This window comes from Streptomyces coelicoflavus, assembly GCF_045041415.1.
GTDB lineage: Bacteria > Actinomycetota > Actinomycetes > Streptomycetales > Streptomycetaceae > Streptomyces > Streptomyces coelicoflavus.
In genome coordinates this window covers 4,659,967-4,715,756 of sequence record NZ_CP108218.1, presented here as the reverse complement: position 1 = coordinate 4,715,756, position 55,790 = coordinate 4,659,967, and the positions used below count along the sequence as shown (strand labels likewise).

General features: G+C 73.8%; 54 protein-coding genes and 1 riboswitch (2 of these 55 only partly in view). Of the genes, 26 read left to right on the top strand and 28 right to left on the bottom strand.

The genetic code is table 11. The features are described 5' to 3' along the window. Positions 1-1,843 carry the 3' portion of a Na+/H+ antiporter NhaA gene (nhaA, locus tag OHA99_RS21035; RefSeq protein ID WP_405697219.1) on the top strand. 59 nt of this gene lie to the left of the window's left edge, so only the last 1,843 of its 1,902 coding nucleotides appear in the window; the start codon falls outside the window, past its left edge; it ends in the stop codon at positions 1,841-1,843. Positions 1,844-1,859: 16 nt separating this feature from the next. Here nhaA and OHA99_RS21030 read toward each other — a convergent pair whose 3' ends face one another. Both OHA99_RS21030 and OHA99_RS21025 read right to left on the bottom strand, forming a co-directional pair. Continuing rightward, complete coding sequence (locus OHA99_RS21030; protein ID WP_405697216.1) at positions 1,860-4,988, bottom strand: sacsin N-terminal ATP-binding-like domain-containing protein; 3,129 nt, start codon at positions 4,986-4,988, stop codon at positions 1,860-1,862. A gap of 153 nt (positions 4,989-5,141) precedes the next feature. Then, the gene (locus tag OHA99_RS21025) at positions 5,142-6,068 is read right to left on the bottom strand and encodes a DUF3027 domain-containing protein (protein ID WP_153179286.1); all 927 of its coding nucleotides are present in this window, start codon (positions 6,066-6,068) and stop codon (positions 5,142-5,144) included. Positions 6,069-6,412: 344 nt separating this feature from the next. Here OHA99_RS21025 and OHA99_RS21020 point away from each other — a divergent pair, with 344 nt between their 5' ends. The 4 genes from OHA99_RS21020 to OHA99_RS21005 are packed head-to-tail and all read left to right on the top strand — an operon-like array spanning position 6,413 to position 9,933. After that, the gene (locus OHA99_RS21020) at positions 6,413-7,804 is read left to right on the top strand and encodes an MFS transporter (RefSeq protein WP_153179285.1); all 1,392 of its coding nucleotides are present in this window, start codon (positions 6,413-6,415) and stop codon (positions 7,802-7,804) included. 58 nt (positions 7,805-7,862) lie between these two features. Next, positions 7,863-8,372 carry a DUF2771 domain-containing protein gene (locus OHA99_RS21015; RefSeq protein ID WP_194280039.1) on the top strand — a complete coding sequence of 170 codons (510 nt, stop codon included), beginning with the start codon at positions 7,863-7,865 and terminating at the stop codon, positions 8,370-8,372. A 27-nt stretch (positions 8,373-8,399) separates the two neighbouring features. Continuing rightward, positions 8,400-9,095 (top strand): futalosine hydrolase, encoded by a 696-nt coding sequence (locus OHA99_RS21010; RefSeq protein ID WP_194280038.1) that lies wholly within the window; start codon positions 8,400-8,402, stop codon positions 9,093-9,095. Further along, positions 9,085-9,933 carry a 1,4-dihydroxy-6-naphthoate synthase gene (locus OHA99_RS21005; RefSeq protein ID WP_153179283.1) on the top strand — a complete coding sequence of 283 codons (849 nt, stop codon included), beginning with the start codon at positions 9,085-9,087 and terminating at the stop codon, positions 9,931-9,933. Before OHA99_RS21010 ends, OHA99_RS21005 begins: the two co-directional genes overlap by 11 nt. Positions 9,934-9,946: 13 nt before the next feature. Here OHA99_RS21005 and OHA99_RS21000 read toward each other — a convergent pair whose 3' ends face one another. Next, positions 9,947-10,330, bottom strand: a complete 384-nt coding sequence (locus OHA99_RS21000) for a cold-shock protein (RefSeq protein ID WP_003974650.1) — start codon at positions 10,328-10,330, stop codon at positions 9,947-9,949. Positions 10,331-10,505: 175 nt separating this feature from the next. Between OHA99_RS21000 and OHA99_RS20995 the strand changes: the two genes are divergently transcribed. After that, positions 10,506-10,784, top strand: coding sequence for a hypothetical protein (locus OHA99_RS20995; protein ID WP_153179282.1), 279 nt, complete (start codon positions 10,506-10,508; stop codon positions 10,782-10,784). On the opposite strand, the gene OHA99_RS20990 is transcribed toward OHA99_RS20995, so the two are convergent. Beyond that, entirely contained in the window at positions 10,733-11,395 is a 663-nt protein-coding gene (locus OHA99_RS20990; RefSeq protein WP_405697212.1) for an HAD family hydrolase, read from the bottom strand. The genes OHA99_RS20995 and OHA99_RS20990 overlap by 52 nt on opposite strands. A 622-nt stretch (positions 11,396-12,017) precedes the next feature. After that, positions 12,018-13,022, bottom strand: a complete 1,005-nt coding sequence (locus OHA99_RS20985) for a hypothetical protein (RefSeq protein ID WP_153179280.1) — start codon at positions 13,020-13,022, stop codon at positions 12,018-12,020. Between the two features lie 139 nt (positions 13,023-13,161). On the opposite strand from OHA99_RS20985, the gene OHA99_RS20980 reads away from it, so the two are divergent. The 3 genes from OHA99_RS20980 (at position 13,162) to OHA99_RS20970 (ending at position 18,072) form a co-directional block, all read left to right on the top strand. After that, positions 13,162-15,759 carry a helicase-associated domain-containing protein gene (locus tag OHA99_RS20980; RefSeq protein ID WP_405697210.1) on the top strand — a complete coding sequence of 866 codons (2,598 nt, stop codon included), beginning with the start codon at positions 13,162-13,164 and terminating at the stop codon, positions 15,757-15,759. A 374-nt stretch (positions 15,760-16,133) separates the two neighbouring features. Further along, complete coding sequence (locus tag OHA99_RS20975; RefSeq protein ID WP_405697208.1) at positions 16,134-16,340, top strand: hypothetical protein; 207 nt, start codon at positions 16,134-16,136, stop codon at positions 16,338-16,340. 85 nt (positions 16,341-16,425) lie between these two features. Then, a complete protein-coding gene (locus tag OHA99_RS20970; RefSeq protein ID WP_405697206.1) occupies positions 16,426-18,072 on the top strand; it encodes a DNA repair helicase XPB in 1,647 nt (548 codons plus the stop codon). Between the two features lie 19 nt (positions 18,073-18,091). Here OHA99_RS20970 and OHA99_RS20965 read toward each other — a convergent pair whose 3' ends face one another. Together OHA99_RS20965 and OHA99_RS20960 are read right to left on the bottom strand one after the other, a co-directional pair. Continuing rightward, complete coding sequence (locus OHA99_RS20965) at positions 18,092-18,481, bottom strand: hypothetical protein (protein WP_165685632.1); 390 nt, start codon at positions 18,479-18,481, stop codon at positions 18,092-18,094. A gap of 111 nt (positions 18,482-18,592) precedes the next feature. After that, entirely contained in the window at positions 18,593-18,778 is a 186-nt protein-coding gene (locus OHA99_RS20960) for a hypothetical protein (protein ID WP_007390268.1), read from the bottom strand. Between the two features lie 290 nt (positions 18,779-19,068). Between OHA99_RS20960 and OHA99_RS20955 the strand changes: the two genes are divergently transcribed. Beyond that, a complete protein-coding gene (locus OHA99_RS20955; protein ID WP_405697203.1) occupies positions 19,069-21,117 on the top strand; it encodes a HelD family protein in 2,049 nt (682 codons plus the stop codon). 124 nt (positions 21,118-21,241) lie between these two features. Here the strand turns inward: OHA99_RS20955 and OHA99_RS20950 are convergent, their stop codons facing one another. The 3 genes from OHA99_RS20950 to OHA99_RS20940 all read right to left on the bottom strand — a co-directional run bounded on the left by OHA99_RS20950 (position 21,242) and on the right by OHA99_RS20940 (position 23,370). Further along, on the bottom strand, positions 21,242-21,931 hold the full coding sequence (locus tag OHA99_RS20950; RefSeq protein ID WP_087790511.1) for a copper homeostasis protein CutC: 690 nt from the start codon (positions 21,929-21,931) through the stop codon (positions 21,242-21,244). 85 nt (positions 21,932-22,016) lie between these two features. Then, positions 22,017-22,700: a maleylpyruvate isomerase family mycothiol-dependent enzyme gene (locus OHA99_RS20945; RefSeq protein ID WP_153179274.1), complete on the bottom strand. Its 684-nt coding sequence runs from the start codon at positions 22,698-22,700 to the stop codon at positions 22,017-22,019. A 10-nt stretch (positions 22,701-22,710) separates the two neighbouring features. Continuing rightward, complete coding sequence (locus OHA99_RS20940) at positions 22,711-23,370, bottom strand: TetR/AcrR family transcriptional regulator (protein WP_153179273.1); 660 nt, start codon at positions 23,368-23,370, stop codon at positions 22,711-22,713. A 100-nt stretch (positions 23,371-23,470) separates the two neighbouring features. Here OHA99_RS20940 and OHA99_RS20935 point away from each other — a divergent pair, with 100 nt between their 5' ends. Together OHA99_RS20935 and OHA99_RS20930 are read left to right on the top strand one after the other, a co-directional pair. Next, on the top strand, positions 23,471-24,178 hold the full coding sequence (locus tag OHA99_RS20935) for a hypothetical protein (RefSeq protein ID WP_194280037.1): 708 nt from the start codon (positions 23,471-23,473) through the stop codon (positions 24,176-24,178). A 10-nt stretch (positions 24,179-24,188) separates the two neighbouring features. After that, the gene (locus tag OHA99_RS20930) at positions 24,189-25,292 is read left to right on the top strand and encodes a GNAT family N-acetyltransferase (protein ID WP_366472236.1); all 1,104 of its coding nucleotides are present in this window, start codon (positions 24,189-24,191) and stop codon (positions 25,290-25,292) included. Here OHA99_RS20930 and OHA99_RS20925 read toward each other — a convergent pair. Beyond that, positions 25,274-25,573, bottom strand: a complete 300-nt coding sequence (locus OHA99_RS20925) for a DUF4031 domain-containing protein (RefSeq protein ID WP_153179271.1) — start codon at positions 25,571-25,573, stop codon at positions 25,274-25,276. The two genes, OHA99_RS20930 and OHA99_RS20925, sit on opposite strands and share 19 nt — an antisense overlap. Positions 25,574-25,583: 10 nt before the next feature. Then, complete coding sequence (locus OHA99_RS20920) at positions 25,584-25,964, bottom strand: hypothetical protein (protein WP_007450759.1); 381 nt, start codon at positions 25,962-25,964, stop codon at positions 25,584-25,586. 55 nt (positions 25,965-26,019) lie between these two features. On the opposite strand from OHA99_RS20920, the gene OHA99_RS20915 reads away from it, so the two are divergent. From OHA99_RS20915 to OHA99_RS20900, 4 genes are all read left to right on the top strand, one after another. Beyond that, complete coding sequence (locus OHA99_RS20915; RefSeq protein ID WP_228126188.1) at positions 26,020-26,991, top strand: MurR/RpiR family transcriptional regulator; 972 nt, start codon at positions 26,020-26,022, stop codon at positions 26,989-26,991. Between the two features lie 123 nt (positions 26,992-27,114). Continuing rightward, positions 27,115-28,050 (top strand): N-acetylmuramic acid 6-phosphate etherase, encoded by a 936-nt coding sequence (gene murQ, locus OHA99_RS20910; protein WP_405697196.1) that lies wholly within the window; start codon positions 27,115-27,117, stop codon positions 28,048-28,050. A gap of 66 nt (positions 28,051-28,116) precedes the next feature. After that, the gene (locus OHA99_RS20905; RefSeq protein ID WP_405697193.1) at positions 28,117-28,686 is read left to right on the top strand and encodes a hypothetical protein; all 570 of its coding nucleotides are present in this window, start codon (positions 28,117-28,119) and stop codon (positions 28,684-28,686) included. 1 nt (position 28,687) lies between these two features. Further along, the gene (locus tag OHA99_RS20900; RefSeq protein WP_153179268.1) at positions 28,688-29,275 is read left to right on the top strand and encodes a TetR/AcrR family transcriptional regulator; all 588 of its coding nucleotides are present in this window, start codon (positions 28,688-28,690) and stop codon (positions 29,273-29,275) included. Positions 29,276-29,352: 77 nt separating this feature from the next. Here the strand turns inward: OHA99_RS20900 and OHA99_RS20895 are convergent, their stop codons facing one another. The 7 genes from OHA99_RS20895 to thrC form a co-directional block, all read right to left on the bottom strand. Continuing rightward, complete coding sequence (locus OHA99_RS20895) at positions 29,353-29,853, bottom strand: hypothetical protein (RefSeq protein WP_405697190.1); 501 nt, start codon at positions 29,851-29,853, stop codon at positions 29,353-29,355. Between the two features lie 53 nt (positions 29,854-29,906). After that, positions 29,907-31,448 carry a carboxylesterase/lipase family protein gene (locus tag OHA99_RS20890; RefSeq protein ID WP_405697187.1) on the bottom strand — a complete coding sequence of 514 codons (1,542 nt, stop codon included), beginning with the start codon at positions 31,446-31,448 and terminating at the stop codon, positions 29,907-29,909. A gap of 33 nt (positions 31,449-31,481) precedes the next feature. Beyond that, positions 31,482-32,612: an NADH:flavin oxidoreductase gene (locus OHA99_RS20885; RefSeq protein ID WP_405697184.1), complete on the bottom strand. Its 1,131-nt coding sequence runs from the start codon at positions 32,610-32,612 to the stop codon at positions 31,482-31,484. A gap of 207 nt (positions 32,613-32,819) precedes the next feature. Next, positions 32,820-34,445, bottom strand: coding sequence for a chaperonin GroEL (gene groL / locus OHA99_RS20880; RefSeq protein WP_153179264.1), 1,626 nt, complete (start codon positions 34,443-34,445; stop codon positions 32,820-32,822). 327 nt (positions 34,446-34,772) lie between these two features. After that, positions 34,773-34,976 carry a cold-shock protein gene (locus OHA99_RS20875; RefSeq protein ID WP_004929928.1) on the bottom strand — a complete coding sequence of 68 codons (204 nt, stop codon included), beginning with the start codon at positions 34,974-34,976 and terminating at the stop codon, positions 34,773-34,775. Positions 34,977-35,383: 407 nt separating this feature from the next. Further along, positions 35,384-35,659: a MoaD/ThiS family protein gene (locus tag OHA99_RS20870; RefSeq protein WP_007388715.1), complete on the bottom strand. Its 276-nt coding sequence runs from the start codon at positions 35,657-35,659 to the stop codon at positions 35,384-35,386. Continuing rightward, entirely contained in the window at positions 35,656-36,948 is a 1,293-nt protein-coding gene (gene thrC, locus OHA99_RS20865; protein ID WP_164384268.1) for a threonine synthase, read from the bottom strand. The genes OHA99_RS20870 and thrC overlap by 4 nt, the downstream gene beginning before the upstream one ends. A 17-nt stretch (positions 36,949-36,965) precedes the next feature. Beyond that, a riboswitch (SAM riboswitch) is annotated at positions 36,966-37,113 on the bottom strand. A gap of 162 nt (positions 37,114-37,275) precedes the next feature. On the opposite strand from thrC, the gene OHA99_RS20860 reads away from it, so the two are divergent. Next, positions 37,276-38,220, top strand: a complete 945-nt coding sequence (locus OHA99_RS20860) for a glucosyl-3-phosphoglycerate synthase (RefSeq protein WP_153179263.1) — start codon at positions 37,276-37,278, stop codon at positions 38,218-38,220. A gap of 10 nt (positions 38,221-38,230) precedes the next feature. On the opposite strand, the gene OHA99_RS20855 is transcribed toward OHA99_RS20860, so the two are convergent. Next, positions 38,231-38,947 carry a hypothetical protein gene (locus tag OHA99_RS20855; RefSeq protein WP_381499348.1) on the bottom strand — a complete coding sequence of 239 codons (717 nt, stop codon included), beginning with the start codon at positions 38,945-38,947 and terminating at the stop codon, positions 38,231-38,233. Between the two features lie 146 nt (positions 38,948-39,093). On the opposite strand from OHA99_RS20855, the gene OHA99_RS20850 reads away from it, so the two are divergent. After that, positions 39,094-40,497, top strand: a complete 1,404-nt coding sequence (locus OHA99_RS20850) for a trehalose-6-phosphate synthase (protein WP_164384266.1) — start codon at positions 39,094-39,096, stop codon at positions 40,495-40,497. A gap of 29 nt (positions 40,498-40,526) precedes the next feature. Here the strand turns inward: OHA99_RS20850 and otsB are convergent, their stop codons facing one another. The 3 genes from otsB to OHA99_RS20835 are packed head-to-tail and all read right to left on the bottom strand — an operon-like array spanning position 40,527 to position 42,924. Beyond that, entirely contained in the window at positions 40,527-41,399 is an 873-nt protein-coding gene (gene otsB / locus OHA99_RS20845; protein ID WP_164384265.1) for a trehalose-phosphatase, read from the bottom strand. 35 nt (positions 41,400-41,434) lie between these two features. Further along, complete coding sequence (locus OHA99_RS20840) at positions 41,435-41,668, bottom strand: DUF3263 domain-containing protein (protein WP_042822413.1); 234 nt, start codon at positions 41,666-41,668, stop codon at positions 41,435-41,437. A 38-nt stretch (positions 41,669-41,706) separates the two neighbouring features. After that, positions 41,707-42,924, bottom strand: coding sequence for an extracellular solute-binding protein (locus OHA99_RS20835; protein WP_194280302.1), 1,218 nt, complete (start codon positions 42,922-42,924; stop codon positions 41,707-41,709). A 156-nt stretch (positions 42,925-43,080) separates the two neighbouring features. Here OHA99_RS20835 and OHA99_RS20830 point away from each other — a divergent pair, with 156 nt between their 5' ends. From OHA99_RS20830 to OHA99_RS20820, 3 genes are all read left to right on the top strand, one after another. Next, positions 43,081-44,091, top strand: coding sequence for an ROK family protein (locus OHA99_RS20830; protein WP_153179258.1), 1,011 nt, complete (start codon positions 43,081-43,083; stop codon positions 44,089-44,091). Next, a complete protein-coding gene (gene nagA, locus OHA99_RS20825; RefSeq protein ID WP_153179257.1) occupies positions 44,091-45,236 on the top strand; it encodes an N-acetylglucosamine-6-phosphate deacetylase in 1,146 nt (381 codons plus the stop codon). Before OHA99_RS20830 ends, nagA begins: the two co-directional genes overlap by 1 nt. 155 nt (positions 45,237-45,391) lie before the next feature. Beyond that, positions 45,392-46,324, top strand: coding sequence for a 1-phosphofructokinase family hexose kinase (locus OHA99_RS20820; protein ID WP_153181901.1), 933 nt, complete (start codon positions 45,392-45,394; stop codon positions 46,322-46,324). Positions 46,325-46,365: 41 nt separating this feature from the next. On the opposite strand, the gene OHA99_RS20815 is transcribed toward OHA99_RS20820, so the two are convergent. Beyond that, complete coding sequence (locus tag OHA99_RS20815) at positions 46,366-47,355, bottom strand: carbohydrate-binding protein (protein WP_153179256.1); 990 nt, start codon at positions 47,353-47,355, stop codon at positions 46,366-46,368. 121 nt (positions 47,356-47,476) lie between these two features. Continuing rightward, positions 47,477-49,141: a diguanylate cyclase CdgB gene (gene cdgB / locus OHA99_RS20810; RefSeq protein WP_153179255.1), complete on the bottom strand. Its 1,665-nt coding sequence runs from the start codon at positions 49,139-49,141 to the stop codon at positions 47,477-47,479. 334 nt (positions 49,142-49,475) lie between these two features. On the opposite strand from cdgB, the gene OHA99_RS20805 reads away from it, so the two are divergent. Both OHA99_RS20805 and OHA99_RS20800 read left to right on the top strand, forming a co-directional pair. Then, positions 49,476-50,066: a flavin reductase family protein gene (locus tag OHA99_RS20805; RefSeq protein WP_153179254.1), complete on the top strand. Its 591-nt coding sequence runs from the start codon at positions 49,476-49,478 to the stop codon at positions 50,064-50,066. A 48-nt stretch (positions 50,067-50,114) separates the two neighbouring features. After that, positions 50,115-50,597 carry a GNAT family N-acetyltransferase gene (locus OHA99_RS20800; protein WP_405697172.1) on the top strand — a complete coding sequence of 161 codons (483 nt, stop codon included), beginning with the start codon at positions 50,115-50,117 and terminating at the stop codon, positions 50,595-50,597. 7 nt (positions 50,598-50,604) lie between these two features. On the opposite strand, the gene arfB is transcribed toward OHA99_RS20800, so the two are convergent. Next, positions 50,605-51,042 (bottom strand): alternative ribosome rescue aminoacyl-tRNA hydrolase ArfB, encoded by a 438-nt coding sequence (gene arfB, locus OHA99_RS20795; RefSeq protein WP_007450813.1) that lies wholly within the window; start codon positions 51,040-51,042, stop codon positions 50,605-50,607. A 193-nt stretch (positions 51,043-51,235) separates the two neighbouring features. Here arfB and OHA99_RS20790 point away from each other — a divergent pair, with 193 nt between their 5' ends. After that, positions 51,236-51,811 carry a TerD family protein gene (locus OHA99_RS20790; protein WP_007450822.1) on the top strand — a complete coding sequence of 192 codons (576 nt, stop codon included), beginning with the start codon at positions 51,236-51,238 and terminating at the stop codon, positions 51,809-51,811. Between the two features lie 70 nt (positions 51,812-51,881). Here OHA99_RS20790 and OHA99_RS20785 read toward each other — a convergent pair whose 3' ends face one another. Continuing rightward, positions 51,882-52,535: a response regulator transcription factor gene (locus tag OHA99_RS20785; RefSeq protein ID WP_153179252.1), complete on the bottom strand. Its 654-nt coding sequence runs from the start codon at positions 52,533-52,535 to the stop codon at positions 51,882-51,884. Then, positions 52,532-53,776: a sensor histidine kinase gene (locus OHA99_RS20780; protein WP_405697168.1), complete on the bottom strand. Its 1,245-nt coding sequence runs from the start codon at positions 53,774-53,776 to the stop codon at positions 52,532-52,534. The genes OHA99_RS20785 and OHA99_RS20780 overlap by 4 nt, the downstream gene beginning before the upstream one ends. 252 nt (positions 53,777-54,028) lie before the next feature. Between OHA99_RS20780 and OHA99_RS20775 the strand changes: the two genes are divergently transcribed. After that, complete coding sequence (locus tag OHA99_RS20775; protein ID WP_153179250.1) at positions 54,029-54,598, top strand: heme-binding protein; 570 nt, start codon at positions 54,029-54,031, stop codon at positions 54,596-54,598. Between the two features lie 115 nt (positions 54,599-54,713). Further along, on the top strand, positions 54,714-55,790 hold the 5' portion of the coding sequence (locus tag OHA99_RS20770) for a M1 family metallopeptidase (protein WP_405697165.1). It continues 339 nt past the right edge of the window; only the first 1,077 of its 1,416 coding nucleotides appear in the window; it begins with the start codon at positions 54,714-54,716; the stop codon falls past the right edge of the window.

Here is a 55,790-nt window from a genome sequence, read left to right as displayed (position 1 = left end):
GGCGGCCCAGTTGTCGGCTCCGGTGCGGGCCTTCATGGCGACCGAGGCGGGCAGCGCCGGACTGCTCCTCGCCGCCGTGGCGGTTGCCCTGGTATGGGCGAACTCCCCCTGGTCGGAGGCGTACACGGCCCTCTGGGGAACGGACGCGTCCGTCACCGTCGGGGACGCCCGGCTGTCGATGGACCTGAGCCACTGGGTCAACGACGGACTGATGGCCCTGTTCTTCTTCGTCATCGGTCTGGAGGTGCGCTACGAGGTCTCCGTGGGCTCGCTGAACGACCGGCGCCGGATCGTGATCCCGGGCCTGGCGGGCATCGGCGGCATGCTCGTCCCCGTCGTGCTGTACCTGGCGATCGCGCCCGGGGGCGAGGCCGCGCGGGCCTGGGGCGTCGTCATCGGCACCGACACGGCGTTCATGCTGGGCGCGCTCGCCGTGGTGGGCCCTCGGTTCGTCACCCAGCTGCGGGTCTTCCTGCTCGCCATCACCGTCATCGACGACATCGTGGCCGTCACGGTGATCGGCGTGGTCTACTCGGGCAGCATCAACGTGCCGGAGCTGATCGCCGCGCTCGTCCTCGGCGTCGTCCTGTCGGCGCTGACCCGCTTCGGCGTCTGGCGGGCCGCCCCGTACGTGCTGATCGTCCTCGTGATGTGGCTGGCCACCCTCCACGCCGGCCTGCACGCCTCCATCGCCGGCATGCTCGGCGGTCTTCTCATCCCCGCCCGCAAGCCCTCCCGGGAGGGAGTGGAGCAGGCGGCACGGCTCTTCCGCGCCTTCCGCCAGTCGCCCCTCGCCGACGTCGGCAAGACGGCACGCAGGGGACTCCAGCAGGCCGTCTCCGTCAACGAACGGCTCCAGACGGTCCTCCACCCCTGGTCCAGCTATCTCATCGTCCCCGTGTTCGCCCTGGCCAACGCCGGCGTCGACCTGCGCGACGGCGTCCTGACCGACGCGCTGGGCTCCTCCCTCACCTGGGCGGTGGTCGTCGGTCTCGTCGGCGGCAAGCTCCTCGGCATCTGGGGCGGCGCCGCCCTCGGCACCCGGTTCGGCATCGGCAGGCTCCCGACCGGGGTGGCGCCGGGTCACGTCCTGGGCGGCGGCGCGCTGTCCGGACTCGGGTTCACCGTGTCCCTGCTGATCGTCGGGCTCGCCTTCCAGGACCCGGAGGCCCGCGCCCGGGCGACCGTGGGGGTGCTGCTCGCGGCGGTGTTCGCGACCCTCGCCGGCTGGGTGGTGTTCCGGCTGGCCGCCAGGCTGAAGGGCCAGACCGACGCCGACCTGCCCCGGTACCTGGACCTCCCGGTGGATCCGAAGCGGGACCACATCCTCGGTCCCGCCGACGCTCCCCTGACCCTGGTGGAGTACGGCGACTTCGAGTGCCCCTTCTGCGCCCACGCCACCGGCGTCACCAAGGAACTGCGGCAGCGCTTCGGCGACCGGTTCCGCTACGTGTTCCGCCACCTGCCGCTGACCGACGTCCACCCGCACGCCGAACTCGCCGCGCGGGCCGCCGTCGCCGCCGAGGCCCAGGGGCGCTTCTGGGAGATGCACGACCTGCTCTACCAGCACCAGGACGAACTCGAGTACGAGGACACCGCCGGCTACGCCGCCGACCTGGGGCTCGACGTCGAGCGGTTCCTGCGCGACCTCGCCGCCGAGGAGACGGCCGCCCGGGTCCGCGAGGACGCCGCCAGCGCCGAGGCGAGCGGTGTCCGCGGCGCACCGACGTTCTTCGTCGGCGACCGCAGACACACCGGCCCCTACGACGCGCAGTCCCTCGCCCGCGAACTGGAGGCGCTCACCGACGCGCCCTCCGGGGCCACGCGGGAGTCCTCGGGCTGACCGGCCCCGGCCCGGGTCAGTCGAACCAGCGGTCCCGGGCCAGTTCGTCGGTGCGCGACTCGTCCTCCAGCAGCGCCGCCACCTCGAAGCGGCGCGGCCACTGCCCCGCCGCCCAGGCGAGACCCGCGGCCACGCCCTCCAGCGTGGCCGCGTGCAGCGCCCCGTCGTCCGTCAGACGCCAGTCGATCTCCACGCCGTCGACGACCAGCTCGTCGTGCTCCACGTACGACGCGGGGGTCCGCGACCCGAGCAGCACCCGCACCGGCTCCGGCACGTCGTGCTCGGTGCCCTCGGAGTCGACGCGGCCGGTGACGGACTCGCTCAGCCGCCGTACCTGGAACAGCTCGGCCAGTTCGGCGGCCCGCGCCGGGCGGACCGGCAGCAGCGGTACGCCGGACGTGAAGGGCAGCAGGTCGGGCGAGTCGACCACGACGGCGTCGGCGGCGTCCACCACGCGCACCTCGCCGTCGACCACGGCCCGCACCTCGTCCGGCAGGGTCACCCGCTCCGGGTCCAGGTCGGCCAGCGCGCCGTACAGCGCGTGCAGTTGGGCGGCCGTGACCGGGCGGTCGGGGTCGGCGAGGCGGTCCAGGAGCTCGCCCGCGCCGCCGGGCTCGTCGAGGAGCGCGGCGACCGAGGTGCGCACGCCCAGCGCCCGCAGCACCTGCTCGTCCTCGAAGCCGGTCGCGTCGGCCTCGTCGTACAGGCCCCGCAGCAGCGGGTCGCCGCCCGCCGCGCGCAGGCCGGCCGGGCGGCGTCCGCCGAGCACCGGATGCCCGCGCAGCCACCACGCGGTGTAGGGCCGTACGACCTCGTGGGTGCCGTCGGGCAGCAGGACGCGCACCGGCTGGACCAGCGCGTCGCGCAGCGGCGGCCGGGACAGCAGGGCGAGGGCCTCGGGCCAGCGGTCGTCGTCCACGAGGTCGAGGTCGCGCACGGCGGTGATCTCGGTGGCGACCGGTGGCACAGGGCTGTCCGGGAAGCGGTCGAGGACGTCCTCGCTCCACACGTCCACCGCGTCGAGCAGCCCCGCGTCGTCGGGCTCGGCGAAGTCTCCTTCGCGGGGCTCCAGTTCGTCGGGGTCCAGGACGACGTCGGTGGCGCGGACGAGGGCGAAGGTGACCAGGACGCCGCAGGCGGCCAGCGGGTCGGGACCCCACTTCCCGGCGAGTTCGGCGTCCACGGCGGCGAGTTCGTCCTCCCGCATGACCCGGGCGAACGGACCGCCGGGGAAGACGAGTTCGCCCGCCGGGGAGAGTTCGCCGTCCTCGTCGGGCAGGGCGAGGGCGCCCAGCCAGGGCTCGTCGCCGGCGTCGAGCCCGGCGTCGCGGACCAGGCCGAGGACGGTGTCGGCCAGTTCCTCGGCGTCGAGGGCGTCCTCCTCCCAGTTGACGCCGCCCTCGTCGTCCAGGGAGGCGGCGACGGCCGCCCGGACCTGCGGCGTGGTGAGCACGGCGCGCGGGGTGGCCGGGAGGGCGCCGAGCTTCTCGAGGAGGGGGTGCGCGGCGTCGGGGTGGGCGACCTTCAGGCCGAGCCGGGTGAGGACCTCCGGGTCGAGGGAGGCGGCCTCCGGGGACGGCAGCAGCACCTGCCGGGGCCCGATGGTCGTCCGCCCGTCGGCAAGAGGCACCGGCAGCCCGGACAGCCGGTCGGGGTCGACCCCGGCGAGGCTGTCGTAGAGCCGCCACCACCAGCCCGGCGCCTTCTCCAGGCCCGCCAACCGGTCGACCGCGTCGGTCAGCGGCACCCGGGCCACGCCCAGCGTGCGCAGTTCGGCGCGGCGTTCCAGACCGGCGGGCAGCAGCGTCGGCAGCACCTCGGCCAGCACCCGCACGGTGTCGGCGCCCGCGCCCTCCACCACCTCGGCGTCGCGCGGCCGCAACGACTCCGGAAGATCGTCCTCCGCGTCCGGACCGCCGGAGGGCAGGGCGGGCGGCAGGAAGGAGGTGCGGGGCAGCCGGTCGAGGATCGCCTGCCGCAGCGCGCCGTCCAGTTCGCCCCGGCCCAGCGCGCCGGGCACCAGGCCGATGAGGCCGACGGCGACCGGGCGCCAGTCGGCGAGCAGCCCGGCGTAGGCGTCGGCGGCCCGTTCGGTGAGGAAGTCGGTGAGCGGTCCGGGCGCGGTGTGCCGGCGGGTCGCGTCCAGCGGGAAGGACGCGATGAGCAGGGCGGGGACGCCGAGCGGTTCGTCGCTGGGGGTGGGCGCGTGGACCACGGGGCTGGTGCGGGGGCGTTCGGGGGCGCCGTCGGCGTCGACGGGCACCGCCCAGGTCACGGACCAGTGCGGACGCAGCCGCTCCTCGACCGGCCGGTCGGCGAGCAGGTCGGGGGTGAGCGGGCCGTGCGCGGCGGCGGTCCGCCAGCGGGTGACGCCCTCCCGGGAGTCCTCCACGACGGTCAGGGCGTCCTCGGCACGGCGGGAGAGGGTGCGCACCTCGTCCCCGGCCTCGATCACGACCTCCTCCAGGCCCGGCAGGGCCAGCAGCAGGGCGTCGTCCACGGCGTGCAGGAGCCGTTCGGCGAGGTCGGCGGCGGCCGTGTCGCGCAGCGGGAGGATGACGGCCGTGTCGTACGGCGCGGGGGCGCTGCCCTCCGCGGGGAACGGCAGCCGCAGCAGCGGTACGTGACCGTCCCGCCGCCGGATCTCGTCGCCCAGGCCGGGGCTGTGCCGGGCGGTGTCGGCGGCCAGGTCGCGGGCCTCGGCCAGGGACCAGCGCACCCCGCCGTGCCGGCCGACCACGGCGGGCTCGTCGGTGACGGCCAGGACGGCGGCGAAGCCCACCCCGAACCGGCCGACCGAGCCGTCCCTCGCGTCCCGCTTGGCGGAGGCGCGCAGCGTGGACAGCGACTCGACGCCGGTCGCGTCCAGCGGGGCGCCGGTGTTGGCGGCGACGAGGACACCGTCGCGCAGGGTCAGCCGGAGCCGGCCGGGCACGCCGGCCCGCGCGGCGGCGTCGGCGGCGTTCTGCGCCAGCTCGACGACCAGCCGGTCGCGGTAGCCGCCGAGGACGAGGTCCTCCTCCGCGTTGGCGTCCTCACGGAACCGGGCCGGGCTCGTCGCCCACGCGTCCAGCACCCCGCGCCGCAGCCGTGCCGTCCCGAACGGATCGGCACCCTCGGCGGCAGGCCGTACGAACATGCTCACGGTGACTCTCCTCATCGACGGACCACGAAGGTACCGCCCACGCAGCCCGTCCTGGGGGTACCCCCTCTGGGGGAGTTTGAGGACGAGGCCGTCAAGGCCGAAGGGGGGTCCGGGGGCACAGCCCCCGGGGACCCCAGCCACCCACGGCGGACCTCAGGAGTGCCCCAGCTCCGCCGAGGCCACGTCCTCGGCCACCGGCACCGAGCCGGAGTCCGCCGCCGGCCGCAGCGGGAACGGATCCACCCGCGTCTCGTCGATCACCGGCGGAGCCACCCGCGGCGGCTTCGGCATGACCGCCGCCTCGGAGTGCCCGCCGCACCCGTAGGCCAGCGAGACCACGTGCCCGTCCGCCGGGGAGAACTCGTTGGCGCACACTCCGAAGGCCTGCCCGAGTGAGCCGCCGATGCGGGCGAGGAAGCCGCAGCTGACGCAGGAGGCGGGCGCCGCCTGGGCCATCGCGGTCTTGGGGCCGTAGCCGTCCTCCCAGCGGTCCGCGGCGACGTGCAGGCCGTACCGGGACAGCACCCGGGTGCGGCGCAGGCCCAGCTCCTCGGCGACCGCCGAGATCGTGCCGCGGGCCGGGACGGTGGACAGCTCGGCGGGCGGCCCGGCGGTCACCTCGGCGTCCTCGGCCTCGACCAGGTCGGCCATCTCGTGGGAGACGGCGGAGTTGGGCGGCGGCTCGTCCTCGCCGGTCCAGCCGGGCTCGAGCCGCAGGTCCTCCGCGTCGGTGGGCAGCAGGTCGCCAGGACCCATGTCGCCGGGGCGCAGCCGCTCGCTCCACGGCACCCACTCGGGGGCGAGGAGCGCGTCGGGGCCGGGCAGCAGCACCGCCTCGTCCACCGTGACGATCTTCGCGCGGGAGGCACGGGCCACCGTGACGGCCCAGCGCCAGCCCCGGTAGCCCATCTCCTTGCAGGCGAAGTGGTGCGTGACGACCCGGTCGCCCTCCGACACCATGCCCTCGTGCTCGCCGACGACGCCCGGTGCGGCGGCCTCCTCGGCCGCGGTCCGGGCGAGGTCGACGGCCTCGGCGCACAGACGGTCAGGGGTGCGGCTTCGCGTTGTCGCTGCGCTCACAGGTATCGCTTCTCTCCATACGCCGTCTCACGAGTGCACCGCTGTGTGCGAGGGGCGGACGGAGCGGACCTGCGGACCGCGTCGACGTCCGCGCCCGATCGCGCTCGGGCGCACCTACGTCATCCATTCTGCGGGATGGCCGTAAGGCGCGCGGCCGAGAACGTTCGCCACGGCGCGCTACGCACGCTACCTGCTCATGTGCCCTGGGCCTACACCGACGGGAGTTTCGGCGGGGTACGACCGGACGATCACGGGTGGCGCCGGCCCCGTCGTCACCCGACTCGATCACCGCCATCCGTGCCGTATCGACGCTACAGCCGCCGCTGACGGGGCACTATGACGGGGTGGCAGCCGCACGGACGGAGTTCAAGCGCGGGAGCCGTGGGCGCGGCCCCGGCTCCCGGTTCCGTGCGGTCGGCCGGGCGCTGCGCCTGCCGGTGACCGGTACGGCGCGGGGCATCCGCCGGGCGACGCACGCGCACGGCGCCGGCGAGTCGGGCCTCGGCAAGCTGATCGAGCTGCACGGGGTGAACGGCGCCGGCGACGTGATGATCACCGTCGCGCTCGCCTCCACCGTCTTCTTCTCCGTGCCCACCGACGAGGCGCGCGGGCGGGTCGCGCTGTACCTCGCCATCACCATGGCGCCGTTCACGCTCCTCGCGCCCGTGATCGGCCCGCTCCTGGACCGGCTGCCGCACGGCCGCCGCGCGGCGATGGCGTGCGCGATGGCCGCCCGGGCGCTGCTCGCGCTGGTGCTGTCGGCGGCGGTCGTCACCGGCGGCATCGAGCTGTACCCGGCCGCGCTCGGCGTGCTGGTCTCCTCGAAGGCCTACGGCGTGGTCAGGAGCGCGGTGGTGCCGCGGCTGCTGCCGCCCCGGGTCTCCCTGGTGAAGGCGAACTCGCGGGTCACGCTGTGCGGACTGCTGGCCACCGGTGTCGCGGCGCCGATCGGCGCGGGACTCCAGCAGGTGGGGCCGCGGTGGCCGCTTTACGGCGCCTTCCTGATCTTCGTGGCGGGCACCGTGCTGTCGTTCACGCTGCCGCGGAAGGTGGACTCGGCGCGCGGCGAGGACCGGGCGCTGCTCGCCGCGGACGAGGGACACCTGCCGGGACCGCTGCGGGGACGGAGCAAGCGTCCCGGCCTGCGCACGGTGGGCCCGGCGGTGACCCACGCGCTGGCCGCCAACGCGGCCATCCGCTGCCTGACCGGCTTCCTGATCTTCTTCCTGGCGTTCCTGCTGCGGGTGCACCCGATGACCGGCCAGAGCGCGGCGGTGTCGCTGGGGATCGTGGGCGTCGCGGCCGGTGCGGGCAACGCGCTGGGCACGGCGGTCGGGGCGTGGCTGCGCTCCCGGGCGCCGGAGGTCATCATCGTCACGGTGGTCGCCGTCGTGCTGGGCGCGGCGGTGGTCGCCGCGGTGTTCTTCAGCGCCTTCCTGGTGGCGTGCCTGGCGGCGGTCGCCGGGTTCGCGCAGGCGCTGGCCAAGCTGTCCCTGGACGCGCTGATCCAGCGGGACGTGCCGGAGCAGGTGCGCACGTCGGCGTTCGCGCGCTCGGAGACGCTGCTCCAGGTCTCCTGGGTGCTCGGCGGCGCCGTCGGCATCGTGCTGCCGCTCAACGGCACGCTGGGCCTGTCGGTGGCCGCCGCGATCATCGCCGCCGGGTGGCTGACGACCGTACGGGGGCTGCTCGACTCGGCGCGGCACGGGGGCAGGACTCGGCCGAGGGTGGCGTGACCACGCCACGCCGTACCCAGGTGGGGGGCGGGGCGGGAGCGCCGTATAGCCTTCCGCCATGACCACGTTGCCCCGCGGCACCGCCGCTCTCGGACACCGCGTTGTGCGACGCCGCCGCGCCGTCGCCGCCGTAGGCGCCGTGTCCGCCGGACTTCTCCTGCTGTCCGCCTGTGACGAGCCGACCCCGATCTCGACGATCACGGTCGGCAGCGACTCGGTGAGTTCCCAGGCCACCTGCGGCGGCGAGGGCAAGACCCTGTCGGCCGACGAGATCGACAAGTGCCTGAAGAGCAAGGACGCCAAGTCCATCAAGGTCGACCAGGACGAGACGGTGCGCTTCGGCGTCGACCCGGACATCGCCGACCAGCACTGGACGATCCTGATGAACGGTCAGCAGCTGGTCGAGGACAGCGACAAGACCTACCGCACCGTGCCGGGCAGCGTGTTCTTCAACGCGCAGTACGGCGCCCAGGGCGACTCGACGAACGTCGCCGTCGCCGCGCGGGACGGCAAGGACGAGAGCCAGAACATCACCGGTGTGTGGGTCTTCGAGCTGAAGAAGGACTGACCGCCCACGTCCTCCGTGCACCTCCTCGTGGCCACCGCGGTCCCCGCCGAACGGGACGCGGTGGCCCGGGCGTTCCCGGCGCCGGGCGCGGAGGCGCCCCTTCCCGGGATCGTCCTGCACCGGCTGCCGGGCGGCTGGGACCTGCTGGCCGCCGGGGTCGGCCCGGCCCGCGCCGCCGCCTCCACGGCCGCCGCCCTGACCGCCGCGGCCCTCGACGGCACGCCGTACGACCTGGTCGTCTCGACCGGCATCGGCGGCGGCTTCGTCCCCGACGCGCCGGTCGGCTCACTCGTCGTGGCCGACGCGATCACCGCCGCCGACCTGGGCGCGGAGACCGCCGACGGCTTCCTCCCGGTCACCGACCTGGGCTTCGGCACCGTCACCCACCACCCGCCGGCCCCACTGGTCCGCGCCGCCGCCGAGGCGACCGGCGCCCGCCCCGGCACCGTCCTGACCGGGTCCACCGTCACCGGCACCGCGGCCCGCGCCGGCCTGCTGCGCCAACGCCACCCGGGCGCGCTGGCCGAGGCGATGGAGGGCTTCGGCGTCGCCGAGGCCGCCGCCGCGCACGGCGTGCCGGTGCTGGAACTGCGCGCGGTCTCCAACCCGGTCGGCCCGCGCGACCGCGCCGCCTGGCGCATCGGCGAGGCGCTGGCGGCGCTGACGGACGGCTTCGGGAAGCTCGCACCCGTCCTCGAGAGTTGGAAACCGCATGAGCGCTGACACCCTGCACATCGCGTACTCCCCCTGCCCGAACGACACCTTCGTCTTCGACGCCCTGGCCCACGGCCGCGTCCCCGGCGCCCCCGCTCTCGACGTGACCTTCGCGGACATCGACATCACCAACGGCATGGCCGAGCGCGGCGAGCTGGACGTGCTGAAGGTGTCGTACGCCGTGCTGCCGTACGTCCTCGACGACTGGGCCCTGCTGCCCTGCGGCGGCGCGCTGGGCCGGGGCTGCGGTCCGCTGGTGCTGACCCGGGAGGCCGACGCCGACCTGCGGGGCCGCACCGTCGCCGTCCCCAGCGAGACCTCCACCGCCTACCTGCTCTTCCGCCTGTGGGCGGCGGACACGGTGCCCGGCGGGGTCGGCGAGATCGTCGTCATGCCGTTCCACGAGATCATGCCGGCCGTGCGGGACGGGAAGGTGGACGCGGGCCTGGTGATCCACGAGGCGCGTTTCACGTACCAGAACTACGGGCTGCACAAGCTCGCCGACATGGGCGAGCACTGGGAGCACACCACCGGGCTGCCGATCCCGCTCGGCGCGATCATCGCGAAGCGCTCGCTGGGCGCGGACACGCTGAACCGCCTCGCCGACGCCGTCCGCCGCTCGGTCCGCGCGGCCTGGGACGACCCGGAGGCGTCCCGGCCGTACGTCATGGAGCACGCGCAGGAGATGGACCCGGCCGTCGCCGACCAGCACATCGGGCTGTACGTCAACGAGTTCACCGCCGACCTCGGCGAGGACGGCTACGCGGCGATCCGGGGCCTGCTGACCCGCGCGGCGGCCGAGGGCCTCGTACCGGCCCTCGGTCCGGACGCGCTGGCGTTCCCCTGACCCAGGGGGTGGATCAGACGTCGAGCTGGTCCGCGACCGCGCGGAGCAGCCCGGCGATCTTCTTGCCGGCCGTCTTCTCGGGATAGCGGCCGCGCTCCAGCATCGGCGTGATGTTCTCCAGGAGCGTCGTCAGGTCCTGCACGATCGAGGCCAGCTCGTCCGGCTTCTTGCGCTGCGCGGCCGCGACCGAGGGGGCCGGGTCGAGGAGGGCGAGCGACAGGGCCTGGTCTCCGCGCTGCCCGGCGACGACACCGAACTCGACGCGCTGTCCCGGCTTCAGGCTCTCGACTCCGGCAGGGAGGACCGAGGAATGGACGAAGACGTCACCGCCGTCGTCACGGGAGAGAAAGCCGAAGCCCTTCTCGCTGTTGAACCACTTGACCTTGCCGGTAGGCACGTCTGTCCTCGTCCTCGTACTCGTCGGGAAAACTGCTCGGAAATATGCTCGGAAACGGCTCTTGATAGCACTTGGGCGGGTCGTCCTGACCCGCCGGTACCCAGGCTAATGGTGATCGGGCGGGTGACAAGACGTCCCCCGGCTGTTCTCCAGACCTGGGAACTACCCTGGTCGGGTGCGTGAACAAACCCAAACGAATTCCGCCGCGCCCGGTGACCGGTTGATCCGCGCCGGTGCGATCGTCTTCTTCGTCGGCGCCGTGGCCACTCTGGTCACGGTGGCCCCGCTGCTGCTGGGCACGACGCCGTTTCCCACCTACATGTTCGGGCTGAGCATGCTGATGGGAGTGGGCTTCCTGGTCGCCGGTGCCGGGGTGCTGCGGTCGATCGCCGCCGGGCGGCGTCAGGCGCGGGCCGCGTCGAGTCCCTCGGTGTCGCCCTCGCCGTCCCGGTAGGCCGCGAGCCACTCCGGGAGCGCGGTGAGGTCGGCAAGGACCACGTCGGCACCCGCCGCGCGCAGCTCTCCGGCGTCGCACGGCCCGCTCGCCACGGCCACCGAGCGGGCCCCGGCGGCGCGGGCTCCGCGTACGTCGCCGACGTGGTCGCCGACGTAGACGTCCGCGTCGTGCTCGCGCAGCGCGACGGCCTTCTGCTCGGCCCACAGTCCGCCGATGACGGCGTCCGGCTCGATGCCGAGGTGCGCCAGGTGCAGCTTGGCGTTCGGCTCGTACTTGGCGGTGACGACGAGCGCCCGCCCGCCGGCCTCGCGCACGGCGGCCACCGCCTCGCGGGCGCCGGGCAGCGCGAGGGTCGGCTCGATCGCGTACGCCGGGTAGATCTCCCGGTACAGGTCGGCGACGGCCTCGATCTCCTCGGCGGGGAACCAGTGGGCCAGTTCCTCGGCCAGCGGGGGTCCGAGCCGGGTGACGGCCAGGTCGGCGTCGACGTACGTCCCCGTGCGCGCGCTCAGTTCGAGGTAGCAGGCGCGGATGCCGGGCCGTGAGTCGATCAGCGTCATGTCGAGATCGAAGCCGACGGTGGGCGCGGGGCGGGTCGAGGAGGACATGGCACCCATTGTGCCGGGCCGTCGGCGGGACCCGTCGGCCACGGTGGCGCTCTGCCCCGGGGCGGCCGACACGGGGGCCTCCGGGACGGCTGGCTCCGGGGGGCAGCCTCCGGGGCGGCCGGCGTCATGGCGGTCAGCCCCCCGGGCGGTCAGTGTCGGGGCGCTCTGCCTCGGGGCGATCAGCCCCAAAGGCCGTCAGCCCCCGTGTGGCCAACCCCCCAGGGCGGTCAGCCTCCGGGGGGCAGCCTCGGGCGCTCTACCTCGAGGTGGCCAGCCCCCGGGCGGTCAGTCTCCAGGGCAGCAGACCTCGGGGGGGAAGCCGCGGTGCAGTCGACCTCGGGGGGGGCGGTCAGCCTCCAGGGCGGTCGGCCTCAGGGGCAGCCCCGGGGCGGCCAGCGTCGGGAGGCTCACCTCGGGGGGCCGCGGTGCAGTCGACCTCAGGGGGGGCAGCCTCCGGGGCGGTGGCCTCCAGGGCGGTCGGCCTCAGGGGCAGCCCCGGGGCGGCCAGCGTCGGGAGGCTCACCTCGGGGCGGCCAGCCCCCGGGCGGCCGGCCTCGGGGAGCAGCCTCGAGGCGGCCATCGTCGAGGGCTCTGCCTCGGGGGCGGTCAGCCCCGAGGGCCGTCAGCTCCGGGGGCGGCGGGCCCGCCAGAGGAGGTAGAGGGCGGTGGCTACGGCGGCGCCGCGTAGGACCCAGGGCCAGGTGTCGGCGACGGCCTCGTTCAGGTGGCCCTCGGTGATCTCGTCGCCCCAGCGCTTCTGGGTGCGGCCCCACAGCCAGACGGCACCGGCTGCGGCGACCGTGCCGGGCAGGCCCAGGACGGCCCACTTCGACTGGGCCGGGGTCAGCCGGCGGGAGAGGTAGGCGATCAGCCAGCCCAGGCCCAGGGGGACGAGGTTGCCGAGCACCGCGCCGGCGAGCAGGAGGGCCGCGGCGAGCAGGAGGAGGGGGTTGTTCCAGCCGCCCTCGGGCCACAGGCGGGGCAGGCGGCGGCCCTCCCGCTTCCCGGCGGGCACGGCGGCGGGCTCGTCGGTCTCCTCCAGGGGGGCCTTTGGCCCGGTGGTGTCCCGCTTCTCCGGGTCGTCCACCTCGTCCGGCGCACCCGGCGGCTTCCTGAGCAGCTCCGGGATCTCGACGCCGCCGACGAACCCGGGGACGCTGTCGCCGAGGCCCGCGCCGACGAAGGGGCCGTCGTCGACCCGCCACCAGTCCGGCCGGCCCTCGCCCACGTCGCCCAGTTCCCCCGCGCTCGCCAGGTGGGGCGGGGAGGCGGCCGGACGGTCGGCCGGGGGTTCGGGTGCGGGGCGGCGCCGGCCCTTGCGCCGCCCGGTGTCGCGGGGTCCGGGGTCCCGCTGCTCGGGCACGGCGGTGGGGGCCGGCGCCTGGTCCCGTACGCCGCTGGTGCCGCCCGCCGCGGTGACGACGTCGTCGGGCTCGCCGAGCCGGTCCAGGATGCGGCGGACGGCGGCGGGACTGTCCACGGTGGTCTTCGCCCGGTGCCGGTCGATCTCGTTGCGCAGCTCCGACACCAGCCGCATGCGGGTGGCCGACGGCAGCTGCCGCTGCTGGGCCACGTCGCCGACACGGCTCAGATACTCGAAGACGACCTGGTCGCTCTCGATCCCCACGTTCCCCTCCGGGGCGGTGCGTTGCGGTATCCGTCGTACCCCGTCGGACGAAGGTACCGAATCCTCCGCGTCCGGCCGACGGCACCGCGCCCGCGCACACACCCCTCCGCCGTCGCACCCACCCGCTAACGTGGGCAGGATGAGCACCGAGGAGAAGTCCGCGGCCCCCCGGTCCCTGGCGGAGGCGCTCCGCGTCAGGGACGACGTCTCGCTGGCCGCCCTCCTGCGCAGCCGTCCCGACCTCATCACCCCCGTGCCGACCGACCTCACCCAGCTCGCCACCCGTGCCGGCACCCGTGCCTCGGTCGTGCGGGCGCTGGAGCGGCTGGACCGGTTCGCGCTCCAGACGGCCGAGGCGCTGGCCGTGGCGCCGGACCCGGCGTCGTACGGCGAGCTGCTCGCCCTGATGGGCGGCGACGAGGAGGATCCCGTCGTCGCGGCGGCGCTGCCCCGGGCCGCCGCCCTGCTGCGCGAGCAGGCGCTGGTGTGGGGCGCCGACGACCGGCTGCGGCTGGTGCGCACCGCCCGTGAGCTGCTCGCGCCGTCCCCGCAGCACCCGTCCCCGACGGGGCTCGGCCCGACCGTGCGGGAGGCGACGGCGGGGATGTCGCCGGGCCGGATCCAGGAGATCCTCACCGCCGTCGGCCTGCCCTCGACCCACGACTCGGTCTCCGCCGTGTCCGCGCTCGGCACCCTGTTCGCCGACCGGCGGCGGATGGCGGCGCTGCTCGCCGAGCTGCCCGGGGAGTCGCGGGAGGTGCTGGCCCGGCTGCTGTGGGGGCCGCCGTACGGCCAGGTCACCCACGATCCCGCCGCGCACCTGCGGGCCCTCCTCGACCGGGGCCTGCTGCTGCCGACCGCGCCCGGCACGGTCGTGCTGCCCCGCGAGGTGGCCCTGCATCTGCGCGCGGGCCGCGCGCACCGTACGCCTGAGCCGGTGCCGCCGCCGGTGGAGGCGGCCGCGTCGCACCGTCCACAGGTTGTGGACGCCACCGCGGCCGGGCAGGCCCTGGCGGCGCTGGCGACCGTGGCGGAGCTGCTGAAGGAGTGGGACGAGGGCGGCCCGGCGGTGCTGCGGGCGGGCGGTCTGAGCGTGCGCGACCTGAAGCGGACCGCGGTCGCCCTGGACGTGCCGGAGCCGGTCGCGGCGTTCTGGGTCGAGCTGGCCCACGGCGCCGGACTGATCGCCTCCGACGGCGAGGCCGACGAGCGGTACGCGGCGACCCCGGCGTACGACGAGTGGCGCGAGCTGCCGCCGGCCGAGCGCTGGGCGCACCTCGCGGCGGTGTGGCTGACGGCCACCCGGACGCCGGGCGTGGTCGGCGGGCGGGACGCGAAGGACCGCACGCTCTCGGCGCTGGGCCCGAACCTGGACCGTTCGGCGGCGCCGGAGGTGCGGCACCGGGTGCTGGCCCTGCTGGCGAGGCTGCCCGAGGGCGCGTCGCCCGTCGAGGAGTCGGTGCTGGCCCGGTTGCGCTGGGAGCGCCCCCCGCGCGGCCCGCGGGGGGAGCAGCGTGAGGCGGGGAGCGCGCGGGACGAGGATCTGCGCGGCCGGATCGCCCGGTGGACGCTGTCCGAGGCCGAGCTGCTGGGCGTCACCGGGCGCGGTGCGCTGGCGGCGCCGGGGCGGGCCCTGATCGGCGCCCCCGAGGCACCCCGGCCGGCGGCGGAGACGCAGGAGTCGGAGCCCGAGGGGCCGGGCGCCAAGCTCCCCGTCCACCACCACCGCATGCCGCCGGCAGCCGCTCCCCCGACCGCCGCCGAACGGGCCGCCGCCACCGCGGCCGCCGCCCGGCTGCTGGCACCGCTCTTCCCCGAGCCGCTGGACCACGTGCTGCTCCAGGCCGACCTGACGGCGGTGGCGCCGGGGCCGCTGGAGCGCGGGCTTGCCGACGTGCTGGGGGTGCTCGCGGACGTGGAGTCCAAGGGCGGGGCGACCGTCTACCGGTTCACGCCGGGCTCGGTGCGCCGTGCGCTGGACGCCGGGCAGAGCGCCGCCGACCTGCACGCGTTCCTCGCCCGGCACTCCCGTACGCCGGTGCCGCAGCCCCTGACGTATCTGATCGACGACGTGGCCCGACGGCACGGGCGGCTGCGGGTGGGCGCGGCCTCGGCGTACGTGCGCTGCGACGACGACGCGACGCTGGACGAGATCCTCGCCGACAAGCGGGCCGCCGGGCTGGGCCTGCGCCGGCTGGCGCCCACCGTGCTGGCGGCGCAGGCCGACCCGGCGGCGCTCCTGGAGGGGCTGCGTGCGATCGGGTTCGCGCCGGCCGCCGAATCGGCCGCGGGTGACGTGCTGATCGCCCGCGCGGACTCGCACCGCACCCCGCCGCGGGCGGCGCCCGAGCCGGTCCCGGACGGTCCCCCGGCCCCCGACGACACACTCCTGTCGGCGGCGGTCCGGGCCGTGCGCGCCGGTGACCTGGCCGCCACGACTCCGCGCAAGCCGGGCCCCGGCGGCGGGGAGGGCGGCGAGGGCCCGGTGCCGGACGGCGCGCTGCCGCGCACGGGCGCCGCGGAGACGCTGGCCACGATGCAGGCGGCGGTCCTGACCGGTGAGGCGCTGTGGATCGGCTACGTGAACGCCGAGGGTGCCGCCAGCCAGCGCGTGATCGCGCCGATCCGGGTCGAGGGCGGCTTCGTCACGGCGTACGACCACACGGCGGACGAGGTGCGCACCTATCCGCTGCACCGGATCACGGGCGTGGCCGAGCTGGCCGACGACGGGGGCTGAGCGGGCGTCGCGGACGGTGCCGCTCTTTCGGGTGTACGGCGTGATCCATGCACGCCACGCCGGGTGATTCGCACCTGAGAGGGAGCTTTTTTCATAAACCGCATCGAGTCGTCGGGGCTCGGGCAGCCACCGGGTGTCCCGCACCGAAGCGAAAGGAAGAGCCCGATGCGCACTGCAGTTCGCCGTCTCGCCACCGTCCTGGCCTCCACCGCGACGCTGGTCGCCGCGTTCACCGCCGAGGCCGCCGCGGTCGGCATCGACCTCGGCGGGGGCCTCACCCTCTGACCCGGCCCCCGTCCTCGACCCAGCGGCGGGCCGGGTCCAGGTCCCCCGGCCCGGCCCGCCGTCCCCCCGGCACCTCCGAAAGGCCTCCCATGCGCGACAGGACCGACGACCCCCTCTCCGCCAACGCCCACCCCACCGCCCGGTCCGCCGTCGCCGTCTCCGTGGCCGCGCTGATCACCGCGGCGGCGCTGTTCGGCGCGCTCGCCCCGAAGGCCTCCGCACTGGAGACCGCCGCACCGGAGGCCGCCGCACTGGAGGGGCCGCTGATCAACGACGTCAGCATCGCTCTCCCGTAGGCCCGGCCCCGCGATCAGGCACACTTGACGTTTGGCCGGTCCGTCCAGTCGCGACCGGCTGTACGCACGCGAGAGGGTGCCGCCCGTGAATGGTCCGCTGATCGTCCAGTCCGACAAGACCCTGCTCCTGGAAGTCGACCACGAGCAGGCCGCCGACTGCCGTCGGGCCATCGCGCCCTTCGCCGAACTGGAGCGGGCGCCGGAGCACATCCACACCTACCGGGTGACGCCGCTGGGCCTGTGGAACGCGCGGGCGGCGGGCCACGACGCCGAGCAGGTCGTGGACGCGCTCGTCGAGTACAGCCGTTACCCGGTGCCGCACGCGCTGCTCGTCGACATCGCCGAGACGATGGACCGCTACGGCCGCCTCACCCTCTCCAAGCACCCGGCGCACGGTCTGGTCCTGACGACCACCGACCGCCCGGTGCTCGAAGAGGTGCTCAAGTCGAAGCGGATCGCGCCGCTGGTCGGCACCCGCATCGACGCCGACACGGTGGCCGTGCACCCCTCCGAGCGCGGGCAGATCAAGCAGACGCTGCTGAAGCTGGGCTGGCCGGCCGAGGACCTCGCCGGGTACGTCGACGGCGAGGCGCACCCGATCGACCTGGCCGAGGACGGCTGGGCGCTGCGCCCGTACCAGCAGCAGGCGGTGGAGAACTTCTGGCACGGCGGCAGCGGTGTCGTCGTGCTCCCCTGCGGCGCGGGCAAGACGCTGGTCGGCGCGGGCGCGATGGCGCAGGCCAGGTCGACGACGCTGATCCTGGTCACCAACACCGTCTCCGCCCGGCAGTGGAAGCACGAGCTGGTGAAGCGCACCTCGCTGACCGATGACGAGATCGGCGAGTACAGCGGCACCCGCAAGGAGATCCGGCCGGTCACCATCGCCACGTACCAGGTGCTGACGACCCGGCGGAAGGGCGTCTACCCGCACCTGGAGCTGTTCGACTCCCGGGACTGGGGTCTGATCGTCTACGACGAGGTGCACCTGCTGCCCGCGCCGGTCTTCAAGTTCACCGCCGACCTCCAGGCCCGGCGCCGCCTCGGCCTGACCGCGACCCTGGTGCGCGAGGACGGCCGCGAGTCGGACGTGTTCTCGCTGATCGGGCCGAAGCGGTTCGACGCGCCGTGGAAGGAGATCGAGGCGCAGGGCTACATCGCGCCCGCCGACTGCGTGGAGGTCCGGGTCAACCTCACCGACTCGGAGCGGCTCGCGTACGCCACCGCCGAGACGGAGGAGAAGTACCGCTTCTGCGCGACGACCGACACCAAGCGGAAGGTGACGGAGGCGATCGTGCGGCGGTTCGCCGGGCAGCAGATCCTCGTCATCGGCCAGTACATCGACCAGCTGGACGAGCTGGGCGAGCACCTGGGCGCGCCGGTCATCAAGGGCGAGACGTCCAACGCCCAGCGGGAGAAGCTCTTCGACTCCTTCCGGCAGGGCGAGATCAGCGTGCTCGTCGTGTCGAAGGTCGCGAACTTCTCGATCGACCTGCCGGAGGCGACGGTCGCCATCCAGGTGTCGGGCACGTTCGGGTCGCGGCAGGAGGAGGCCCAGCGTCTGGGCCGGGTGCTGCGCCCGAAGGCTGACGGCCACCAGGCACACTTCTACTCGGTCGTCGCCCGCGACACCCTCGACCAGGACTTCGCCGCCCACCGCCAGCGCTTCCTGGCGGAACAGGGCTACGCCTACCGGATCATGGACGCGGACGACGTCCTGGCGGAGGGCAGCTGAGCCGACCGGTGCCGGTCGGTCATCCGGCGGGGAGCGTGAACACCAGCAGCAGCAGGCACAGCGGCGGCAGCACCGAGACGGTCGCCAGCAGGGCGCGCGGCACCGACCAGCGCTGCGTCCTCGGGAGCAGCCAGGCGGTGCACCAGGTGACAAAGGTGACGAGCCCGCCGGGGACCAGGAGGACCATGATCAGGGTGAGCGTGGTCGTCAGCGCCTTCGAGCAGGAGTCCGGCCCGCAACTGTCGGTGGCCATCGGCGACAGCATGCCGAAGAGCAGCGCCGGCGGGACCAGGAGCACCAGGGCCAGCGTGGCGGCCGTCGGCGCCACCCAGGCACGCCGGTCCGGGTCGGTCGGGGCGGGGACGCGCGGGGTGCGGGGCGGGGCCGTCGCGAGGGGCGGTGAGGTCATACGGCCAGTCAAGGCGCGCAGCCGGTCCCCGCACACCGGCGCGGGTACTCAACCGGCGCGCGTCGGGTACTCAGACCGGGCGCCGGGTGGGCGGCGGCCCGGTCGGGAGGGTCACCGGCGGCGGACGCCGGCCTCCTCGCCGTACTCACCGAGGATGACGACGTCGAAGGCGGCGCCCGCGAACACCCGCACGGCGCGCACCGCGTCGCCGAGCCGGTGCCGGTGGCTGCCGGCCACGGGCGTGGCACCGGACGCGCGGCCCGGTGCCGGGGCGGGGGAGATGGTTGCTGCGCTCATGTCTCCATGGTGCGACTGCGCACCCCCGCCCGGCATCGGTCTTCGGACCCAATCCCCGCCCCCTCCGCTACGACCGTGGAGGGAGCGCGTCCCCCAGCGCGGATGACACGATCCCCTAGGGGTCGAACACCGGGCGGCGGAAAACGGTTGGCCCGCACCTCCCCCACTCCCCTAGAATCTCCGCTCTTGCCCGCCTCCCCACGGAGTGCTGCCGTCCGGACGGAAACCGGTCGGTTCGTCGCGCGCCGACAGCGCGCCCACCACACCGCAGGTCGACCGGAGGCACCCCCTTGTCCACTCCCGTCCACGACGACCCCCTCTCCAGGGAACGCTCCCACCTGGCCGCGTCCCGTTCCGCGCTGCGCGCCATGCGCGAGGACGTCGAGTCCCTCGACATCACCGACGTGACCGCGAACTGGGTCAACGCCGCGGTGCTGGAGGCGCAGATCGAGCAGCGCATCAAGGCGCTCGCCGACCTCAGCGAGACCCCGCTCTTCTTCGGCCGCCTCGACTACCTGCACGCCCCGGGGGCCGAACGGGCCGAGGGCGGCGAAGGGGAACGCTTCTACGTCGGGCGGCGGCACGTCCACGACGCGGACGGCGACCCGATGGTGATCGACTGGCGGGCGCCGGTCTCGCAGCCGTTCTACCGGGCGTCGAAGAAGGACCCGCAGGACGTCTCGCTGCGCCGCCGCTTCGGCTACACCGCCGGGGACCTGACCGCGTACGAGGACGAGCACCTCCTCGACCCGGCCGAGGCGGCGGCCACCAGCAGGCTGCTCCAGCAGGAGATCGAGCGGCCCCGCGTCGGACCGATGCGGGACATCGTGGCGACCATCCAGCCCGAGCAGGACGAGATCGTGCGCGCCGGCCTGGCCGGCTCGGTCTGCGTGCAGGGCGGTCCCGGTACCGGGAAGACCGCGGTCGGCCTGCACCGGGTCGCCTACCTGCTGTACGCGCACCGCGAGCGCCTGGCCCGCACCGGCACGCTGGTCATCGGCCCGAACCGGTCCTTCCTGCACTACATCGAGCAGGTCCTGCCGGCCCTCGGCGAGCTGACGGTGCGCCAGGCGACCGTCGACGACCTGGTGGCCCACGTCGAGGTGCGCGGCACGGACGAGGCCGCGACGGCGGTGCTCAAGGGCGACGCGCGGATGGCGGAGGTGCTGCGCCGGGCCCTCTACTCCCACGTCGTCCCGCCCGCCGAGGGCGTCGTCGTGGTGCGCGGCTCGCGCCGCTGGCGGGTGCCGGTGTACGAGCTGGAGGAGATCGTCCGCGAGCTGCTCGCCCGCGGCATCCGCTACGGCGCCGCCCGCGAGGCGCTGCCGCAGCGGATCGCGCACGCCGTGCTGGTGCAGATGGAGCGGGCGGGCGAGGCGCCGGACGACCGGGTGCAGAACGCGGTGGCGCGCAACGCGGCCGTGAAGGCGCTGGTGAAGTCGGTCTGGCCGCAGGTCGACCCCGCCAGGCTGGTCCTGCGCCTGCTCGCCGACGCGGACTTCCTCGCCGAGCACGCCGAGGGGGTCCTGACCGGGGACGAGCAGAAGGCGGTGCTGTGGGCGAAGCCGGCCCGCTCGGTGAAGTCCGCCAGGTGGTCACCGGCCGACGCCGTGCTGATCGACGAGGCCACCGACCTGATCGAGCGCACCCACTCCCTCGGGCACGTGGTCCTCGACGAGGCGCAGGACCTGTCCCCGATGCAGTACCGCGCGGTGGGCCGACGCTGCACCACCGGCTCGGCGACCGTCCTCGGCGACCTGGCGCAGGGCACCACGCCGTGGGCGACCCGGAGCTGGGCTCAGGCGCTGGGGCACCTGGGCAAGGGCGAGGCGGTGGTCGAGGAGCTGACGGCCGGTTTCCGTGTCCCGACGGACGTCATCGCCTACGCGTCCCGGCTGCTGCCGCACATCGCGCCGGGTCTGACGCCGGTCGCGTCGATCCGCGAGAACCCGGGCTTCTTCGACATCCGTACGGCCGCCGACGCGGGCCCTGGCGACGTGGTGTCCGCCTGCCGTGAGCTGCTGGAACGGGAGGGCTCGGTCGGCCTCATCGCCGCCGACGCGCGGGTGCCGGAGCTGGCGGCGGCCCTGGCGGCGGCCGGGATCGGCCACGTCGGGCCCGGCGAGGAGACCACGCACGCCACCCGGCTGACCCTGGTACCGGCCTCGCTGGCCAAGGGCCTGGAGTACGACTACGTGGTCCTGGACGAGCCGCGGGCCGTGGTCGACGGCGAGCCGGACGAACGGACGGGGCTGCGCCGCCTGTACGTGGCGCTGACCCGAGCGGTCTCGGGCCTGATCGTGACCCACGCCACGGGGTTGCCGCCGCAGCTGGCCTGACCCCTCCAGCTGCGTTCAGTCGTGCGCCGAGGTACGGGAGGACGCCGGCCGGCGCCGGCCGGGTGCCGCTGCGCCCACCTGTGCCGCCCCAGCGGCACGACTGCCCGCAGCTGGAGGGGGGCGGCTACGCGCCCAACACTCGCCGCCACTCCGCAACCGCGTCCGCCGACACCGGCCCGTCCCACCCCGCGGGCCGCGCCGCCCCGCCGATGTGGAACCCGTCGATCCCCGCGTCCAGCAGCCCCGGCACGTGGTCGAGCCGCAGTCCGCCGCCCACCAGCAACTGCTGCTCGTACCCCGGCTCACCGCGCCGCCGCGCCTCGGCGAGCAGCACGCTCAGGCCCTCGTCGACGCCCCCGGCCGCCCCGGCCGTCAGATACGTGTCGAGGCCCGGGAAGTCCGCGAGCTGCTTGCGCAGCGCGTCCCGGTCCGCGGCCCGGTCGATCGCGCGGTGGAACGTCCACCGGCACCCGTCCAGCACCTTGGCGATCTGCTCCACCGCCCCGAGGTCCACGTCGCCCTCCGCGTCCAGGAACCCCAGCACGAACTGCGTGGCCCCGGCCTCCCGCAGCTCACCGGCGACGCGTGTCAGCCGCTCGACGTCACCGGCGGCGAAGCCGTCCGCGAGCCGCAGCATCACCCGTACGTCGATGTCGACGGCGGCGCGGATCGCGGCGACGGTCGAGGCCGACGGGGTGAGTCCGTCGGCCGCCATGTCGGTGACCAGTTCGAGGCGATCCGCGCCTCCGGCCTGGGCGGCGACCGCGTCCTCGGCGTCGAGGGCGATCACCTCCAGGACTGCACGCTTGCTCATGGGACCCCATTCGTCGGCCTGCTACAGGTCTAGTCCAATCCAAGACTACGCGCCCGACGGCGGGCCCGGGCCCCCGCGTCGCCGCTCAGCCGCCGAAGATGTTCAGCTCCTTGGCCTCCACCCCGGCCAGCTCGTAGCCCGCCGCTCCGTCCAGCGGGCGGCCCGCGTAGAGCCGTACGAGGGTGGGGCCGTCGCCGATGTAGCGGCCCGGCGGCCGCTCGCCGCTGGCCTCGCCCAGCTTCAGGGGCTCGTCGAGGTCGTCCAGGTCGGCGTGGAGCGGCACGTGGCCGCGCGCCCGGGTGATCGAGCCGAGCAGCGCGAGCGCCTCCGGCAGCCCGCGCCCCGCGTACGCCCCCGGCTCGCCGAAGGCCACCCGTACGTCACCGGCGTGCACCCACTCGCCCAGGGCGACGGCGTCCAGCCTGCCGTCCGACCGGGCGATCACCCCGCCCGCCCCGGTCATGCCGCGTTCCAGTTCGTCGACGACGCGGGCGTGGGTCCAGTCGGCGCGTTCGGCGATGTCCCGGTCGTTGGACTCGGGCGAGAAGACGCCCTTCTCGAAGCGCCGCTCCACCACCCGGATCAGGGCGCTGGAGCAGTGCGCCAGGACGTCGCGCACGGTCCAGCCCGGGCACGCGGCCACCGGCAGCGCGAAGTCCGCGTCCGGGCGGGAGCGCAGCAGGGGCACCAGTGCGTCGCGTTCGAGGGTCAGCAGCCGGCCGGGCAGCTCGGGGTCGCGTACGTCGTGCTGGTCTGCGGGAGTCGTCATGGACTCCACGTTAGGGGCCCAGCAGGTCCTTCAGTTCGGCGTCGAAGAGAAGGGCCGGGTCGAAACCCATGCCGGTGTACTGGCCGGCGAGTTCCAGGGAGAGGACGCCGTGCAGCCGGGACCAGAAGGACAGGGCGCGGTGGAGCACCGGGGCGGGCGCCGGGTGGTCGCCCGCCCACTGCCGGTGGCCCTCGAGGTGCGCGTCGAACGCGTCGGCGGTGCCGTCCGAGGGCGGTGCGGGCGGCAGCGCGGCACAGACGCCGACGATGACCGCCATGGTCTCGGCGGCGATCCCGGTGATGTCGTCGGGCGCCCGGTAGCCGGGGACGGGGGTGCCGAAGATGAGGAAGTAGCGCTGCGGGTCGTCCAGGGCCCAGGCGCGCAGGGCGTGCGCGAGACCGGCCAGGTCGGCACCGGCGTCGGCGGCCGCCCGGAAGGTGTCGGCCTGGCTGCGGTAGGCGTCCCGGATGAGTTCCGTGATCAGCTCGTCGCGCCCGTCGAAGTAGCGGTAGAGCGCGGGCCCGCTCATGCCCATCCGCTTGGCGATCGCGTTCAGGGAGAGCGCGGAGGCGCCCGCCGCGGCGATCTGCTCCCAGGCGTGTTCCTTGATCTCCGCGCGCACCTGGGTGCGGTACCGCTCGCGCGGGGTGCTGGTGCGCGCCTCCGGCATGGTCCGTCCGCCGCCTTTCGGCTCTCGTCCGGCCCGACCGGCCGGGATTCCCACAGGTCGGTTAGAAGCTATCACGAACATTATCTGGGAGAATGCGCCCATGCCCGCCCGCACCGGTCCCGCCGAGTCCGCCGCCCTCGCCGCCCTTCGTTCCCGCTTCGCCCGCGCCCTCGCGGGAGCCGCCGCCCCCGGTGCCGCGCCCGGCACGCGGGCCGTCCCCGACCCCGCGCCGTACGCCGACAACCTGCTCGCCCGCTGGCAGGAGCCCCAGCGGCGCTATCACACCCTCGCGCACCTCACCGCGGTCCTGGATCACATCGACGTCCTGGCGGAGCACGCCGACGACGTGGACGCCGTACGCCTCGCCGCCTGGTTCCACGACGCCGTCTACCTGCCCGAGCGGTCGGAGAACGAGGAGCGCTCGGCCCGGCTCGCCGAGCGCGCGCTGCCCGAGGCCGGGGTCCCGGCGGAGCGGACCGCCGAGGTGGCCCGGCTGGTCCGGCTCACCGAGACCCACGCCCCGGCCGCCGACGACCGCGACGGGCAGGTGCTGTGCGACGCGGACCTGGCGGTCCTCGCCTCGCCGCCGTCGGCGTACGCGGCGTACACGGCGGCCGTCCGCGAGGAGTACCACTTCGTCCCGAACGACGCCTTCCGCGCGGGCCGGGCCGCGATCCTGCGCCAACTCCTCGGCCTGCCCAGCCTGTTCCACACCCCGCACGGACGGCGGGAGTGGGAGGCGACCGCCCGCCACAACCTCACCGGCGAGCTGGAAATGCTGTCGCTCCCGGACACCCCCGGCGCCTAGCCTGCCCCGCATGCGAACACTGGGCGGGGAACAGGTGGAAGAGGCCGTCGCGGGCGCCGTGGCGCTGCTGCGCACGGCGACGGACCGGGACTGGCGCGCGACCCGGGCCGGACGGCTCGACTGGGACTGCCGGTACACGGCGGAGCACGTCGCGAGCGACCTCCTCGCCTACGCCGGGCAGCTCGCCGGACGCGCCACCGAGGCGTACGTGCCGTTCGAGATCACCCTGGACGAGGGCACCGGCAACGAGGACGTGCTCCAGGTGATCGAGACGACCGGCGCGCTGCTCGCCGCCACCCTCCGCACCACCCCGCGCGAGGTCCGGGCCTTCCACCCGTACCCCTTCCGCAGCGCGGACCGCGAGGGCTTCGCGGCGATGGGGATCACCGAGGTGCTCCTGCACACGCACGACATCGCCGAAGGCCTCGGGCTGACCTACGAACCGCCCGCCGAGCGGTGCGCGGACCTCCTCGCCCGGCTCTTCCCGCACGTCCGGCCCGACGCCGACCCCTGGCGCACCCTGCTGTGGGCCACCGGCCGCGGCGACCTGCCCGGACGGGCCCCGGTCACCGAGTGGCGCTGGCGCAACAACCTGGTGGTCCCGGCCGAGCGGCTCACCCTCCAGGGCCTCACGCCCGCCGCCGCCACCGACCTCGCCGCGGGCGGCGACGGCGGCTTCGCGTGGATCGACGGCGGGCCCTACCAGGGCACCCGGGACGCCGCCGGAATGCTGGTGAAGGCCTACGAGACGGGGGTCCACCGCCCGGTGTGGGGGGTCTTCGTCCTGGTCCGGCGCGAGGACGGGCGCGCGGTCGGCGGCATCGGCTTCCACGGGGTGCCGGACGAGAAGGGCCGGGTGGAGATCGGCTACGACCTCGCCGCAGCGGCCCGGGGCAACGGCTACGCGACCGAGGGACTGCGCGCGCTGACCGACTGGGCGCTGGGCCGGGAGGCGGTGACCTCCGTGCGCGCGACGACCGAGCCGGAGAACACCGCGTCGCAGGCCGTCATCGCCCGCGCCGGGTTCGTCCGGATCACCGGGGACGGCGCGGAGGACGGCGACGGGGGCGAGGGCGAGGGCGGCGGGCAGTTCGTCTACGAGCTGCGCCGCTGAGCACCCGGGGCGGCGGAGCGGGAAGCGCCCTTGCGGCGGCGCAGTCCCGCCCCGTGCAGCAGCCGCACCACCTCGCGGCTGCTGACCTCCAGCGCACCGGCGGACACGGCGTCGGCGTACCGCCGGTCGGGCAGGTCGTAGTGGTCGCGTTCGAAGGCGCGGCGCGGCACGCCCAGGGCCTCGGCGAAGGCGTGCAGTTCGGCGTAGGAGACGTCGCTGACCAGGTGCGACCAGAGGCGGCCGTGGCCCGGCCAGGTCGGCGGGTCGATGTAGACGGTCACCGGAGGGTCCTCACGACGCGGCACCGCCGGAGGCCGCGCCCAGCGAGCCGACCGCCGCGACCTTCACGCCGGCCTTGCCGCACACCCAGTGCGGGTCGGGTCCCAGCTCGGGTTCGACGTCCAGCGCGTGCGGGTCGCCGGAGCCGCACACCGGGCACAGCGGCCAGCGGCCGTACCGCTCCAGCAGGGCGTCCTGCACGTCCTGCGCGACCAGCCCGGCCACGAACTCCACACCCTCCGGCCACTGCTCGACCCACCAGCGCCGCTGCACGACGGACTCCTCGACCAGCGACACGACGTCCGGTTCGGCGACCTCGCCCGCCACCAGGTCGGCGAGCACGAGGGCGCGCGCGGCGTGCAGCGCCTGCTCCAGGGGGCTGATGGGGTTCATGCACCCATTGTGCGCACTCTTGACCCGCGGACCGAAACGAAAATATCTTTCATGAGTGACCGATGAAGTGAAGGAAACTTTCGCCAGTGCCTCGGGGGGCCGCCGGGCCACTGGTGGCGGGAGCGCACCGCCCGCGCCCGCCGCGCTCGCGGCCAAGGTCCGCACCCTGGCGCCGTCGATGACGCGGTCCATGCAGCGGGTCGCCGAGGCCGTCGCGGGCGACCCGGCCGGCTGCGCGGCCCTCACGGTCACCGGCCTGGCCGAGCTGACCGGCACCAGCGAGGCGACCGTCGTGCGCACCGCCCGGCTGCTCGGCTACCCCGGCTACCGCGACCTGCGCCTCGCGCTCGCCGGGCTCGCCGCCCAGCAGCAGTCCGGCCGCGCGCCCGCCATCACCACCGACATCGCGGTCGACGACCCGATCGCCGACGTGGTCGCCAAGCTGGCCTACGACGAGCAGCAGACCCTCGCGGACACGGCCGCCGGTCTCGACACCGTCCAGCTCGGCGCGGCCGTCGCCGCCCTGGCCGCCGCCCGCCGCACCGACGTGTACGGCATCGGCGCCTCCAACCTGGTCGCCCAGGACCTCACCCAGAAGATGCTGCGCATAGGGCTCATAGCCCACGCGCCGGGCGATCCGCACCTCGCCGTCACCAACGCGGTGCAACTGCGCGCCGGGGACGTGGCCCTCGCGATCACGCACTCCGGCTCGACGGGGGACGTCATCGAACCGCTGCGGGTGGCCTTCGAGCGCGGCGCGACCACCATCGCCATCACCGGCCGCCCCGACGGTCCCGTCACCCAGTACGCCGACCACGTGCTGACCACGTCCACCGCGCGGGAGAGCGAGCTGCGGCCGGCGGCGATGTCGTCGCGGACCAGTCAGCTGCTGGTGGTGGACTGCCTGTTCGTGGGGGTGGCGCAGCGGACGTACGAGGCGACCGCACCGGCTCTGGCGGCGTCGTACGAGGCGCTGGCGCATCGGCACGGGGCGCTCCGCGCGGGGGCGGGGGACCGTAGGGCTTGATCACTGTGGGCGGCTGCGGGCCGAGTGTGGCTGGTCGCGCCCACGCGGCGGAGCCGCACGTCGAAACAGACCCGCACCCCTGGGTATCTACAGCCACCGTAAGCTGAAAAGGGCTGCATCCTTATGACCTCCACCCCCCATCACCCCGACCTGCGCTCCCAGTTGGAGACGTTGACGACCGAGGCGTTCCGGCCGGAGCTGGCCGAGATCGATCAGTTGCCCACCCTCGACATCACCCGCCTGATGAACGGCGAGGACGCCGCCGTGCCCGCCGCCGTCGCCGAGCGGCTGCCGGAGATCGCCGCCGCGATCGACGCCGTGGCCGCCCGGATGGCGCGCGGCGGGCGGCTGATCTACGCGGGCGCCGGTACGGCCGGCCGGCTCGGGGTGCTGGACGCCTCGGAGTGCCCGCCCACCTTCAACACCGGCCCGGGGCAGGTCGTCGGCCTGATCGCGGGCGGCCCGGACGCGATGGTCACCTCCGTCGAGGGCGCCGAGGACTCCCCGGAGATGGCCCGCGCCGACCTGGACGCCCTCGAGCTGACCGCCGAGGACACGGTGGTCGGCGTCTCCGCCTCCGGCCGCACCCCGTACGCCGTCGGCGCCGTCGAGCACGCCCGCTCGCTGGGCGCCCTGACCGTCGGCCTCGCCTGCAACCGGGGCAGCGCCCTGGCCGCCGCCGCGGAGCACGGCATCGAGGTGGTGACCGGGCCCGAGCTGCTCACCGGCTCGACCCGGCTGAAGGCGGGCACGGCGCAGAAGCTGGTCCTGAACATGCTGTCGACGATCACCATGATCCGGCTCGGCAAGACGTACGGGAACCTGATGGTGGACGTGCGCGCCTCCAACGAGAAGCTGCGCGCCCGCTCCCGCCGCATCGTCGCGCTCGCCACCGGCGCCGCCGACGACGAGATCGAGCGGGCCCTGACGGCGACCGACGGCGAGGTGAAGCACGCGATCCTGGCCCTGCTGGCCGACGTGGACGGCCCGACGGCCGCCCGCCTCCTGACCGAGTCCGGCGGCCATCTGCGGGCGGCGCTGGCGGCGGCACACGGCTGACCGCCCCGGCCGTCCCGTCCGGCCGGATGCCCGGGGCCGTCGGCGCCGTGTGCGATTCTGAAGCACATGAACCACGCCCAGCTGACCGCCCTGGGCCGCGCCCTGCGTCTCCTCGGTGAGCACGGCGAGGCCCTGACCGCCGACACGCCGGAGACCAAGCTCCACGAGGTCCGCGCGGACCTGAAGCGCGCGCTGGACCAGCTGGAGGAGAGCGTCACGACGGCGGCCCCCAGCACCCGCTGCCCCGAGCACCCGAACGGCCCGGTCGACAAGGCCGCCCCCGACCTGTGCCTGCTGTGCGAGACCCGCCGCCGCACGGCCCGCCGCGCCGAGTACGGCGGCGGACCGCCGCCGTCCCGGCCCACCGAGCCGGTCCAGTCCCGCTACGGCGTCCGGGGCGACCGCCCGCAGCCCCAGCAGCGCTGGCTGCCCGAGCTGTGGAACGGCCAGGCGTGGCAGCTGTGCGGCACCCCGCGCCGCGACCGCCGCGAGGCCGAGCTGTACATCGCGGCCCAACTGCGCGGCCCGCACGCCGCGATGGCGTACCGGCTCGTCCACGAGTTCACCGACTACGAGGTGCTGCGGGTGTGGGGCACGCCGGTACGCGTGGACATCGAGCCGATGGGCGGGCTGTGACGTGGTGAGACGGAACGACCAGCGCCGTGCGGCCCTCGTCGACGCGGCGATCGAGGTGCTGGCCGAGCAGGGCGCCCGGGGGCTGACCTTCCGGGCGGTGGACACGGAGGCGGCCGTCCCGCCCGGCACCGCGTCCAACTACTTCGCCAGCCGCGACGACCTGCTCACCCAGGCGGGTGCCCGCGTCTACGAGCGGCTGCACCCCGGCGAGGCCGCCCTCGCGCGCCGGCGCACGGCCCCCCGCGACCGCGACACCTACGTACGGCTGATGCGCGAACTGGTCGACCGGGTCGCCGGGTTCCGCACCGGCTACCTCGCCCTGCTCGAACTGCGCCTGGAGGCCACCCGGCGCCCCGAGCTGCGCGCGGTGCTGACCGAACGCGTCCGCGAGGACGTCGCCGCCAACGTCGCCCACCACGAGGCATCCGGCCTCCCCGGCGACGCCACGGCCGTCAAGCTGCTCGTGCTCACCCTGAACTGGCTGATCGTCGAACAGCTCACGCTGCCGGACGTGTTCACCCCGGCCGAGCGCGACGAGCTGGTGGCGGCGGCGGTCGACCGCATCGTGGCACCGGACGAGGACCGCTAGACAGTCCCTCCCCGCCGGATCAGATCCGGGTCCCGCCGCCGTCGACGCACCGGTTGGCGCCGACGGCGACGCCGCTGTCAGGGGCTGCCGGGGCCGGCCGCCGCCAGGGCCTCCGTCGTCGCCTGCCGCAGTGAGCGGCCGGTGATCCAGCGGTTCTTCCCGCCGGCCAGGGAGGCCGCGGCACGACCCACCCATTCCGGATCGCCGAGGAGGGGGAGCTTCCCCTCGGCGGTGAGCTGCCGCAGCAGGGATTCCAGCCGGAGCGCGTCCACCGCGCGGTAGGGGCGCGCGTGCTGGTCGAAGCGCAGCTGGTGGTCCTCGTACGGGTGGCGCAGCGTCATGTGCAACCAGCCGCCGTCACGCGTGGCGACCATGCCCTTCAGCGTGTACAGGCCCCTGTTGTTCGTGTCCCCGGAGTGCTTGCCCCAGGTGATCCTGATGCCGTTCATGATCCGGGACCACGGGACCAGTCGTCCCCCGGCGTCCGGCTCGTGCTGGTAGAGCCCTTCCGGGTGGAACTCCACCCAGTGGGTGCCGGGCCGGGTGGCGTCCCCGACTCCCCAACGGCCGTCGGTCATTTCCAGCGGCCCCAGACATGTACGGTCCTCCCCCGTACTCCTCGATCGGCCGGTCATCGCTGCGGCCCCACCAGCGGGAGGGGGGCGAACTCGTGTCCGTCCCACAGGCGTCGGGACGTCTCCTGCGGGTACGGCGCGACCTTCGGCTCGGCGTCCAGGACCTGGACCAGGCGCCGGTCCGTGTCGTACGCGGGCCAGCCGGGGTCGCCGGACCGGGCGAACGCCGTCCAGGAGGCGCGGAAGCGGGACGACAGGGCCAGGGCCTCCTCGGACGGCTCCGCGCCGCCGAACTGGAGCAGCGCCAGGCTCTCCCGGAAGGTGCCGAAGAGGAGGGGGATGTCCAGCGCGTGACAGGCGCCCAGCGCGCCGTCGAACGCCGGGGCGGGCCAGGTGAGTTCGTAGACGTGGGACCGGCCGCCGCCCGCGAGGTGGGCCTCGGCCAGGTGCAGGGACGGCATCGCGAACAGCCAGTCGGTCTGGACGCGTTCGTAGAGGTCGTTCGCGGAGTCGTCCGGGAACGCGGCGCGGTAGGCGGCCTCGCCGCCCGGGGCGTACAGGCGCAGGGCGGCGCTCGCACGGTCCTCGCCGATCGCGCCGAGCTTGCCCGCCATGGCGGTGAACAGGCGGTTCTCGTCCCTGTTGTGACCCGCCATCAGCTCGATGTCGCGGGCCGCACCGGAGGCCAGCGCCCGCCACGGCGCGACCGGCAGGAACTCGCCGTCCACGACCGGCGCGTACGGGGTCACCGTGGGCGCCGCCTGTCCCCAGCGGCCGACCCGGCCGGGCATCTTCGGGGCGAGGGCCTGGCCGGCCTCGACGAGCTGGTCCGGAGTGAGGTCCGCGAGGTCTTCGACGGTCGGGCGCAGGCCCACCTCGGCGGCGAGGGCGGCACCGATGTCGGCGGCGAGTTCCGGGGAGAAGTAGGTGCCCGGCACGCTCTGGGCGACGGCCCGCCGGAAGAGCCCGGCCGCACGGGGCATCGCCAGCAGGGCCGCCACGGACCCGGCGCCCGCCGACTCGCCGAAGACGGTGACCTGGCCGGGGTCGCCGCCGAACGCCGCGATGTTGTCCTGCACCCAGGCCAGCGCCGCCACCTGGTCGAGCAGGCCCCGGTTGGCGGGGGCGCCCTCGATGTGGGCGAACCCCTCCATGCCGAGGCGGTAGTTGAGGGTGACGACGACGAGGTCGCCGTCGGCGGCGATACGGCGGGCGTCGTACGCGGGGCTGCCGGAGTGACCCATCTTGTAGGCGCCGCCGTGGATCCAGACCATGACCGGGCGGCGGGCGGCGGGGTCGGGAGCGGGGGTCCAGACGTTGACCGTCAGCCAGTCGTCGCCCTCGGGGACGTCCGGGGGGCCGACGGTGCCCGCGGGACCGAGGTCCTGCGGGGGCGGCGGCCCGAAGGCGTACGCCTCGCGTATGCCGTCCCAGGGGCGGACGCGGCGCGGGGCGGCGAACCGGGCGTCTCCCACCGGTGGCTGGGCGAAGGGGATGCCGCGGAAGACGGCCAGGCCCTCCTCGGTCCGGCCGCGCACCGCGCCGGAGGAGGTGCGCACCACGGGTTCCACTGACACGACGGGTTCAGGGATCGTCATCCTCCGGACCCTACGCCGTGGTGCGCACCGCGCTCAGCTGAGGGTCTTCAGCGACGCCGCGTCGTACGGGGCGAGTTCGCCGAAGCGGCCGGTGAGGACCTTCTCGGCCCACCGCGGGTCCTGGAGCAGCGCGCGGCCGACGGCGACGAGGTCGAACTCGTCGCGCTCCATGCGGTCGAGGAGGTTGTCGAGGCCCCGGACGGAGGCACCCTCGCCCTGGAAGGCCTTGTCGAAGTCGCCGTCGAGGCCGACCGAGCCGACGGTGATGGCGGTCCTGCCGGTGAGCTTCTTGGTCCAGCCGGCCAGGTTGAGGTCCGAGTCCTCGAACTCCGGGACCCAGTAGCGGCGGGTGGAGGCGTGGAAGGCGTCCACTCCGGCCGAGGCGAGCGGGGCGAGGATGGCCTCCAGCTCCTGGGGGGTCTCGGCGAGACGGGCGTCGTAGGCCTCCTGCTTCCACTGGGAGTAGCGGAAGATCACGGGGAAGTCCGGGGAGACGGTCTCCCGTACGGCGGCCACGATCTCGGCGGCGAACTTCGCCCGGGCCACGGGGTCGCCGCCGTAGGCGTCGGTGCGGCGGTTGGTGCCGGACCACAGGAACTGGTCGACCAGGTAGCCGTGGGCGCCGTGGATCTCCACGCCGTCGAAGCCGATGCGCTCGGCGGCCGCGGCGGACTCGGCGAAGGCGCCGATGACGTCGTCCAGGTCGCGCTGGGTCATCACCCTGCCGGTGGGCTCGTCCGCGCCGATGCGCAGGCCGGACGGGCCGACGGCGGGGGCGTCCGGGAAGGGCTGGTCCCCGGCCTTGCGGACCATGCCGATGTGCCACAGCTGCGGCACGATCGTGCCGCCCGCCGCGTGCACCGCCCCGGCGACCTTCGCCCACCCGGCGAGCTGCTCCTCACCGTGGAAGCGCGGCACGCGGTCGCTCTGCCCGGCGGAGTCGTGGCCGACGTAGGTGCCCTCGGTGACGATCAGTCCGACTCCGGCGGCGGCGCGGCGGGAGTAGTACGAGACCACGTCCTCGCCGGGGACGCCGCCCGGGGAGAACATCCGGGTCATCGGGGCCATCGCGATGCGGTTGGGCACGGTGAGGCCGTTGATGGTGGCCGGGCGGGCGAGGAGCTGGGCGGCGCGGGTGGCGGCCTCGGCGGGGGTGACGGTCACGTGGGGGCTCCTGAGGTGGGTACCGATTGGTATGTGCGCGCGCATGCAACGCACTCCCACGGGAACGGGACCGCCCCGCCGGACCATTCCGCCCGGCGCCCCGATGTGAGCCTGCCCACAGCCGGAGACGCCCGAGGGCGGCACCCCCCTCTCGGGAAGTGCCGCCCTCGGTCCGTACCGGACGGTCGATCAACCGGAACCGGTCGATCAGAAGTCCATGTCACCGCCCGGCATGCCGCCCGGGGCGCCCGCCGCGGCGGCCTTCTCGGGCTTGTCGGCGATGACGGCCTCGGTGGTGAGGAACAGCGCGGCGATGGAGGCGGCGTTCTGCAGCGCGGAACGGGTCACCTTCGCCGGGTCGATGATGCCCTCGGCGATCATGTCGACGTACTCACCGGAGGCGGCGTTCAGGCCGTGGCCGACGGTCAGGTTGCGGACCTTCTCCACGACGACGCCGCCCTCGAGACCGCCGTTGACGGCGATCTGCTTCAGCGGGGCCTCCAGGGCGAGCTTCACGGCGTTGGCGCCGGTCGCCTCGTCACCCGACAGCTCCAGCTTCTCGAAGACCTGGGAGGCCTGGAGCAGGGCCACGCCACCACCGGCGACGATGCCCTCCTCGACGGCCGCCTTCGCGTTGCGAACGGCGTCCTCGATGCGGTGCTTGCGCTCCTTGAGCTCGACCTCGGTGGCGGCACCGGCCTTGATGACGGCCACGCCGCCGGCCAGCTTCGCCAGACGCTCCTGGAGCTTCTCGCGGTCGTAGTCCGAGTCGCTGTTCTCGATCTCGGCGCGGATCTGGTTGACCCGGCCCTGGACCTGGTCGGCCGAGCCGGCGCCGTCCACGATCGTGGTCTCGTCCTTGGTGATGACGACCTTGCGCGCGCTGCCCAGCAGGTCCAGCGAGGCGTTCTCGAGCTTGAGGCCGACCTCCTCGGAGATGACCTCGCCGCCCGTGAGGATGGCGATGTCGCCGAGCATGGCCTTGCGGCGGTCGCCGAAGCCCGGGGCCTTGACGGCGACGGACTTGAAGGTGCCGCGGATCTTGTTGACGACCAGGGTCGACAGGGCCTCGCCCTCGACGTCCTCGGCGATGATCAGCAGCGGCTTGCCCGACTGCATGACCTTCTCCAGGAGCGGCAGCAGGTCCTTGACGTTGCCGATCTTGGAGTTGGCGATCAGGATGTACGGGTCGTCGAGCGACGCCTCCATACGCTCCATGTCGGTGGCGAAGTACGCCGAGATGTAGCCCTTGTCGAAGCGCATACCCTCGGTGAGCTCCAGCTCCAGACCGAAGGTCTGGGACTCCTCGACGGTGATGACGCCTTCCTTGCCGACCTTGTCCATGGCCTCGGCGATGAGCTCGCCGATCTGGGTGTCGGCGGCGGAGATGGAGGCCGTGGAGGCGATCTGCTCCTTGGTCTCGACGTCCTTGGCCTGCTCGAGCAGGGCGGCGGAGACGGCCTCGACGGCCTTCTCGATACCGCGCTTCAGGGCCATCGGGTTGGCGCCGGCCGCGACGTTGCGCAGGCCTTCCTTGACCAGGGCCTGGGCGAGAACGGTCGCGGTGGTCGTACCGTCACCGGCGACGTCGTCCGTCTTCTTGGCGACTTCCTTGACCAGCTCGGCGCCGATCTTCTCGTACGGGTCCTCGAGCTCGATCTCCTTGGCGATGGAGACACCATCGTTGGTGATCGTGGGGGCGCCCCACTTCTTCTCGAGGACGACGTTGCGGCCCTTGGGGCCGAGCGTCACCTTGACGGCGTCCGCGAGCTGGTTCATGCCGCGCTCGAGGCCGCGCCGCGCCTCCTCGTCGAACGCGATGATCTTGGCCATGTGAAGTGGTCCCTCCAGGACTGGGGGTGATTCCTTCGGACCGCGCCCGCGCCCGCGACGGACGGCTCGCCGACCTTGTGGTTCCTTCCCCACCCGGCCTGCGGGCCTCACCGACCCGGTCCTTCGTTGTCACTCTCACCTTCAGAGTGCTAACGCCAATGATTAGCACTCGCCCCCATCGAGTGCAAGCGCCTCTCGCTGATCCGGCCCGCCGGTCAGCCACCCGCGAACAAGGGGGCGACGGGCGTCCGGGCAGGCCGAAGGGCCCGTACCCCTGGAGGTACGGGCCCTTCGGATGAAGACCGGGTGCTGCGGTGGCCGCGCGTCTCAGGCGCTGAGGCGAACCATGTCGGCCTGCGGGCCCTTCTGACCCTGCGAGATCTCGAACTCGACCCGCTGGCCTTCTTCGAGGGTGCGGTAGCCGTCCATCTGAATCGCGCTGTAGTGGACGAATACATCCGCACCACCGTCGACCGCGATGAAGCCGTACCCCTTCTCCGCGTTGAACCACTTGACGGTGCCCTGAGCCATGCCTAACTCCCCTATTACTGGCCCTTGCACAGATCCGCACTTCGCGAATCCGGGTCAGACCTCGCCCCCTCACGACTGGGGGCGTGCGCCGGAACGCGTCGACCGCGGCTGAATGTATCTGTCCAACTGCCGTCTGCAACAGGTCAATCGGACGAGAAATCTGGACGCGCCCGGTCCGGAATGTGGCGAGAATTCGCCTGAATTCGGGTCAAGTCGGGGCACACAAAGAGAACAAAAGCCACAGAACACGTCCGCACTTTGGCTACTTCTTGTCGGACGGACGGCAGGAATTAACGGTTCCCGTTGTGTCGATCGGGAGCGCGTTCCCCAACTCTACCGCGCTCAACCACATGGAATTGCCCCCTCCGTTTCTCTCACGGAGAGGGCAAGTCACGCTACGACACGTATCAGCCGCCGGCGACCGCCGGGATGATCGAGACACCGGCGCCGTCCGGCGTCGCCGTCTCCAGGCCCTGCTCGAAGCGGACGTCGTCGTCGTTGACGTAGACGTTGACGAAGCGGCGCAGCTTGCCCTGGTCGTCCAGGACGCGGGCGGCGATGCCGGTGTGGTTCTTCTCCAGGTCCGTGATGACCTCCCCGAGGTTGGCGCCGTCGGCGCTCACCTCGGCCTTGCCGCCGGTGTAGGTGCGCAGGATGGTCGGGATGCGAACGGTCACGCTCATGCGAGGCCAGCCTCTCGGAAGGAGTCCAGGTTGGGACGGATCGTGGCGGTGAGGCCGGTGCCGGCCACCGCGTCGAGGGTCTTCAGTCCGTCGCCGGTGTTGAGGACGACGGTGGTGAGCGACGGGTCGAGGACGCCGTTCTCGATCAGCTTCTTCGTCACGCCGACCGTCACACCGCCCGCCGTCTCGGCGAAGATGCCCTCCGTGCGGGCGAGCAGCTTGATCGCGTCCACGACCTGCTCGTCGGTCACGTCCTCCACGGCACCGCCGGTGCGGCGGGCGATGTCGAGGACGTAGGGGCCGTCGGCCGGGTTGCCGATGGCCAGCGACTTGGCGATGGTGTTCGGCTTCTGCGGGCGGACCACGTCGTGACCGGCCTTGAACGCCGTGGAGACCGGCGAGCAGCCCTCGGCCTGCGCGCCGAAGATCTTGTAGGGCTTGTCCTCGACCAGGCCGAGCCCGATCAGCTCCTTCAGCCCCTTGTCGATCTTCGTCAGCTGGGAGCCGGACGCGATCGGCACGACGAGCTGGTCGGGCAGCCGCCAGCCGAGCTGCTCGCAGATCTCGTACGCGAGGGTCTTGGAACCCTCGGCGTAGTAGGGGCGCAGGTTGACGTTGACGAAGCCCCAGCCCTCGCCGGCCGGGTCGCCGATCAGCTCGGAGCAGAAGCGGTTCACGTCGTCGTAGTTGCCCTCGATGCCGACCAGCTCGCCGCCGTAGACGGCGGCCATGACGACCTTGCCCTGCTCCAGGTCGTGCGGGATGAACACGCAGGAGCGGAAGCCGGCCCGGGCGGCGGCGGCACCGACGGCACCGGCGAGGTTGCCGGTGGAGGAGCAGGACAGGGTGGTGAAGCCGAAGGCGCGGGCGGCCTCGATGGCCTGGGCGACGACGCGGTCCTTGAAGGAGTGCGTGGGGTTGCCGGAGTCGTCCTTGACGTACAGACCGCCGGTGACGCCCAGCTCGCGGGCGAGGTTGTCGGCCTGGACGAGCTTGGTCCAGCCGGGGTTGATGTTCGGCTTGGTCGCGACGTCGGCGGGGACGGGCAGCAGGGGGGCGTAGCGCCAGATGTTCGCGGGGCCCGCTTCGATCCGCTTGCGCAGCTCTTCGGTGTCGTAGGCGGAGAAGTCGTAGGCGATCTCGAGGGGGCCGAAACACTCTTCGCAGGCGAAGACGGGTCCGAGCGGGACCTGGTGGCCGCACTCCCGGCAGCTCAGCGCGGCGGCGGGGCCGAGGTCGACGGTGCCGTCGGTGGAGTTCGCGGGGGTTTCGGCAGTCTGCACAGCCATGGAGGCGAGGCCCTTTCTCCTCATCTTCCTCACGACGCATCTCGCCGTGAGACGGATTTGGCACCTTCCCTAGCCGGGAGCCTCGCCACGTCCGTGTGACAAGAGCCGGCTGGAGGGTTGCCGGGGCTTCATCGGGCCGTATCCCTCTGCCCCTCTGGATGAGCGGTATGAAGTTGTTTGACGGTGGTGCGCGCGGCGACCCCGGCATGCGGTGGTCCCACGCGTTGTTCAAGACTGTAACCGAAGGCCAAGGCCGTTGAGATAGTCGTCCGTACCGCGAGATGGATCACAACGGATCACCACGGATCACGAAGGAGACCACCGGACGTGCTGGAAGAAGTCGAGCGCTGGCTGAACGCACGCTCCTGGTCCGCCGGGGACCGGACCGTCCGGCAGCTCCTGTCCGCCAAGCACGCCACCGGGCAGTCGGTCAGCGTGGTGCTGCCCGCCCTGGACGAGGAGGCGACGGTCGGGGACATCGTCACGGTGATCCGGCGGGAGCTGATGCTCCGGGTCCCGCTCGTCGACGAGATCGTGGTCGTGGACTCCGGATCGAGCGACCGTACCTCGGAGGTGGCCGCGGCGGCGGGTGCCCGCGTCGTGCACCGGGACTCGATCCTGCCCCGCATCCCCGCCGTGCCGGGCAAGGGCGAGGTGCTGTGGCGGTCGCTGCTGGTCACCGGCGGGGACATCGTCTGCTTCGTCGACGCCGACCTGCGCGAGTTCTCCGCCGACTTCGTCTCCGGGATCGTCGGCCCGCTGCTCACCGACCCGGACGTGCACCTGGTCAAGGCCATGTACGACCGTCCGCTCGGCGGGGCGGCCGGGCAGGGCGGCCGGGTCACGGAGCTGATGGCGCGCCCGCTGCTCAACCTGCACTGGCCGCGGCTGGCCGGCTTCGTCCAGCCGCTGGGCGGCGAGTACGCGGCCCGCCGCTCCCTGCTGGAACGGCTGCCCTTCCCGGTCGGCTACGGCGTCGAACTGGGCATGCTGGTCGACGCCCTGCACCTGGTCGGCCTGGACGCGCTCGCGCAGGTGGACGTCGGGGTCCGCGTCCACCGCCACCAGGACGGCCGGGCGCTGGGCCGGATGGCCGCCGCGATCTACCGCACCGCCCAGCTGCGGCTGGCCCGCGGCCACCTGGTCCGGCCGACGCTCACCCAGTTCGAACGCGGCGCCGACGGCTTCGAGCCGCGCACCTACGCCGTGGACACCGAGGAACGGCCCCCGATGACGGAGATCGCGGAGTACGCGGCCCGGAAGGCGGCCTGACCCCCGGGTCTCAGCCGGGGACGCCGTCCGACCAGCGCCACCGGCCGCCGGAGTCCAGCTCGCAGGTCAGGTACTCGCCGCCGCGGCCGTGGGTGTGCAGGCCCCGGTGCTTCTTGGCGCAGAACTGGCCGTCGGCGTAGCAGTTGCCGGCCGGGCTCATCAGCTCGCAGACGCCGGAGCCGCCGCCCGAGCCGCCGCCGGTGCCGCCGCCGCCGCTCGTGCCGCCGGTGCCGTCGGCCCGGGTCTTCGAGGGCTTCGGGGTCGGCTTCGGCGTGTGCAGCAGGCGTCCGGCGCAGTCGCGGCCGTCGCGGGGGACGGTGAAGGTCACGGTGCCGGGGCCGCCGCTCTGCGCGCAGACCTTCTCGCCGCTGCCCCAGGAGGAGGCCCGCTGTCCGGTGCCCTGGAGACTCACGGTGTAGTGCACGCCCGCCTTCTTGGCGGCCCCGACGGCCGCCCCGATGCTGCCGCCGGTGAGGTCCGGCAGCGTGACGGCGGTCGGGGTGGGCGTGGGCGCCGGGGTCTCGGTGCTCGGGGACGCCTCGGGGGTGGGACTGCCGCTCGGCGTGGCGGTGGCGGTCGGGGTCGTCGTCGTGGCCGCCGCCTTCGCGCCCGCGTCGCCGTCTCCGTCGCCGCAGCCCGCCAGGGCCAGCGCGCAGGCCGCGATCAGTGCCGCCGGGGCGACGAGTCTGCTCCCGCGCGGGTGTCGCGTGTGTGTACGTATGGGCATGGTTCGCCCACCCCCCAAGAAGTTGAAATGTGCACCGCACATCCTCAGCCCGTTCACAGTTCCCACACAAGACGCGTGACCGAATCGCAGCCGGGGTGACACCGGGGAACGTTTGAGGTTCGGGGGGCCGGGCTAGGTTGAGGCGTATGGCTTCAAGCTTCGGTGCTGCTCAGGTGCTGGTCGCCTCCAACCGGGGGCCGGTCTCGTACGAGGTGCGGGAGGACGGGTCGCTGCACGCCAAGCGGGGCGGTGGCGGGCTGGTCTCGGGACTGTCGGCCATCGGGCCGGACGCGGGCGCGCTGTGGGTGTGCTCGGCGCTCGGCGACGGCGACCGCGAGGCGGTGCGGCGCGGGGTCGGCGAGGACGGCGTACGGATGCTGGACGTGCCGGCCGACGTGCACGCGGACGCGTACAACGGGATCGCCAACTCGGTGCTGTGGTTCGTGCACCACATGCTGTACCAGACGCCCCTGGAGCCGGTCTTCGACGCGGAGTTCCGGCGGCAGTGGGCCTCCTACGAGGCGTACAACCGGGCCTTCGCCGAGGCGCTGGCCGAGGAGGCCGCCGAGGGCGCGGTCGCGATCGTGCAGGACTACCACCTGACGCTGGTGCCGGGGATGCTGCGCGAGCTGCGCCCCGACCTCCGGATCGGCCACTTCTCGCACACGCCCTGGGCCCCGGTCGACTACTTCCGGCTGCTGCCGGACGACATCGCCGAGCAGGTGCTGCGCGGGATGCTGGGCGCCGACCGGCTCGGCTTCCTCACCCGGCGCTGGGCCGACGCGTTCACCGCCTGCTGCGACGCCGTGGTGGGCGGCACGGGCGGCACGGAGATCGGCGTGCACGGGCTCGGCGCCGACGGGGACTTCCTGCGCAAGCGGTCGCACGAGGCGGACGTCGAGGAGCGGATGGCGGCGCTGCGGGAGGAGATCGGCACCGCGCCGGAGGGCGGCGCGCGCCGCACGATCGTGCGGGTGGACCGCACCGAGCTGTCCAAGAACATCGTGCGGGGGCTGCTGGCCTACCGGGAACTGCTGGCCGGGCGGCCGGAGTGGCGCGAGCGGGTCGTGCACGTCGCGTTCGCGTATCCCTCGCGGCAGGATCTCGCCGTGTACCGGGAGTACACGGCCGAGGTGGAGCGGGTCGCGCACGCGGTCAACGAGGAGTTCGGCACGCCGGGGTGGACGCCGGTCGTGCTGAATCTGAAGGACGACTTCGCGCGGTCCCTCGCCGCGTACCGGCTGGCGGACGTGGCGCTGGTCAACCCCGTCCGGGACGGGATGAACCTGGTCGCGAAGGAGGTGCCGCTCGTCTCCGACGCGGGGTGCGCGCTGGTGCTGTCGCGGGAGGCGGGGGCGTACGAGGAGCTGGGCCGGGACGCGGTGGTGGTGAACCCGTACGACGTGGTGGGGACGGCGGACGCGCTGCACGAGGCGCTCGGCCTGCCGGCGGGGGAACGGGCCGAGCGGTCGGAGCGGCTGGCGGCCGCCGGCACCGCGCTGCCCCCGGCGCGCTGGTTCCTGGAGCAGCTGGAGGCGCTGCGCGGCTGACGGGGCCGCCGTTTCCCGACGACGTCGCCTCAGGCCAGCCGGTGTGCGAGGGCCGCCAGCAGGGTCACCACTCCGGCCGGGCCGGGTACCTCGACGTCCGCGCGTTTCCGCAGTTCCGTGACCTCGTCGCTGGCGCTGCAGACCAGGAGGCCCGGGGTGCCCTCGGTGCGGAGGGTGTCGACGGCCGCGTAGGCCGGGAGGTCGCCGAGGTCGTCGCCGGCGAAGAGGACGGAGCCGGCGTCGAGGGAGTGGACGTACGACCTGAGGGCGGCGCCCTTGTCCATGCCGGGCGGGCGCAGTTCCAGGACCATGCGGCCGGGTTCGACGATCAGGCCGTGGCGGGCGGCCAGGTCGGCGAGGGGGGCGCGCAGGGCGTCGAAGGCGGCCTGCGGGTCGGGGGCGCGGCGGGTGTGGACGGCGACCGCGTGGCCCTTGTCCTCCGTCCAGGTGCCCTGCGCCGCGGGCCCGGACCGCTCGAGGAGGCCCGGCAGCGCGGCGCGGACGGCGGCGACGCCGGGGTGCGGTTCGGGCGTGGTGAGGGTGCCGGTGGCGGCGTCCCAGCGCTCGGCGCCGTAGTGGCCGAGGACGACGAGGTGGTCGAGGCCGGGGACGTCCGCGAAGCCGCCGTGGTGGACGGCGACCTCGGCGGGGCGGCCGGTGATCACGGCGACCGAGGCGACCTTCGGGGCCAGGGCGGCGAGCGCCGGTACGGCCCCGGGGTGGGCGCGGGCCCGGTCGGGGTCGGGCACGATCGGGGCGAGCGTGCCGTCGAAGTCGAGCGCGACCAGCGCGCGGCCGGGCTCGGCGAGGAGGGCGTCCAGCCCTTCGCGTCCGGCGGCCGTCGCGGGCGTCGGCAGGGGGTGTGGGGAGTCGTCTCGGGTGGAGTCCTGGTGGCTGCCCATACGGCGAACCTATCCCGCCGGGGCCGAAGCCAACCTCAGCGCTCCGCGCGGCGCGACTCCCGTATCCGGCGCAGGCGGTTGACCGTCACCGGGTCGCAGGCCAGGGCGCGGGGGTCGTCGAGGAGGGCGTTGAGGAGCTGGTAGTAGCGGACGGGGGCCAGGCCCAGCTCCTCGCGGACGGCGCGCTCCTTGGCGCCGGGGCCGGAGAAGCCCCGGCGCTCCAGCGCGAGGATGCTCCGCTCCCGCTCGGCCAGCTCTCCCAGGTCCATGTACGACAACGTAACGCCCGCCACCGACAACGCGGCCGCTACTCCGCGCTGCCGGCCCGCATCGCGGTCGCCTGGATCTCGCCGAGGACCTCCCCGGGGCTGCCGCCGGGGGCGACCGCCTCGCCGATGTGCTTCTTGACGTCCGCGCTGACCGAGGCCCAGGAGGTCTTGCCGACCGGGTACAGCTGGGAGAGCAGCAGTTCGTCCAGGAACGGCTTGAGCTTCTTGTCCTCCGGCGCGGTGCTCATGGTCTGCGAGGCGGAGGTGGTCACGGGCAGCAGACCGTACTCGCGGGAGAAGTCGAGGACGTTCTCCTCGCTGTAGACGAAGTCGAGGAAGTCGCCGATCTCCTCCTGGTGGCCGTTCTTCTTGAAGGCCGTCATCCAGTCGGAGACACCGAGGGTGTTCCTGCTCTCGCCGTCAGCGCCGGGGGTGGTCACCATGCCGTACTTGACGCCCTTGTCGGAGGCCATTTTCATCAGCGAGGGGTGCCCGTTGAGCATGCCGACGTCCCCGTTGGCGAAGGCGTCGAAGGCGGCGGCGCGGTTGAGCTTGCCGGGGGCGACGGGGCCGGTGAGGCCCTTGCCGACCAGCTCGTCGCGCAGCCAGGTGAAGGTGGCGACGTTCTGCGGGGAGTCGACGGAGTAGGTGCCGACGTCGTCGGTGTAGCCGCCCCCGCCGCTGAGCATCCACTGCATCGTCTCGGCCGGGGCCTCCTCGGGGCCCAGCGGCAGGGCGTACGGGTACTTCACGCCCTTGTCCTCGAGCGCCTCGGCGGCCTCGGCGAGGTCGTCCCAGGACTTGGGCGGGGTGACGCCGGCCTCGCTGAAGAGGGTCTTGTTGTAGAAGAGCACCCGGGTGGAGGCCGCGAAGGGCAGCCCGTACTGCACGCCGTTGACCTGGCCGGCGCCGGCCAGCTGGGAGACGAAGTCGGCCTGGACCGGGATGGAGAGCACGTCGTCGGCCCGGTAGAGCAGGTCCTTGTCGGCGTAGTCGGAGTAGGCGCCGATCTGGGCCATGTCGGGCGCCTTGCCCGCCTCGACCATCTCGCGGACCTTGCGGTCGACGTCGTTCCACGAGTAGACGGTGACGTCCACGTGCACGTCGGGGTTCTTGGCCTCGTAGGACTTGACCAGCTCGTCCCAGTACTTCTGGGAGCTGTTCTCCTTGCTGTCGCCGTAGTCGGCGGCGACGAGCCTCAGGGTCACCCCGTCGGAGTCGCCGGTCAGCCCGCAGCCGCCGAGGACCGCCGTCATGCCCAGTGCGGACACCACCGCGATCGTTCCTGTCCTACGCCGCTGCACCCTGTTCCCCAACCCTGACTGCTCGTTCGTGCGTTCGCTTAGCAGATTAAGGTCTACACCACCGCAGTGGACTAGACCTCTCCCGGGTGTACGGGCCACACTGTCCCCGTGAGACATGTCATCGCCCTCGATGTGGGCGGCACCGGGATGAAGGCCGCCCTGGCGGGGCCTGGGGGCGAGCTGCTGCACCAGGCGCGCCGGGCCACCGGCCGTGAGCGGGGACCCGAGGCGGTCGTGGCGGGCATCCTGGACTTCGCCGCCGAACTGCGGGCCTACGGCGCGGACCGGTTCGGCGAGCCGGCCAGTGCCGCCGGCGTCGCCGTCCCCGGCATCGTCGACGCCGAGCGGGGCGTCGCCGTGTACGCGGCCAACCTCGGCTGGCGCGACGTCCCGCTGCGGGCGCTGCTCGGCGAGCGGCTCGGCGGTATTCCGGTCGCCCTCGGGCACGACGTGCGCACCGGCGGGCTCGCCGAGGGCCGGATCGGTGCCGGGCAGGGCGCCGACCGGTTCCTGTTCGTGCCGCTGGGCACCGGCATCGCGGGCGCCATCGGCATCGACGGCCGGGTCGAGGCCGGCGCGCACGGCTTCGCGGGCGAGATCGGCCACGTCGTCGTACGCCCCGGCGGCATCGCCTGTCCGTGCGGGCAGCGCGGCTGCCTGGAGCGGTTCGCGTCCGCGTCGGCGGTCAGCCAGGCGTGGGCCCAGGCCTGCGGCGACCCCGGGGCGGACGCGGCCGACTGCGCCAAGGCCGTCGAGTCGGGGGACGCCCGCGCGCTCGCCGTGTGGCAGGACGCCGTGGACGCGCTCGCCGACGGGCTGGTCACCGCGCTCACCCTGCTGGACCCGCGTGTCCTGATCATCGGTGGCGGCCTCGCCGAGGCGGGGGAAACCTTGTTCACACCGCTGCGGGACGCGGTCCGGCGCCGCGTCACCTTCCAGAAACTGCCGGAGATCGTCCCCGCCGCACTCGGGGACACCGCCGGCTGCCTGGGTGCCGGGCTGATGGCCTGGGACCTGCTCGACACCGCTGCTCCGCCCGCACCGCCCGCACCGCCCGCTTCGACTCCCACAGCTTCCACGGCTGTCACGGCCGCGACTCCCCCGGAGGTAACCACCTGATGGCCCCAAGCAAGGTTCTCGCCGGTGCCCGGGTGGTACTGCCCACCGGGACCGTGGACGACGGCCGCGTGATCGTCGACGGCACGCGGATCGCGGACACGGCTCCCCCGCAGGCCGAGACCGTCGACCTGTCGGGCCACTGGGTGGTCCCCGGCTTCGTCGACCTCCACAACCACGGCGGCGGCGGCGCCTCCTTCGCCGGCGGCACGGCCGAGCAGGTCCTGACCGGCGTCGAGACCCACCGCCGGCACGGCACCACCACGGTGGTCGCCTCCGCCGTCACCGGTGACCTGGACTTCCTCGCCCGGCACGCCGGGATGCTCGCCGAGCTGGCGCAGCAGGGCGACATCGTTGGCATCCACTTCGAGGGGCCGTTCATCTCGCCCTGCCGCAAGGGCGCCCACGACGAGCAGCTGCTGCGCGACCCGGACCCGGCCGAGGTGCGCAAGCTGGTCGACGCGGCGCACGGCCACGCGAAGATGATGACGCTGGCGACCGAGCTGCCGGGCGGCCTGGACTCCGTACGGCTGCTGGTCGAGCACGGCGTGATCGCGGCCGTCGGGCACACCGACGCGACCTACGAGCAGACCGTGCGGGCCATCGACGCGGGCGCCACCGTCGCCACGCACCTCTTCAACGCGATGCCCCCGGTCGGTCACCGCGCCCCGGGCCCCATCACGGCACTGCTCGAGGACGAGCGGATCACCGTCGAGCTGATCAACGACGGCACGCATCTGCACCCGGCGGCGCTCCAGCTGGCCTTCCACCACGCGGGCGCGGCCCGGGTCGCCTTCATCACCGACGCGATGGACGCGGCCGGCTTCGGCGACGGCCGCTACCGGCTCGGCCCGCTGGACGTCGAGGTCACCGACGGCGTGGCCCGGCTGGTGGAGGGCGGCTCGATCGCGGGCTCCACGCTCACCCTGGACCGCGCGTTCAAGCGGGCGGTGACCATCGACCGGCTGCCCGTGGAGGACGTCGTCGCGGCGATCTCCGCCAACCCGGCACGGCTCCTCGGCCTGGACGACCGCGTCGGCTCCCTGGAACCGGGCAAGGACGCCGACCTGGTGGTCCTGGACGACGCCTTCGACCTGGTCGGCGTCATGCGCCGGGGCGAATGGGTGGTCGATCCCCAACTGGGCTGATCCGTACCCGAGTCCGCTCCGGGGCCGCTCCGGGGCCGGCCGCCACCGGTCGGACCCGGGGACTGGGCCGACCGCCCGCCGTTTGGCATGATCGTGTCGTGGAGCACAGCCCCACGGGCACACCCAGCCGCACACGATCGGGGGAGGTCGGCACGGTGATCCTCACCGTCACTCTCAACACCGCGCTCGACATCACCTACCGCGTCCAGGGCCTCAGGCCCCACGCCTCCCACCGGGTGACCGAGGTGACCGAGCGGCCCGGCGGCAAGGGGCTGAACGTGGCCCGCGTCCTCGCGGCCCTCGGGCACGAGGTGACGGTCACCGGTTTCGCGGGCGGCACCACCGGCGGCGTCGTGCGCGAGCGGCTGACCGGCGTGCCCGGGGTGACCGACGCGCTCGTGCCGGTCGCGGGGGCGACGCGGCGCACCGTCGCCGTCGTCGACGAGCGCACCGGCGACACCACCCAGCTCAACGAGCCGGGACCGGCCGTGGCGCCCGCCGAGTGGAACGCCTTCCAGGAGGCGTACGAGGACCTGCTGACCGGCGCCGCCGCGGTGGCCCTGTGCGGCAGCCTGCCGCCGGGCGTGCCGGTGGGCGCGTACGCCGGTCTGGTGCGGGCCGCGCGCGCCGCGGGCGTGCCGGTGCTGCTCGACACCAGCGGGGAGCCGCTGCGGCGGGGTCTCGCCGCCCGCCCGGACCTGATCAAGCCGAACGCCGACGAGCTGGCCGAGCTGACCGGCTCGCACGAGCCGCAGCGGGCCGCGCAGGCCGCCCGGCGCCGCGGTGCCCGCTCGGTGGTCGCCTCGCTGGGCGCCGAGGGGCTGCTCGCGGTGACCCCGGAGGGCCGCTGGCGGGCCGCACCGCCGGCCCACGTCCACGGCAACCCGACCGGCGCGGGCGACTCCGCGGTGGCGGGCCTGCTCTCCGGCCTGGTGGAGCACCTGCCCTGGCCGGACCGGCTGACCCGCGCGGTCGCCCTGTCGGCGGCGACGGTGCTGGCGCCGGTGGCGGGCGAGTTCGACCGGGCGGCGTACGAGGAACTGCTCGGACGCGGGGTCGCGGTGACGGCGGAGGCGGGCGCGGCCTGAACCCGGCCGGGTGCGCAGCAGGGTCCGCCGCAGGGGCGGACCTAGTCCTTGACCTGGCCCTTCTTCAGGGAGAACTGGTCCAGCAGGACATTGCACTTGTCGCCGTCGGCGCAGGAGAGCGTGATGGTGTTGGTGCCCTTGTTGAGGGTGGGCCAGGCGTAGGTCTTGGTCCAGCCCTTGGCGAAGTCGCCGTCCTCGGCGTGGGCGAAGTTGCCCAGGTTCAGCTTGCTGCCGAACTCCTTGCCGTTGACCGTGAGGGTCATCGACTGGTCCTCGCCGGCCGCGCTGTACGTGGTGAAGAGGGTGTAGAGGCCGTCCTTGGGGATGCCGTCCACCGTCCAGGTGACCGAGGAGCCCGGCTGGTTGAGGTTGGCCACGTAGACGCCGCCGTCCGACTCGGCGCCCTCCACGTCCGACGCGAGGGAGGCCGAGCCGCCCAGCCGCATCGCCTTCGCGTCGACGGAGGGCAGCTCGACGTCCTGCTCCTCGCCGTCGTCGCTCGCCGACGGGCTGGGCTCGCTGCTCTGGGACTGGGTGGGGGTGGTGTCACCGCCCGCCTCGTTGCCGCCCTTGTCGTCGTCGGAGCCGCTGCTCGTCATGGCCACGGCGATGCCGATGACCACGGCGGCGACGACCGCCACCGCGCCGATCAGCAGACCCTTGGTGTTCGGGCCGCGGCGCCCGCCGCCCCCGCCGTGTCCCGACGGCTGCTGCGGGCCCCCGGGACCGCCCCCGCCGGGGAAGGTCTCCGGCGCCGCGTAGTGCGCGTTCGGCTGTCCGTACGCCCCCTGCGGCTGGCCGTAGGCACCCTGCTGGGGCGGGGCGGCCTGGCCGTGGGCGGCGGTCGGCGCGCCCTGGCCCTGGGGTGCGCCGTACTGCCGCGTGCCGACGGGACGCACCCGGTTGACGGAGTTCGGGTAGCCGTAGCCACCGGACGGCGGCTGGGCCCCGTTGGCCTGCCCGTCGGCGTAGAGGTAGCCGAAGGGGTCGTCGTCCTCGGGCGTGCTCGCGCCGTTGTTGCCGGGCGTCATCCCTAGGTCTCCTAACCAGATGCGGTGCGTGGTGCGGTACGGGTGGGTGAGGAAGCGAGCCTACCCGCTCCCACTGACCCAAACGGGTGACTCAGACCGCATCAACGCGCTGACCTGGTGATCATCCGGCCCGGCGGTGCTGTTTGGGACGAGATCGTTTCTCGACGTACATCCGTTCGTCAGCCGACTTCAACACCTCGTCCGCCGTCATGCCGCAGTGGGCCCAGCCGATGCCGAAACTGGCGCCCACGCGGACGGCCCGGCCCTCGGCCCGGATCGGCTGGATGATCTCGCCCCGCAGCCGTACGGCGAGGTCCTGGGCGTCGGCCTTGCCGAGGCCGTTGGCGAGGATCACGAACTCGTCGCCGCCGAGCCGGGCCACGGTGTCGCCGTCGCGGACCCCGCCGCTGAGCCGCCGGGCCACCTCGATGAGCACGGCGTCGCCCGCGTTGTGCCCGAACCGGTCGTTGATCGACTTGAAGCCGTCCAGGTCGCAGAAGAGGACCGCGAGCCCCTTGGTGCCGTCGTCGCGCCCCTCCTCGGGGGCCACGGCGTGCACGTGGTGGTCGAAGGCGCCGTACGGCTCGGCGGCGGCGGAGAAGTCGAAGGTGTGGCCGCCGGAGTCGAACACGGCGGGGTGCCCGTAGGCGGCGTCCATGGCGTCGGCCACGGCCGCGTGCGCGGACTGCGGGCGCTGGCACAGCCGGGCGGCGAGCCGGGAGCGCAGCTCGGCGCTGTTGGGCAGGCCGGTGAGGGAGTCGTGGGAGGCACGGTGGGCGAGCTGGAGCTCGCGGCGCTTGCGTTCCTCTATGTCCTCGACGTGGGTCAGCAGGAAGCGCGGCCCGTCGGCGGCGTCGGCGACGACGCTGTTGCGCAGCGAGACCCAGACGTAGGTGCCGTCGCGGCGGCCCAGGCGCAGCTCGGCCCGGCCGCCCTCGGCGGAGGTGCGCAACAGGGTGCCGATGTCCTCGGGGTGCACGAGGTCGGAGAAGGCGTAGCGGCGCATCGAGGAGGCGCGGCGGCCGAGCAGGCGGCACAGGGCGTCGTTGGTGCGCAGGATGCGGCCGTGCTGGTCGCCGCCCATCTCGGCGATGGCCATGCCGGAGGGGGCGTACTCGAAGGCCTGCCGGAAGCTCTCCTCGCTGGCCCTGAGCGCCTGCTGGTCGCGCTCGAGGCGGACCAGGGCGCGCTGCATGTTGGAGCGGAGCCGGGCGTTGCTGATCGCGATGGCGGCCTGGAACGCGTACATCTGCAAAGCCTCGCGGCCCCAGGCGCCGGGACGGCGGCCGTTGCGCGGCCGGTCCACGGACAGGACGCCGATCAGCTCGCCGCTGTTGCCGCCGCCCTGCGGGCCGGGCGCGTACATCGGGGCGAAGAGCCGGTCCGAGGGGTGCCACTCGTCCTCGAAGCGGGGCGCGGGCCCGTCGGTGTACCACTGCGGGACGTCGTCGTCGTCGAGGACCCAGCCCTCGGTGTGGGGTATGAAGATCAGGTCGCCCCACTGCTCGCCCATGTTCAGGCGCCGGTCCCAGGACTCGCGGGAGCCCGAGCGGCCGGTGATGAGCGCCTCGGCGGCCTGGTTGCCGGCGAAGGCGGCGACGACGAGGTCGCCGTCGGGGCCGACCAGGTTGACGCACGCCAGTTCGTAGCCGAGGGCCTGGACGACGCCGTCGGCCACGGCCTGGAGGGTGTCGGCAAGGCTGCGGGCCTTGTTCATGTCGGCCATGGCCTGGTGCAGCTGCCGCAGGGACGCAAGGCGGACATAGGGTTCCGAGTCGGTTTCCATGCTCGCCCTCCCCCCGAGACCTCGCAGTGAATCAAGGGTTCTCTTCGGCGCCTTTACTGAGGGTGCCCCGGATCGTGCTCTTGCAGGTTCCCCGCCACTGAATCACAGCGCGCTCCCCACTCGGTACACAGGGTCAACAATTACCGCCCCTTGTGACTCAAGTCACAGCAAAACCTGAACAATTGAGTGGGGATTCAGCGGTTTCTGCGGGTTCCCTGTGCCTTTACCGAACGCAAATTTTGTGGGTATGCGCACGACTCCTCCCATGGTCCTAGGTCCCGGTTCCGACCGGGGCCCGATGCGGGGCCGACGCACCGGACATTAGCGTGACGGGGTGCCGAACACTCGATCCCTCACCACCCCCGCGCCCTCGTTCCCGTCGCCCGCCTCCGGGCATTCTGAGGGGGTGAGCAACGAGGAGTTCCGTGCCGCCATGTCCCGGCTGGCCTCGGGCGTGGTCCTGGTGACCGCGCAGGAGCCGCCGCTGGATCCCGACGACCCGCTGGCTCCGCGCGGCGAGGACGTCGGCATGACGGCCACCGCGTTCATGTCGGTGTCCCTGGACCCGCCGCTGGTCCTGGTCAGCCTGCGCGAGGGCTCCCGCATGGACGACCTGCTGGACGAGCAGCCCCTGTGGGCGGTCTCCGTCCTCTCCGAGAGCCAGCGGCACATCGCGGGCCGCTTCGCGATGAAGGGCCGCGTCAGCGACCGCCTCCTGTTCGCGGACATCCCGTACGTACGGGGCGAGGCGAGCGGGGCGCCGCTGGCGGGCGGCGCCCTGGCGACCCTGGAGTGCCGCACCGAACAGCGGGTGCCGGCCGGCGACCACACCCTCGTGATCGGGCGGGTCCTCACCGCCTCGCTGCCGAGCGCCGACGGGGGGCCGCTGACGTACTTCCGGGGGCGCTACCGGCAGCTCGGCTGAGCGGGGAATTCGCTCGCCCGTGTCCCGCGCCCCACCTAGGGTGCGCGCATGACGACCAGCGCCAACCTCCGCCTGGAGGAGATCACCCCGGCGACCATCGAGGCCGCCCTCGCGATACGGGTGCGGCCCGAGCAGGAGTTCGCCGTCGACCCGGTGGTGAAGTCCCTCGCCGAGGCGTACGTCCACGGTGAGAAGGCCTGGCCGCGCCTGATCCTCGACGGCGACCGTCCGGTCGGCTTCCTCATGGGGTTCTTCGGCGTCGACTGGTACGACGACGGCAGCGCACTGCGCTCCGGCCTGTGGCGTCTGAACATCGCCGCCGGGGAACAGGGCCGGGGACACGGCCGCTTCGCCGTGGAGTCGGTGGCCACCGAGGTCCGGCGCCGCGGCGGCACGGAGTGCTTCGTCACCTGGCACCCCGGCGAGCACGGTCCCGAGAACTTCTACCTGGGCCTCGGCTTCCGGCCCAACGGGGAGAAGGCCGAGGAGGAGACGGTCGGCGTGCTGGCGCTGGACCGGCCGGGCCGCTGACCGGGCTTCAGTCCCAGTTCTTCGGGGAGCGTCCCCGCTTGGTCTGGGAGCGCTCCTTCTTCTCCCGCAGCCGGCGTTCGTTGATCCCGCGCGGGATGCGGGTCGGCCTGCGGGGGCGGGGCGGGGGTGCGGTGGCCTCGGCGAGGAGCGCGGCGAGGCGCACGGCGGCGGTCTCGCGGTTGCGCCACTGGGAGCGGTGCTCGGAGGCGCGGACGGTGACGACCCCGCCGGACAGCCGCCCGGCGAGCCGCTCGAGCGCCCGCTGCTTCCACACCTCGGGCAGGGCCTCGGTCCGCGCCAGGTCGAAGCGCAGTTCCACCGCCGTGTCCGTGGTGTTGACGTGCTGTCCGCCGGGTCCCGAGGAGCGCGAGAAACGCCAGACGAGCTCGGCCTCGGGCAGGGAGACGGAGCCGCGGATGACATGGGGACCGGACATGCCCTCCATGTTCCCGCCCCCGGGCGGCGCACGTCACCCGAATATCCCGGGCGCGTTCCCCCGCCCCCGGCCTTCCTCCCCCGGCCTTCCGACCTCGGTAAAGAAAGTAAAGAGAGGCGGAACCTTGTGGACCCCTCTCGTCGTTCATGGTGGTAGCTGTAGCTTTCTTGCCGTACGTAAACGAGGGAAGGGACTCCCAACAATGGCTGTAAGCCTGTCCAAGGGTGGCAACGTCTCGCTCACCAAGGAGGCTCCGGGCCTGACCGAAGTCACCGTGGGGCTCGGCTGGGACGTCCGCACCACCACCGGCACCGACTTCGACCTCGACGCCTCCGCGATCGCGGTCAACACGCAGGGCAAGGTCTACTCCGACGCCCACTTCGTGTTCTTCAACAACAAGCAGACGCCGGACAACACGATCGTCCACACCGGCGACAACCGCACCGGCGAGGGCGCCGGCGACGACGAGGCGATCAACGTCAACCTGGCGGGGCTGCCGGCCGACATCGAGAAGATCGTCTTCCCGGTCTCGATCTACGACGCGGAGAACCGCTCGCAGAACTTCGGCCAGGTCCGCAACGCCTACATCCGCATCCTCAACCAGGCCGGCGGCGCCGAGATCGCCCGCTACGACCTGTCCGAGGACGCGGCCACCGAGACCGCCATGGTCTTCGGCGAGCTGTACCGCAACGGCGCCGAGTGGAAGTTCCGCGCCGTCGGCCAGGGCTACGCCTCGGGCCTGGTGGGCATCGCCCAGGACTTCGGCGTGAACGTCTGACGTTCACCCGCTCGTTCGTTCCGTACGCAGGCCCCCCGGACGTCCGGCCGGGGGGCCTGCGTGCGTCCCGTCACGGCAGCAGGCGCTGCTCCTTGGCCACCGCGACCGCTCCGGTGCGGGTGTCGACGCCGAGCTTGTCGTAGATGCGGCGCAGGTGGGTCTTCACCGTGGCCTCGCTGATGAACAGGGCGCGAGCGATCTCCCGGTTGCCGAGGCCGGTGGCGAGCTGGGCCAGGATGTCGCGTTCGCGGTCGGTGAGGGCGGGCCGCGGTCTGCGCAGGCCGGCCATGACCCGGCCGGCGACCGGCCCGGACAGTGCCGCGCGGCCCCGGGCGGCGGCGTGGATGGCCGCGAACAGCTCCTCGGGGCGTTCGGCCTTCAGCAGGTAGCCGGTCGCGCCCGCCTCGATGGCGCGGGTGATGTCGGCGTCGGTGTCGTAGGTGGTCAGCACGAGGACGTGCGGTGTCCGGCCGGTGCCCGTGGTGAGGCGGCGGGTGGTCTCCACGCCGTCGATGCCGGCGCCGAGCTGAAGGTCCATCAGTACGACGTCCGGCGCCAGCCGTGCGGCGAGCGCGAGCGCCTCCTCGCCGGTGCCCGCCTCGCCGGCCACCTCGATGCCGGGGGCGCTGTCGAGCAGGGCGAGCAGCCCGGCGCGTACGACGACGTGGTCGTCGCAGACCAGGATGCGGACGGGGTCGGGTCCGCCGTCTGCCGGGTGGGTCATCGCGGTGCCTCCATCGGGCCGGCCGGGTCGGTTCGGGGCGGGTCCAGGGGCACGGCGGCGGACAGGGCGGTGCCCTCGCCGGGCGCGGACTCGACGGTCAGGGTGCCGCCGAGGCCGCGCAACCGGGCGCGCATGGCGGGCAGTCCGTGTCCACGCACCCCGGTACCGGCGCCGGACGGCTCCGCCGGGTCGAAGCCGTGCCCGTCGTCGGTGACGTCCAGGACGACCTCGTCGTCGAGGAGGGTGAGGCTGAGCACGGCGCTGGACGCGCCCGCGTGCTCCCGGACGTTGGCCAGGGCGCCCTGGGCGACGCGCAGCAGCGCCGACTGGACGCGGTCGGGCAGCGCCGGGGCGCGGGCACCGTCGTCGACGTGGACGCGCACGGTGAGGTGGTCGCCGGACTCCCGTGCGGCCAGTGTCCGCAGCGCCGCCGCCAGACCGCCGCCGCGCGCCAGGTCGGCCGGGGCCAGGTCGTGGACGAAGCGGCGGGCCTCGGCCAGGTTGTGCTCGGCGACGGAGGCGGCGCCGCGGACGTGGGTGCGGGCCTTGTCCTGGTCCGACTCCCAGACCCGCTCGGCGGCCTGGAGCAGCATCCGCTGGCTGGACAGGCCCTGGGCGAGGCTGTCGTGAATCTCCATGGACAGCCGCTCGCGTTCGGCGAGGGTGCCCGCGCGGCGCTCGGAGGCGGCGAGTTCGCGGCGGGTGCGGATCAGGTCGTCGATCAGGGCCCGCTGCCGGGCCGCCTGCCGTTCGGTGTGCAGGAACACGGCGGCGGCGATGGCGGCGACGGCGGGCGGGGCGAGCAGCAGGTTCGGGTCGAAGCCTCCCGCGAGCCGCAGCTGCGCGGCGACGACGAACACCGTCAGGACGGTGACCAGGACGAGCGCCGCCCGGGCCGGCAGGGTGCGCAGGCCGGTGTAGAAGAGGGGCACCGCACACCAGGCGAAGCTGGGTGCGAGGACGACCAGCACCATCCACACCACGACCACCAGGCCCAGCCGGACCAGGCGCCGCCGGGCCTGTGGCGCCCCGGGGCCCGGCGGCTCGGGGCCGCTCAGGACGGGCCCGAGCAGGTGGAGCACCGCGAGGGTGAGGGACAGGGCGAAGATCCACGGGGTGCGGGGCTCGCCGGGGTGGCGCAGCAGGAAGCGGGCGAGGGCGCCGCCGAGCAGCAGGAAGAACGCCGCGTGCATGACGGCACCGAGCCACCGGGCGTCCGGGTGGTCGTACGGTTTCTGCATCCGGCACCCGCCTCCTTGTGCCCGTCTCTCCTGCCGTCGCTGTTCCACAACGTGCCGCAGAAGACCGCTGAGCTGCGTGAACACTCCCATGGTGCCCTGTTCGGACGCCTCGCGGGTCAACCGATCGGACGACCCCGCCGTCGTCCGTTCCGCCGCCCACGAGCAGCCGGAACGGCGACCCCGCGCCCCCGGTGCCGGCCGGAGAGTGGAGAACACGAACCCGACCACTCCCACCCGGAGGAGCAGCCCACCATGAAGAAGACCCTCTCCCGTCGTGCCCGCGTCGCCACCGGCGGTGCCGTGCTCGCCGCCGTCGCCGCCGGCACCTTCGGCACGGTGGCCGCGAACGCCTCCGCCCCCGAGAGCGCCCGGGACGCCGCGGTGTCCGCCGCCCCCGCCGCGGCGGCCGGCAAGCGCGACACCACCACCTCGACGCACCTGACGATCGACGCCGCCGGCGAGGCCGCGCGGGCCGCGCTGAAGGCCGCCGAGAAGGAGGGCCGGCGGATCACGGTCGCGGTCGTCGACCGCAACGGCAACACGATCCTCACCATGCGCGGCGACGGCGCCGGCCCGCAGTCCTACGAGTCGGCCGAGAAGAAGGCCTACACGGCCGTCTCCTGGAACGCGCCGACCAGCGAGCTGGAGGGCCGCCTGGAGAACGCCCCGAACCTCAAGGACATCCCGGGCACGCTGTTCCTGGGCGGCGGCGTCCCGGTCACCGCCGGCAAGGCGCCGATCGCCGGCATCGGCGTCGCGGGCGCACCGTCCGGCGCCCTGGACGAGAAGTTCGCCCAGGCCGGCGCGGCGGCACTGAACTAGGCTCGACCGGTCGGCGCCGGACCAGCGCCACCCGGCCCGCGCCCGGTCCCAACAGCCGGTCCCAACAGCCGCTCCCAGCGGGCGTTTCACGTGAAACACCCCATAGGATCACGAGGTGCGCACCCCCCGTCTGCTCCTCACCGCCGTCACCGCCCTCGCCCTCGCGGCCTGCAGTGGCGGCGGCGCGGTCGAGGGCACCCCCGGCGGCTCGGGGGTGCGCGACCCGTACTTCCCCAAGGCGGGCAACGGCGGCTACGACATCGGCCACTACGACCTGACCCTGGACTACGACCCCGATACGGACGCCGATGCCGGGCACCTCACCGGCACCGCGGTGATCACCGCCCGCGCGACCGAGGACCTGTCCGCCTTCAACCTGGACCTCAAGGGCCTGGACGTGGAGACGGTCGAGGTCGAGGGCCAGGACGCCCGCTTCAACCGGGCCGGGCAGGAACTGACCGTGCGTCCGGCCCACGAGCTGAACGACGGCGAGACGTTCCGCGTGACCGTCCGGTACTCCGGCGAGCCGCAGACCGTCACCGACCCCGACGACTCGGAGGAGGGCTGGCTGCCCACGGCCGACGGCGCGGTCGGGCTGGGTGAGCCGACGGGCTCGATGGCCTGGTTCCCCGGCAGCCACCACCCCTCCGACAAGGCCACGTACGACCTCGCGATGACCGTGCCGGAGGGTCTTGGTGTGGTCTCCAACGGCGAGTTGCGCGACGAGCGGACCCGGGACGGCCGTACGACGTTCACCTGGCACACCGCCGAGCCGATGGCGAGCCATGTCGTCACGGTCGCCGTGGGCGAGTGGGAGACCGCCCGGTCCACCACGGACGACGGCCTGGCCGTCTACACGGCGGTCGACCCGACGCAGGCCGACGCGAGCCGGAAGGTCCTGAAGCGGATCCCCGAGATCGTGGACTGGGGACAGGAGAACTTCGGGCCCTACCCCTTCTCCTCCACCGGCGCGATCGTCGACCGGGACGAGGACGCCGGGTACGCCCTGGAGACCCAGAACCGGCCCTACTTCCCCGGCGCCCCCGACACCGTCCTGCTCGTCCACGAACTCGCCCACCAGTGGTACGGGAACTCCGTCAGCCCGAAGACCTGGCGGGACATGTGGCTCAACGAGGGCTTCGCCACCTACGCGGAGTGGCTGTGGGAGGAGGACCACGGCGGCGACTCCGCC

Coding starts and splice junctions, on each gene's coding strand:
- OHA99_RS21015 (WP_194280039.1), top strand. CDS start 7,863: ATGACCACGTTGCCCCGCGGCACCGCCGCTCTCGGACACCGCGTTGTG.
- OHA99_RS21005 (WP_153179283.1), top strand. CDS start 9,085: ATGAGCGCTGACACCCTGCACATCGCGTACTCCCCCTGCCCGAACGAC.
- OHA99_RS20990 (WP_405697212.1), bottom strand. CDS start 11,395: ATGTCCTCCTCGACCCGCCCCGCGCCCACCGTCGGCTTCGATCTCGAC.
- OHA99_RS20980 (WP_405697210.1), top strand. CDS start 13,162: ATGAGCACCGAGGAGAAGTCCGCGGCCCCCCGGTCCCTGGCGGAGGCG.
- OHA99_RS20975 (WP_405697208.1), top strand. CDS start 16,134: ATGCGCGACAGGACCGACGACCCCCTCTCCGCCAACGCCCACCCCACC.
- OHA99_RS20965 (WP_165685632.1), bottom strand. CDS start 18,481: ATGACCTCACCGCCCCTCGCGACGGCCCCGCCCCGCACCCCGCGCGTC.
- OHA99_RS20960 (WP_007390268.1), bottom strand. CDS start 18,778: ATGAGCGCAGCAACCATCTCCCCCGCCCCGGCACCGGGCCGCGCGTCC.
- OHA99_RS20950 (WP_087790511.1), bottom strand. CDS start 21,931: ATGAGCAAGCGTGCAGTCCTGGAGGTGATCGCCCTCGACGCCGAGGAC.
- OHA99_RS20945 (WP_153179274.1), bottom strand. CDS start 22,700: ATGACGACTCCCGCAGACCAGCACGACGTACGCGACCCCGAGCTGCCC.
- OHA99_RS20940 (WP_153179273.1), bottom strand. CDS start 23,370: ATGCCGGAGGCGCGCACCAGCACCCCGCGCGAGCGGTACCGCACCCAG.
- OHA99_RS20935 (WP_194280037.1), top strand. CDS start 23,471: ATGCCCGCCCGCACCGGTCCCGCCGAGTCCGCCGCCCTCGCCGCCCTT.
- OHA99_RS20930 (WP_366472236.1), top strand. CDS start 24,189: ATGCGAACACTGGGCGGGGAACAGGTGGAAGAGGCCGTCGCGGGCGCC.
- OHA99_RS20920 (WP_007450759.1), bottom strand. CDS start 25,964: ATGAACCCCATCAGCCCCCTGGAGCAGGCGCTGCACGCCGCGCGCGCC.
- murQ (WP_405697196.1), top strand. CDS start 27,115: ATGACCTCCACCCCCCATCACCCCGACCTGCGCTCCCAGTTGGAGACG.
- OHA99_RS20905 (WP_405697193.1), top strand. CDS start 28,117: ATGAACCACGCCCAGCTGACCGCCCTGGGCCGCGCCCTGCGTCTCCTC.
- OHA99_RS20895 (WP_405697190.1), bottom strand. CDS start 29,853: ATGACCGACGGCCGTTGGGGAGTCGGGGACGCCACCCGGCCCGGCACC.
- OHA99_RS20890 (WP_405697187.1), bottom strand. CDS start 31,448: ATGACGATCCCTGAACCCGTCGTGTCAGTGGAACCCGTGGTGCGCACC.
- groL (WP_153179264.1), bottom strand. CDS start 34,445: ATGGCCAAGATCATCGCGTTCGACGAGGAGGCGCGGCGCGGCCTCGAG.
- OHA99_RS20875 (WP_004929928.1), bottom strand. CDS start 34,976: ATGGCTCAGGGCACCGTCAAGTGGTTCAACGCGGAGAAGGGGTACGGC.
- OHA99_RS20870 (WP_007388715.1), bottom strand. CDS start 35,659: ATGAGCGTGACCGTTCGCATCCCGACCATCCTGCGCACCTACACCGGC.
- thrC (WP_164384268.1), bottom strand. CDS start 36,948: ATGGCTGTGCAGACTGCCGAAACCCCCGCGAACTCCACCGACGGCACC.
- OHA99_RS20855 (WP_381499348.1), bottom strand. CDS start 38,947: ATGCCCATACGTACACACACGCGACACCCGCGCGGGAGCAGACTCGTC.
- OHA99_RS20850 (WP_164384266.1), top strand. CDS start 39,094: ATGGCTTCAAGCTTCGGTGCTGCTCAGGTGCTGGTCGCCTCCAACCGG.
- otsB (WP_164384265.1), bottom strand. CDS start 41,399: ATGGGCAGCCACCAGGACTCCACCCGAGACGACTCCCCACACCCCCTG.
- OHA99_RS20840 (WP_042822413.1), bottom strand. CDS start 41,668: ATGGACCTGGGAGAGCTGGCCGAGCGGGAGCGGAGCATCCTCGCGCTG.
- OHA99_RS20835 (WP_194280302.1), bottom strand. CDS start 42,924: ATGACGGCGGTCCTCGGCGGCTGCGGGCTGACCGGCGACTCCGACGGG.
- nagA (WP_153179257.1), top strand. CDS start 44,091: ATGGCCCCAAGCAAGGTTCTCGCCGGTGCCCGGGTGGTACTGCCCACC.
- OHA99_RS20815 (WP_153179256.1), bottom strand. CDS start 47,355: ATGACGCCCGGCAACAACGGCGCGAGCACGCCCGAGGACGACGACCCC.
- cdgB (WP_153179255.1), bottom strand. CDS start 49,141: ATGGAAACCGACTCGGAACCCTATGTCCGCCTTGCGTCCCTGCGGCAG.
- OHA99_RS20800 (WP_405697172.1), top strand. CDS start 50,115: ATGACGACCAGCGCCAACCTCCGCCTGGAGGAGATCACCCCGGCGACC.
- arfB (WP_007450813.1), bottom strand. CDS start 51,042: ATGGAGGGCATGTCCGGTCCCCATGTCATCCGCGGCTCCGTCTCCCTG.
- OHA99_RS20790 (WP_007450822.1), top strand. CDS start 51,236: ATGGCTGTAAGCCTGTCCAAGGGTGGCAACGTCTCGCTCACCAAGGAG.
- OHA99_RS20785 (WP_153179252.1), bottom strand. CDS start 52,535: ATGACCCACCCGGCAGACGGCGGACCCGACCCCGTCCGCATCCTGGTC.
- OHA99_RS20780 (WP_405697168.1), bottom strand. CDS start 53,776: ATGCAGAAACCGTACGACCACCCGGACGCCCGGTGGCTCGGTGCCGTC.
- OHA99_RS20775 (WP_153179250.1), top strand. CDS start 54,029: ATGAAGAAGACCCTCTCCCGTCGTGCCCGCGTCGCCACCGGCGGTGCC.